The 56,103-nt window shown below is 64.6% G+C and carries 51 protein-coding genes and 1 pseudogene (2 of these 52 only partly in view); 39 read left to right on the forward strand and 13 right to left on the reverse strand.

Going from position 1 to position 56,103, the window contains the following annotated elements; all coding sequences use genetic code 11:
• Both AC3RCG_RS03805 and AC3RCG_RS03810 read left to right on the forward strand, forming a co-directional pair.
• Positions 1 to 495 carry the end of an iron-containing alcohol dehydrogenase gene (locus AC3RCG_RS03805; RefSeq protein ID WP_492404191.1) on the forward strand. Its footprint begins 669 nt before the window's first position, so only the last 495 of its 1,164 coding nucleotides appear in the window; its start codon lies beyond the left edge, outside the window; the stop codon is at positions 493 to 495.
• 22 nt (positions 496 to 517) lie between these two features.
• Positions 518 to 1,195 carry a type 1 glutamine amidotransferase domain-containing protein gene (locus tag AC3RCG_RS03810; protein WP_492404189.1) on the forward strand — a complete coding sequence of 226 codons (678 nt, stop codon included), beginning with the start codon at positions 518 to 520 and terminating at the stop codon, positions 1,193 to 1,195.
• A gap of 30 nt (positions 1,196 to 1,225) precedes the next feature.
• On the opposite strand, the gene AC3RCG_RS03815 is transcribed toward AC3RCG_RS03810, so the two are convergent.
• On the reverse strand, positions 1,226 to 1,822 hold the full coding sequence (locus AC3RCG_RS03815; RefSeq protein ID WP_492404187.1) for a TetR/AcrR family transcriptional regulator: 597 nt from the start codon (positions 1,820 to 1,822) through the stop codon (positions 1,226 to 1,228).
• Positions 1,823 to 1,863: 41 nt separating this feature from the next.
• On the opposite strand from AC3RCG_RS03815, the gene AC3RCG_RS03820 reads away from it, so the two are divergent.
• On the forward strand, positions 1,864 to 2,391 hold the full coding sequence (locus AC3RCG_RS03820; protein WP_070221621.1) for a dihydrofolate reductase family protein: 528 nt from the start codon (positions 1,864 to 1,866) through the stop codon (positions 2,389 to 2,391).
• Here the strand turns inward: AC3RCG_RS03820 and AC3RCG_RS03825 are convergent.
• Positions 2,388 to 3,191 (reverse strand): metallophosphoesterase family protein, encoded by an 804-nt coding sequence (locus tag AC3RCG_RS03825; protein ID WP_492404184.1) that lies wholly within the window; start codon positions 3,189 to 3,191, stop codon positions 2,388 to 2,390. The genes AC3RCG_RS03820 and AC3RCG_RS03825 overlap by 4 nt on opposite strands.
• Before the next feature lie 138 nt (positions 3,192 to 3,329).
• Between AC3RCG_RS03825 and bla the strand changes: the two genes are divergently transcribed.
• From bla to AC3RCG_RS03840, 3 genes are all read left to right on the forward strand, one after another.
• A complete protein-coding gene (bla, locus tag AC3RCG_RS03830) occupies positions 3,330 to 4,274 on the forward strand; it encodes a subclass B3 metallo-beta-lactamase (protein ID WP_492404182.1) in 945 nt (314 codons plus the stop codon).
• A 289-nt stretch (positions 4,275 to 4,563) separates the two neighbouring features.
• Positions 4,564 to 5,772, forward strand: a complete 1,209-nt coding sequence (locus AC3RCG_RS03835) for an RtcB family protein (RefSeq protein WP_492404180.1) — start codon at positions 4,564 to 4,566, stop codon at positions 5,770 to 5,772.
• 11 nt (positions 5,773 to 5,783) lie between these two features.
• On the forward strand, positions 5,784 to 5,957 hold the full coding sequence (locus tag AC3RCG_RS03840; protein WP_492404178.1) for a hypothetical protein: 174 nt from the start codon (positions 5,784 to 5,786) through the stop codon (positions 5,955 to 5,957).
• A 9-nt stretch (positions 5,958 to 5,966) separates the two neighbouring features.
• Here the strand turns inward: AC3RCG_RS03840 and AC3RCG_RS03845 are convergent, their stop codons facing one another.
• Both AC3RCG_RS03845 and AC3RCG_RS03850 read right to left on the reverse strand, forming a co-directional pair.
• Entirely contained in the window at positions 5,967 to 6,770 is an 804-nt protein-coding gene (locus AC3RCG_RS03845) for a metallophosphoesterase (RefSeq protein ID WP_492404176.1), read from the reverse strand.
• A 46-nt stretch (positions 6,771 to 6,816) separates the two neighbouring features.
• The gene (locus tag AC3RCG_RS03850; RefSeq protein ID WP_492404174.1) at positions 6,817 to 7,722 is read right to left on the reverse strand and encodes a LysR family transcriptional regulator; all 906 of its coding nucleotides are present in this window, start codon (positions 7,720 to 7,722) and stop codon (positions 6,817 to 6,819) included.
• Positions 7,723 to 7,839: 117 nt separating this feature from the next.
• Here AC3RCG_RS03850 and AC3RCG_RS03855 point away from each other — a divergent pair, with 117 nt between their 5' ends.
• On the forward strand, positions 7,840 to 8,706 hold the full coding sequence (locus AC3RCG_RS03855) for a pirin family protein (RefSeq protein WP_492404173.1): 867 nt from the start codon (positions 7,840 to 7,842) through the stop codon (positions 8,704 to 8,706).
• A 56-nt stretch (positions 8,707 to 8,762) separates the two neighbouring features.
• Positions 8,763 to 9,464, forward strand: coding sequence for an isochorismatase family protein (locus tag AC3RCG_RS03860; protein ID WP_492404171.1), 702 nt, complete (start codon positions 8,763 to 8,765; stop codon positions 9,462 to 9,464).
• A gap of 5 nt (positions 9,465 to 9,469) precedes the next feature.
• Here the strand turns inward: AC3RCG_RS03860 and AC3RCG_RS03865 are convergent, their stop codons facing one another.
• Positions 9,470 to 10,225, reverse strand: coding sequence for a substrate-binding periplasmic protein (locus tag AC3RCG_RS03865; RefSeq protein ID WP_492404169.1), 756 nt, complete (start codon positions 10,223 to 10,225; stop codon positions 9,470 to 9,472).
• A 919-nt stretch (positions 10,226 to 11,144) separates the two neighbouring features.
• On the opposite strand from AC3RCG_RS03865, the pseudogene AC3RCG_RS03870 reads away from it, so the two are divergent.
• The 3 genes and pseudogenes from AC3RCG_RS03870 to AC3RCG_RS03880 all read left to right on the forward strand — a co-directional run.
• Positions 11,145 to 11,234: pseudogene (locus tag AC3RCG_RS03870) on the forward strand (PEP-CTERM sorting domain-containing protein); the annotation flags it as partial.
• A gap of 77 nt (positions 11,235 to 11,311) precedes the next feature.
• Positions 11,312 to 11,902: a nicotinamide riboside transporter PnuC gene (pnuC, locus tag AC3RCG_RS03875; RefSeq protein WP_083287966.1), complete on the forward strand. Its 591-nt coding sequence runs from the start codon at positions 11,312 to 11,314 to the stop codon at positions 11,900 to 11,902.
• Positions 11,903 to 12,233: 331 nt separating this feature from the next.
• A complete protein-coding gene (locus AC3RCG_RS03880) occupies positions 12,234 to 14,801 on the forward strand; it encodes a TonB-dependent receptor (RefSeq protein ID WP_492404167.1) in 2,568 nt (855 codons plus the stop codon).
• 23 nt (positions 14,802 to 14,824) lie between these two features.
• Here AC3RCG_RS03880 and AC3RCG_RS03885 read toward each other — a convergent pair whose 3' ends face one another.
• Entirely contained in the window at positions 14,825 to 15,631 is an 807-nt protein-coding gene (locus AC3RCG_RS03885; RefSeq protein ID WP_492404165.1) for a response regulator transcription factor, read from the reverse strand.
• Positions 15,632 to 15,979: 348 nt separating this feature from the next.
• Here AC3RCG_RS03885 and AC3RCG_RS03890 point away from each other — a divergent pair, with 348 nt between their 5' ends.
• Genes AC3RCG_RS03890 through AC3RCG_RS03905 form a run of 4 tightly spaced genes read left to right on the forward strand, consistent with a single transcriptional unit; the run spans position 15,980 to position 20,643 of the window.
• Complete coding sequence (locus AC3RCG_RS03890) at positions 15,980 to 16,510, forward strand: Csu type fimbrial protein (RefSeq protein WP_121668371.1); 531 nt, start codon at positions 15,980 to 15,982, stop codon at positions 16,508 to 16,510.
• A 12-nt stretch (positions 16,511 to 16,522) separates the two neighbouring features.
• The gene (locus AC3RCG_RS03895) at positions 16,523 to 17,251 is read left to right on the forward strand and encodes a fimbrial biogenesis chaperone (protein ID WP_227742093.1); all 729 of its coding nucleotides are present in this window, start codon (positions 16,523 to 16,525) and stop codon (positions 17,249 to 17,251) included.
• 36 nt (positions 17,252 to 17,287) lie between these two features.
• Complete coding sequence (locus AC3RCG_RS03900; protein ID WP_492404162.1) at positions 17,288 to 19,636, forward strand: fimbria/pilus outer membrane usher protein; 2,349 nt, start codon at positions 17,288 to 17,290, stop codon at positions 19,634 to 19,636.
• Positions 19,636 to 20,643 (forward strand): Csu type fimbrial protein, encoded by a 1,008-nt coding sequence (locus AC3RCG_RS03905; protein WP_070292382.1) that lies wholly within the window; start codon positions 19,636 to 19,638, stop codon positions 20,641 to 20,643. The genes AC3RCG_RS03900 and AC3RCG_RS03905 overlap by 1 nt, the downstream gene beginning before the upstream one ends.
• Here the strand turns inward: AC3RCG_RS03905 and AC3RCG_RS03910 are convergent.
• Positions 20,640 to 20,876, reverse strand: a complete 237-nt coding sequence (locus AC3RCG_RS03910; RefSeq protein ID WP_139143745.1) for a hypothetical protein — start codon at positions 20,874 to 20,876, stop codon at positions 20,640 to 20,642. The genes AC3RCG_RS03905 and AC3RCG_RS03910 overlap by 4 nt on opposite strands.
• Positions 20,877 to 21,120: 244 nt before the next feature.
• On the opposite strand from AC3RCG_RS03910, the gene AC3RCG_RS03915 reads away from it, so the two are divergent.
• The 3 genes from AC3RCG_RS03915 (at position 21,121) to AC3RCG_RS03925 (ending at position 23,324) form a co-directional block, all read left to right on the forward strand.
• Entirely contained in the window at positions 21,121 to 21,678 is a 558-nt protein-coding gene (locus tag AC3RCG_RS03915; RefSeq protein WP_070221606.1) for a winged helix-turn-helix transcriptional regulator, read from the forward strand.
• A 155-nt stretch (positions 21,679 to 21,833) separates the two neighbouring features.
• A complete protein-coding gene (locus AC3RCG_RS03920) occupies positions 21,834 to 22,271 on the forward strand; it encodes a CHRD domain-containing protein (RefSeq protein ID WP_492404159.1) in 438 nt (145 codons plus the stop codon).
• A gap of 99 nt (positions 22,272 to 22,370) precedes the next feature.
• Positions 22,371 to 23,324 carry an AEC family transporter gene (locus tag AC3RCG_RS03925; RefSeq protein ID WP_492404157.1) on the forward strand — a complete coding sequence of 318 codons (954 nt, stop codon included), beginning with the start codon at positions 22,371 to 22,373 and terminating at the stop codon, positions 23,322 to 23,324.
• Between the two features lie 126 nt (positions 23,325 to 23,450).
• On the opposite strand, the gene AC3RCG_RS03930 is transcribed toward AC3RCG_RS03925, so the two are convergent.
• Entirely contained in the window at positions 23,451 to 24,104 is a 654-nt protein-coding gene (locus tag AC3RCG_RS03930) for an FMN-binding negative transcriptional regulator (protein WP_409027352.1), read from the reverse strand.
• Between the two features lie 3 nt (positions 24,105 to 24,107).
• A complete protein-coding gene (locus AC3RCG_RS03935; RefSeq protein WP_492404155.1) occupies positions 24,108 to 24,566 on the reverse strand; it encodes an OsmC family protein in 459 nt (152 codons plus the stop codon).
• 105 nt (positions 24,567 to 24,671) lie between these two features.
• On the opposite strand from AC3RCG_RS03935, the gene pdxR reads away from it, so the two are divergent.
• From pdxR to AC3RCG_RS03990, 11 genes are all read left to right on the forward strand, one after another.
• Positions 24,672 to 26,150, forward strand: coding sequence for a MocR-like pyridoxine biosynthesis transcription factor PdxR (pdxR, locus tag AC3RCG_RS03940; protein WP_492404153.1), 1,479 nt, complete (start codon positions 24,672 to 24,674; stop codon positions 26,148 to 26,150).
• Between the two features lie 38 nt (positions 26,151 to 26,188).
• Entirely contained in the window at positions 26,189 to 26,752 is a 564-nt protein-coding gene (locus tag AC3RCG_RS03945; protein WP_492404151.1) for a DNA-3-methyladenine glycosylase I, read from the forward strand.
• The gene (gene mnmC1, locus AC3RCG_RS03950) at positions 26,752 to 28,383 is read left to right on the forward strand and encodes an FAD-dependent 5-carboxymethylaminomethyl-2-thiouridine(34) oxidoreductase MnmC1 (protein WP_492404149.1); all 1,632 of its coding nucleotides are present in this window, start codon (positions 26,752 to 26,754) and stop codon (positions 28,381 to 28,383) included. The genes AC3RCG_RS03945 and mnmC1 overlap by 1 nt, the downstream gene beginning before the upstream one ends.
• A 228-nt stretch (positions 28,384 to 28,611) precedes the next feature.
• Positions 28,612 to 29,109, forward strand: a complete 498-nt coding sequence (locus AC3RCG_RS03955; RefSeq protein WP_083287303.1) for a rhodanese-like domain-containing protein — start codon at positions 28,612 to 28,614, stop codon at positions 29,107 to 29,109.
• 19 nt (positions 29,110 to 29,128) lie between these two features.
• Positions 29,129 to 30,115 carry a serine O-acetyltransferase EpsC gene (gene epsC, locus AC3RCG_RS03960; protein WP_121668377.1) on the forward strand — a complete coding sequence of 329 codons (987 nt, stop codon included), beginning with the start codon at positions 29,129 to 29,131 and terminating at the stop codon, positions 30,113 to 30,115.
• A 7-nt stretch (positions 30,116 to 30,122) separates the two neighbouring features.
• On the forward strand, positions 30,123 to 30,347 hold the full coding sequence (locus AC3RCG_RS03965; RefSeq protein WP_070312556.1) for a helix-turn-helix domain-containing protein: 225 nt from the start codon (positions 30,123 to 30,125) through the stop codon (positions 30,345 to 30,347).
• 116 nt (positions 30,348 to 30,463) lie between these two features.
• A complete protein-coding gene (locus AC3RCG_RS03970) occupies positions 30,464 to 31,393 on the forward strand; it encodes a family 2A encapsulin nanocompartment shell protein (RefSeq protein ID WP_070221598.1) in 930 nt (309 codons plus the stop codon).
• A complete protein-coding gene (locus AC3RCG_RS03975) occupies positions 31,368 to 33,158 on the forward strand; it encodes a family 2A encapsulin nanocompartment cargo protein cysteine desulfurase (RefSeq protein ID WP_492404145.1) in 1,791 nt (596 codons plus the stop codon). Before AC3RCG_RS03970 ends, AC3RCG_RS03975 begins: the two co-directional genes overlap by 26 nt.
• A gap of 155 nt (positions 33,159 to 33,313) precedes the next feature.
• The gene (locus AC3RCG_RS03980; RefSeq protein ID WP_070221596.1) at positions 33,314 to 34,033 is read left to right on the forward strand and encodes a sensor histidine kinase; all 720 of its coding nucleotides are present in this window, start codon (positions 33,314 to 33,316) and stop codon (positions 34,031 to 34,033) included.
• Positions 34,034 to 34,044: 11 nt separating this feature from the next.
• Positions 34,045 to 35,775: a tetratricopeptide repeat-containing response regulator gene (locus tag AC3RCG_RS03985; protein WP_121668379.1), complete on the forward strand. Its 1,731-nt coding sequence runs from the start codon at positions 34,045 to 34,047 to the stop codon at positions 35,773 to 35,775.
• A gap of 16 nt (positions 35,776 to 35,791) precedes the next feature.
• Positions 35,792 to 36,055 (forward strand): hypothetical protein, encoded by a 264-nt coding sequence (locus tag AC3RCG_RS03990; RefSeq protein WP_240453519.1) that lies wholly within the window; start codon positions 35,792 to 35,794, stop codon positions 36,053 to 36,055.
• 21 nt (positions 36,056 to 36,076) lie between these two features.
• Here the strand turns inward: AC3RCG_RS03990 and AC3RCG_RS03995 are convergent, their stop codons facing one another.
• Complete coding sequence (locus AC3RCG_RS03995) at positions 36,077 to 36,787, reverse strand: PhaM family polyhydroxyalkanoate granule multifunctional regulatory protein (protein WP_070221594.1); 711 nt, start codon at positions 36,785 to 36,787, stop codon at positions 36,077 to 36,079.
• Positions 36,788 to 36,936: 149 nt separating this feature from the next.
• On the opposite strand from AC3RCG_RS03995, the gene AC3RCG_RS04000 reads away from it, so the two are divergent.
• The 8 genes from AC3RCG_RS04000 (at position 36,937) to AC3RCG_RS04035 (ending at position 46,489) form a co-directional block, all read left to right on the forward strand.
• Positions 36,937 to 38,055 carry a DUF3108 domain-containing protein gene (locus AC3RCG_RS04000; protein WP_240453520.1) on the forward strand — a complete coding sequence of 373 codons (1,119 nt, stop codon included), beginning with the start codon at positions 36,937 to 36,939 and terminating at the stop codon, positions 38,053 to 38,055.
• Positions 38,056 to 38,823, forward strand: a complete 768-nt coding sequence (locus tag AC3RCG_RS04005) for a DUF3108 domain-containing protein (protein ID WP_099409229.1) — start codon at positions 38,056 to 38,058, stop codon at positions 38,821 to 38,823.
• A gap of 268 nt (positions 38,824 to 39,091) precedes the next feature.
• Entirely contained in the window at positions 39,092 to 40,462 is a 1,371-nt protein-coding gene (locus AC3RCG_RS04010) for a hypothetical protein (RefSeq protein WP_092608970.1), read from the forward strand.
• Positions 40,455 to 41,189, forward strand: a complete 735-nt coding sequence (locus AC3RCG_RS04015) for a hypothetical protein (protein ID WP_409027343.1) — start codon at positions 40,455 to 40,457, stop codon at positions 41,187 to 41,189. The genes AC3RCG_RS04010 and AC3RCG_RS04015 overlap by 8 nt, the downstream gene beginning before the upstream one ends.
• Positions 41,190 to 41,197: 8 nt before the next feature.
• Complete coding sequence (locus AC3RCG_RS04020) at positions 41,198 to 44,029, forward strand: ATP-binding protein (protein ID WP_070221591.1); 2,832 nt, start codon at positions 41,198 to 41,200, stop codon at positions 44,027 to 44,029.
• A 5-nt stretch (positions 44,030 to 44,034) separates the two neighbouring features.
• Positions 44,035 to 45,033, forward strand: a complete 999-nt coding sequence (locus tag AC3RCG_RS04025) for a DUF4424 family protein (protein WP_492404140.1) — start codon at positions 44,035 to 44,037, stop codon at positions 45,031 to 45,033.
• 2 nt (positions 45,034 to 45,035) lie between these two features.
• Positions 45,036 to 45,614 carry a nucleotidyltransferase family protein gene (locus AC3RCG_RS04030; RefSeq protein ID WP_139143203.1) on the forward strand — a complete coding sequence of 193 codons (579 nt, stop codon included), beginning with the start codon at positions 45,036 to 45,038 and terminating at the stop codon, positions 45,612 to 45,614.
• A gap of 65 nt (positions 45,615 to 45,679) precedes the next feature.
• Complete coding sequence (locus AC3RCG_RS04035; RefSeq protein WP_492404138.1) at positions 45,680 to 46,489, forward strand: hypothetical protein; 810 nt, start codon at positions 45,680 to 45,682, stop codon at positions 46,487 to 46,489.
• Position 46,490: 1 nt separating this feature from the next.
• Here AC3RCG_RS04035 and AC3RCG_RS04040 read toward each other — a convergent pair whose 3' ends face one another.
• Positions 46,491 to 47,009 (reverse strand): CcdC protein domain-containing protein, encoded by a 519-nt coding sequence (locus AC3RCG_RS04040; RefSeq protein WP_492404136.1) that lies wholly within the window; start codon positions 47,007 to 47,009, stop codon positions 46,491 to 46,493.
• Between the two features lie 189 nt (positions 47,010 to 47,198).
• On the opposite strand from AC3RCG_RS04040, the gene AC3RCG_RS04045 reads away from it, so the two are divergent.
• Positions 47,199 to 49,694, forward strand: a complete 2,496-nt coding sequence (locus tag AC3RCG_RS04045) for an alpha/beta hydrolase family protein (RefSeq protein ID WP_492404134.1) — start codon at positions 47,199 to 47,201, stop codon at positions 49,692 to 49,694.
• A 229-nt stretch (positions 49,695 to 49,923) separates the two neighbouring features.
• Complete coding sequence (locus AC3RCG_RS04050; RefSeq protein ID WP_034753464.1) at positions 49,924 to 50,163, forward strand: hypothetical protein; 240 nt, start codon at positions 49,924 to 49,926, stop codon at positions 50,161 to 50,163.
• Between the two features lie 215 nt (positions 50,164 to 50,378).
• Here the strand turns inward: AC3RCG_RS04050 and AC3RCG_RS04055 are convergent, their stop codons facing one another.
• Positions 50,379 to 54,803, reverse strand: a complete 4,425-nt coding sequence (locus AC3RCG_RS04055; protein ID WP_492404132.1) for a translocation/assembly module TamB domain-containing protein — start codon at positions 54,801 to 54,803, stop codon at positions 50,379 to 50,381.
• A protein-coding gene (locus AC3RCG_RS04060) for an autotransporter assembly complex protein TamA (RefSeq protein WP_492404130.1) crosses the window boundary here: on the reverse strand, positions 54,803 to 56,103 show its 3' portion. It continues 607 nt past the right edge of the window; only the last 1,301 of its 1,908 coding nucleotides appear in the window; its start codon lies beyond the right edge, outside the window; the stop codon is at positions 54,803 to 54,805. Before AC3RCG_RS04060 ends, AC3RCG_RS04055 begins: the two co-directional genes overlap by 1 nt.

Raw genomic sequence — 56,103 nt, forward strand, 5'->3', positions numbered from 1 at the left:
CTGGTTGAGATCGCGCCGCAGGCAGTCGCCTCGCCCGACGATTACGCCACGCGCGCCAACCTGATGTGGACGGCAACCCTGGCCCTGAATGGCCTGATCGGCGCCGGCGTGCCGCAGGACTGGGCCACCCACATGATCGGCCACGAATTGACGGCCCTGTACGACATCGACCATGCGCGCACCCTGGCCCTGGTGCTGCCCGCACTGCTGGACGTGCAGCGCGAGCAGAAACGCGGCAAATTGCTGCAATATGGCGAACGTGTCTGGAACATCACGGAGGGCAGCGACGACGAGCGCATCGCCGCCGCCATCGCCCGCACCCGCGCCTTCTTTGAAGGGCTGGGCATTCCGACCCGTTTGTCGGCCTATCAGCTGGGCCAGGAAGCGGTGGAAGCGGTTTTGACGCAACTGGAAGCACATGGCATGACCTCCCTCGGCGAACACCGCGATATCGACCTCGCGCGTAGCCGCCGTATCCTCGAAGCAGCATTGTAACCCTGACATAAAAGGAAACAACATGAACATCCTGATGGTACTGACCTCGCACGATCAACTGGGCGACACGGGCAAGAAAACCGGCTTCTGGCTGGAAGAATTCGCCGCGCCCTACTATGCCTTGCAGGAAGCGGGCGCGCAGCTGACGGTGGTTTCGCCCAACGGCGGCCAGCCGCCGCTGGACCCGAAAAGCGACGAGCCCGATTCGCAAACGGACGCCACGCGCCGCTTCAAGCAGGACGCCGCTGCGCAAGCCGTGCTGGCCAACACGGGCAAGCTGGCCGAGGTGAAGGCGGCCGACTTTGACGCCGTGTTCTACCCGGGCGGCCATGGCCCGCTGTGGGACCTGGCTGAAGACCCGCACTCGATCGCGCTGATCGAGCAGATGATCGCCGCCGGCAAGCCCGTCGCCGCCGTCTGCCACGCGCCTGGCGTGCTGCGCCACGTGAAGGCGGCCGACGGCTCGCCGCTGGTGCGCGGCAAGCAGGTGACGGGCTTTACGAATACCGAGGAAGACGCCGTCGGCTTGACGGCCATCGTGCCTTTCCTCGTCGAGGACATGCTCAAGCAAAACGGCGGCGTTTACTCGAAGCTGGGCGACTGGCAGCCGTACGCCGTCACCGATGGCTTGCTGGTCACGGGCCAGAACCCGGCCTCGTCGGAAGCGGCCGCCCAGGCGCTGCTCAAGCTGCTGGCTTGATGCCCCGCTAGTACGGCCGGCCGCCGGGCGTCATCCACCGCTGCGTCCGGCGGCCATGCCCGCCAGGATCAGGCCGACGGACGCATGCCAGGCCGTCTCGCTGGCGGGCCTGCCCGCCAGCGCATAGCCGTGCAGGAAATCGACGAGCGCATCGCGCCCGCGCAAGCGGGTTTTTTTATCCAGATCGAGGGCCTCCACGGCCAGCTCGAACAGCGTCGTAAAGCGCTCAGCCACATCGGTTTGCGTCACGAGTCCGCGTGCCATCAGGCGCACGAAATACGGTGTGGCGCTGACCAGTTCCAGGTACAGCGCGCACAGCGCGAGCAGGCGGCGCTGCGGCCCCTGGCGTTGCGTAAACGGCGGCTGGCGCGGATCGAGCGCGGCAAAACGCTGCGCCATCAGGGCCAGTAATAACTCCTCTTTTCCCGCATAGTAGTGATACAGGGCCATGGCATCGACGCCCAGCCGCTGCGCCAGCGCGCGCATGGAAAACGCTTCGCCTTGCTCTTCCAGCAGGGTCAAGGCCGCTTGCAGGATGGCGGTGCTGTCCAGCGCGGGCGCCACGCGGCGCGGACGTCCGGCACGGCGCACGGGAGATTCCAGGTCTTGAAGTTTTGGGGTTTTCATGGGCATAATTCTACACCGTAGAATTAATTGAAGGAACATCCATGAAAAAGCCTGTTGTCAGCGTATTTCTCGGCATCAGCATCGACGGCTGCATCGCCGGAGAAAACGGCGACCTGTCCTGGCTGGCCGAGCTGGCGCCCGACTCGCCCGACGCCACCGGCTACACTGCCTTGATGGAGCAGGTCGATACCTTGCTGATCGGCCGCACCACGTATGACGCCGTGCTGGGATTCGAGCCGTGGCCGTATGCGGGCAAGCGCGTGGTGGTATTGAGCCACCGCGACTTCGCGCCGCGCCATGGCGAGCAGCGCCGCGAGGGCAGCGTGCGTGAAGTACTGGAGGGGCTGGCCGAAGACGGCTGCCGCCACGTGTATCTCGATGGCGGCGCCGTCATCCGCGCCGGCTTGCGCGAGGGCGTCGTCGACAGCCTGACCTTGTCCGTGCTGCCCGTGGTGCTGGGCAAGGGCGTGCGCCTGTTCGAGGATTGCTTGCCGCGCAGCGACTGGCGCCTGGACCACACGCGCCAGCTGCCCAGCGGCGTGGTGCAGCTGCGCTATCTGAAAAATTAAACCGTGCCGGCGAGATCGACGATAAAGCCGGAATCGTAGCGATCGTTTTCCGGCGTGCCGTCGGGCCGCTTGTAGCCGCAGGGATTGCAGACGACGCGGCAGCCTTGCACGCGGTAGTCGAGCGAGGCGTGCATGTGGCCATGCACCCACAGGTCGGCCTGGGTTACCAGCTCGTCCAGTTGCGAGGCGAAAGCGGGCGAGCCCAGGTTTGTCGCGTATTGCTCTTCCACCGACAGCATCGACGGTGCCATGTGCGTGATGACGACCGTCTTGCCCTCGAACGGTTGCGCCAGCTGCTGCTCGAGCCACGAGCGGTGCTGCGCGTGCAGCTGCGCCGTGTCGCTGGCGCACAGCAGGCGCGGCGTGTCGCCGCCCGTGCTGATGCGCTTGTAGTCGGGCATGTAGCTTTGCGCCGCGCTCAAGGCTTCATCCCGGCGCTCGGCGCCGAACAGCAGAAAATCCGTCCACAGCGTGACGCCGAGGAAGCGCACGCCATCGAGCGTCACGGCGTCGCCGTCGAGCAGGCGGATGTTGGCGCCCTGCGCATTGGCGCTGGCGCAGGCGTCGCGCACGGCGTCCTGCATGCGTTCGAGCTGGTGGCCATACCCCTCGTGATTGCCATGCACGTACAGCACGGGCAGGGCGCCGAAGGTGCGCGCGGCCCAGGCGATGGCGTTGCTGCCCGTGTCGATGTCGCCGGCCAGGATCACCACGTCGGGGCGGCTGGCGGCAAGGTCGATGGCGGGCGTGTCTTCACCCCAGACTTCCAGGTGCAGGTCGGACAGAATCAGCAAACGCATGGCAATAGGGCGGCAGGGCGCACGAAAGTGTATGGACCTCTATCGTAGCGCAAGTCCGGATGATGGCTTGCTTGACCGCGCGAGGGTAGCGACGTTACTCTTTGGCATCGATTACCGCACACTCATTACTGGAGCCGCATGCCGCCTTTCTTCCTTCCCAAGTCCCTGCTCAGCATCGCGCTGGCCGCCCTGGCGCTGCCCTTGACGGCGCATGCCGCCACGCCCGCCGTCGATCCCTTGACGCAGCCGATCGCCTCGCCGTATGCGGCGCAGTGGAACCGCCCGCAGCAGCCGGCACGCATCCACGGCGACACGTATTACGTGGGCGTGGGCGGCTTGAGCGTGGTGCTGATCGATACGCGCGACGGCTTGATCCTGATCGATGGCGCGTTGCCGCAGTCGGTGGCCGCCATCAAGGAACATATCCTCGAGCTGGGCTTTCGCCTGGAAGACATCAAGTTCATCCTGAATACGGAAGCGCATTTCGACCATTCGGGCGGCATCGCCGCCCTGGCCCGCGACAGCGGCGCGCAGGTGGTCGCCAGCCCGCTCGGTGCACAGGCGCTGCGCGCGGGCTCGGTGCTCGCCATGGATCCGCAGGCGGGCGAAATCGACCCCATGCCGGCCGTGGAAAACGTGCGCGAGATCGCCGATGGCGAAACCCTGCAACTGGGCGAGGTGACCGTCACGGCGCGCTACACGCCTGGCCATACGCCGGGCAGCACCAGCTGGACCTGGGTCTCGTGCGAGGATGCCGAGCGTCAGGAATGCCTGAACGTGGTGTTCGGCGCCAGCCTCACGCCGGTGGCGGCCGACGATTTTCACTACCTGGGCGATGACCGCCATGGGGACCTGACGCCGGCCTTCCGCCGCGTCATGCAGGACTTTGCCAAACTGCCGTGCGACATTTTGATCTCGGCCCACCCGGACCACTCGGGCGGCGACCTGAAACTGACGCAATTGCTCGAAGGCGTCACGCCGAATCCCTTCATCGATGCGCAGGCGTGCCGCAATTACGCGGCCAAAAATGAAGTCAAGCTCGATGCCCGCATCGCGAAGGAAAAAGCGGCTGCGACAAAATAACAACGTTGGCGTCTTCGCCATGAAAAGCGGTTGACGCACTGCAGCATAAGGTGCAGAATCATCGTCCGCAGTTCAGCGCAGTTCAGATTAACCAGACAAAAGAAAGGAAACCCATGTTCGAGCAGGCTGGCAGCAAGTTGTACTACCACTAGCCCCGTGCATGACGCTCGGGGCCATCGGCACATTGCCGATCCCGAGCCGGTGTCCTGCAAAACCCCGGTGAGGAAACTCGCCGGGGTTTTTTTCTTTTAGACGACCCCGGCATAACGACAATACCAAGGAAGACGTTATGCCCATTCATCAGACTCTGCGCGGCGCCCATGTGCCCGTGCATATCTTTACCGACGATATCGACGCGCAGGCGCTGCGCCAGCTGCACAATATCGCCAGCCTGCCCATCGTCCATCCGCATGTGGCTGCCATGCCAGATGTGCATGCCGGCATCGGCGCCACCGTCGGCAGCGTGATTCCCACGCGCGGTGCCATCATCCCGGCCGCCGTTGGCGTCGACATCGGCTGCGGCATGAACGCCGTGCGCACGACCCTGACGGCCAGCGACCTGCCCGATAACCTGGCGCGCCTGCGCAGCGCCATCGAAGCGGAAGTGCCCGTCGGCTTCGAACAACATGCATGGAGCCGCGTGCAAGGCTCGCGCCAGGCGCGCGCCGTGCGGCCGCTCGGCGACCGCCTGGCGCACATCGTCGAGCGCCACCGGGGCATCGCCAAGATGCTGCGCCAGTTCGAGCGCACGTGGATTTGCCAGGCCGGCACCCTGGGGGGCGGCAATCACTTCATTGAAATCTGCCTCGACGAGGAGCAGCGGGTGTGGATCATGCTGCATTCGGGTTCGCGCGGCATCGGCAACGTGATCGGCCGTTACTTTATCTCCGCCGCGCAGAAGGACATGCGGCGCCACCAGCTGCAGCTGCCGGACGCGGACCTGGCGTACCTGAGCGAGGGCTCCACGGTATTTGACGACTATGTGGAAGCGGTGGATTGGGCGCAGGATTACGCGCTGCTCAACCGCAGCGAAATGATGCGCCGCGTGCTCGACGTGCTGGCGAAGTTTGCTCCGCCGTTCCGGCTCGACGGGGAAGCCATCAACTGCCACCACAACTACATCGCGCGCGAAACGCATGGCAATGAGGATTTATATGTGACGCGCAAGGGCGCCATTTCGGCGCGGCAGGGCGAGCTGGGCATCATCCCCGGCAGCATGGGCGCGCGCAGCTTCATTGTGCGCGGCAAGGGCAAGCCGGAATCGTTCTGTTCCTGCTCGCACGGGGCGGGGTGCAGCATGAGCCGCAGCGAGGCGAAGCGCCGCTTCAACCGCTTCGACCTCGCCGAGCAGACGGCCGGCATCGAGTGCCGCAAGGATGGCGGCGTGATCGACGAGATCCCCGCCGCCTATAAAAATATCGACGCCGTCATGGCGCATCAGAGCGACCTGGTGGAAGTGGTGCATACCTTGCGCCAGGTCGTCTGCATCAAGGGTTGAAAGGAGTGGCCATGAAGATCAAAGTGAAAATCCCGCCCAAGCCGCGCAACCCGCTGGTGGCGGCCGCCAGGCTGCGCGGCGGCGCCGGTGTGCATCAGTCGGAAGCGTCGCCGCGCGCGGCGCGCCGGGCCGGCAAGCACCGGCTGCAGCAACTGCTGGCGGGACGCCTGAAGCCCGAGGAGTAGCGCGCTGGATTAACGCAACGGCAGTTCGACGATGAAGTTCGGGTTGAACTGGGGATTTTGCGGCGTGCCGCTGCGCGTCTTGTAGCCGCAGGGGTTGGCTACGACGCGGCACGGGCCGATGCGGTAGTCGCGCGAGACGTGAATATGGCCATGCACCCACAGGTCCGCCTGCGCGGCCAGATCGTCCAGGCGCGAGGCATAGGCAGGCGAGCAGCCCTCGCTGCCGTAGGCGTCGTCGACCGAGCGCAGCGACGGCGCCATGTGGCTGATGACCACCGTGCGGCCGTCGAAGGGCTGCGCCAGTTCGCGCGCCAGCCAGGCTTTTTGCTGCGCGTGGAACATCGCCGTGTCGGCCGCGCGCAGCTTGCGAAAGCCCATGCTGGCCAGGCGGATGCGCTTGTAGTCGTTCATGACGGCTTCCGCGTCGCGCATGGCCGCTTGCCGCGTGTCGTCGCCCAGCAGGCGGAAATCCGTCCACAGGGTGGCGCCCAGGAAGCGCACCTTGCTGCCTGCCGGGTCGGTGAAGACGTGGGTATCGGCGTCGAGAAAATGCACGTTCGGCGTGGCGGCGCAGGCCGCGCGCAGCTCCTGGCGCACCTTGTCGAGGTGGTGGCCATAGCCTTCGTGGTTGCCATGCACGTACAGCACGGGCAGGCCCGCAAACGCGGTGGTGGCCCAGGCGACGGCGCGCGCGCCCGTGTCGATGTCGCCGGCCAGGATCACGGCGTCGGGACGGCTGAGCGCGAGGTTGCCCTGCGGCGCTTCGTCGCGCCATAGCTCATGGTGCAGGTCCGACAGAATCAATAAACGCATGCGGTATCCAGGCGATTCGGGAGTACGCCATCGTACCTGAAAACCGTCACTCCTCCTCCAGCGCGGCGAAGCTGTGCGCCAGGTAGTCGATCAGCGCGCGCACGGCCGGCAGCAGGCCGCGCCGCGACGGGAAGACGGCGTGGATGATTTCGCGCTGCGGCCGCCATTGTCCCATCAGCGGCAGCAGGCTGCCGTTGGCCACCTGTTCGGTGATCATCATGGTCGGCAGCTGCACCACGCCCACGCCGGCCACGGCCGCGTCGCGCAGGGTCAGCATGTCGCCCGTGACGAAGCGCGGCACGTGGCGCAGCTGGGCGCGCGCGCCATCGGGGCCATATAAATCCCACTGGTAGTGCTGCTGCGGCATGCCCAGGGCCAGGCTGGGCCAGTCCGCCAGGTCGGCCGGGGCTGTCGGCAGCGGCGCGTCGCCGAACAGCAGCGGGCTGCCCACCATGCACTGGCTGCGTTCGGCCAGCACGCGCAGCACCAGGTCGCTGTCGGGCAGCGGCGGCGGGCGCACGCGGATGGCCACGTCGATGCCCTCGGCCACCAGGTCGACGCGGCGGTTGCTCGCTTCGAGCAGCAGGGTCACCTGCGGATGGTCGCGCATGAAACCGGCCAGCATGGGAGCGACCAGGGAATGCAGCAGGGCGATGGGGCAGGACAGGCGCACCGTGCCGCGCGGCGCGGCCCGCGTCAGTTCGATCGCTTCCTGCGCCGCCTCCGCTTCCACCAGCATCGCCTTGCAATGCTCGTAAAACGTCTGCCCCACATCGGTGACGGAAAAATGCCGCGTCGTGCGCTGCAGCAGGCGCGCGCCCAGGCGCTCTTCGAGCAGTGCGATGCGCCGGCTCAATTTGGACTTCGGTATGCCCAGCGCGCGCCCGGCCGGGGCGAAGCCGCCATGGTCGACCACCTGCACAAAGTAATACAAATCGTTCAAATCCTGCATGCCGCCTCCTTGATCGTTCTATTTTTGGAACGCTGATGGCGAATTTTACCGTCTACCGGCTTCATCGTTGCAAGCGTATTCTGTTTCCATCGTAATGCAAACCAACAGGAGATCGAGATGAACACAGTCACAGGTATCTACAGCGCACCGCGCCAGCACTGGGTCGGCGACGGTTTTCCCGTGCGCTCGATGTTTTCGTATAACGGCCATGGCAAGCAGCTGAGCCCCTTCCTGCTGCTCGACTATGCCGGCCCCGCCGAATTTGCGCCCGGCACGCGTCCGCCCGGCGTCGGCTCGCACCCGCACCGCGGTTTCGAGACGGTGACCATCGTCTACAAGGGCGAAGTGGCGCACCGCGATTCGACGGGCCAGGGCGGCGTGATCGGCCCCGGCGACGTGCAGTGGATGACGGCCGGCGCCGGCATCCTGCATGAAGAGTTTCACTCGCCTGCCTTCACGCGGTCGGGCGGCACGCTGGAAATGGTGCAGCTGTGGGTGAACCTGCCGGCGAAAAACAAGATGACGGCGCCCGGCTACCAGGCCATCACCAGCGACACGATTCCCGCGGTAGCGCTGCCCGACGGCGCCGGTGCCGTGCGCGTGATCGCCGGCGACTTCGACGGCCGGCATGGCCCTGCCCGCACGTTCTCGCCGATGCAGGTGTGGGATGTGCGCCTGGCCCAGGGCAAGCTGACGGCGCTGCCGGTGCACGCCGGCTGGAGCACGGCGCTGATCGTTTTGCATGGCACGGTGCTGGTCAATGGCGAGAGCGTGGTGCGCGAAGCGCAGATGGCGCTGTTCGGGCGCGACGGCGACAGCATCACCGTCGAGGCGAACAGCGACGCCGTGGTGCTGCTGCTGAGCGGCGAGCCGATCGACGAGCCCATCGTCGGCCATGGCCCCTTCGTCATGAACACCGAGGCGGAAATCGCGCAGGCGTTCGAGGATTTCAACAGCGGCCGCTTTGCCCGCATCGCGCCGTAGTCATTTTATGCAGTACCCATGCCGCATTCCGCGGCATGGTTTTTCAGGAGACCACGATGAGTACCCCCGCCAACTTCCAAGGTTTGCCACCGATGATCGATCCCGACGACGCCGTCATGCTGCTGATCGACCACCAGAGCGGCTTGTTCCAGCTGGTGCGCGACATCGAGCAGCACGTGCTGCGCGGCCACGTCACGGCGCTGGCCAAGCTGTCGCGCCTGGCCAATATGCCGACTTTTACCACCGCTTCCGTGCCCGACGGCCCGAACGGCCCCTTGATCCCGGAAATCCACCATTTCAACCCGGAAGCCGTCTACATCCCGCGCACGGGCCAGATCAATGCCTGGGACAACCCGGCCTGGGTCGAGGCCATCGAAAAGACGGGCCGCAAGACCCTGCTGATCGCCGGCACGCTCACCAGCGTATGCATGGCCTTCCCCACCATCAGCGCGCTGGCGGCCGGCTACAAGGTGTTTGCCATCATCGATGCCTCGGGCAACTGGTCGAAGATGGCCACCGACATCACCATGGCGCGCGTCACGCAGGCGGGCGCCGTGCCGATCGACACGTATGCCGTGCTGGCTGAAGTGATGAGTACCTGGAACCGCGCCGATGCGATGGATTTCGCCGCCATCATGACGGACCACATCGTGCCGCCGTACCGCGCGCTGATCGAGAGCTACGACAAGGCGCAGGGCGTGCAAAAGAATGGCCGCGAGACCAAGCTGGAAATCCTCGAGGCGGCCAGCAAGGGCTGATCGCCTTACGGCGCGTCGTAGCGGGCGCGTATCGCCGCCAGCACGCCGCGCTGCTCCAGGCGCGTGATGGCGGCGTTCAGGCGCGCCAGATCGGCCGTGCTGGTGCTGCGCGCATTGAGCATCAGGTGCACGGGCGCGCGCAGGGCGAGGAAGGGCGGGGCGGTCAAGGCGACGCCCTGCAGGCGCGCTTCGTGGCGCACGGCCAGCACGTCGCCCAGCAACAGGTCGGCGCGGCCCGCGTCGAGCATGAGGATGCCTTGCCGGAAGCTGCCGAAGGTATTCAGGCGGCCGTCTTTTTCCAGCGCCGGACGGGCCGCGGCGTACTGCGCGCCATACCAGCCCACCTTGGGCGCGAGCAGGGTGGCCTTGCCGCGCGCCAGCTGGCCGAAGCTGCCGACATGGCGCTGCGCGGCGGGCGTGCCGGCCTTGCCGAAGACGCCGACGGCTTCATCGCGGTACGAGATGGAGAAGCGGGCGTAGGACTGGCGTTCCGGCGTTTCGGACGCGGCCAGCATCAGGTCCAGTCCGCCTGTCTGGAACAGCAGCTGGCGCCGCGCCGTGGGCAGTTCCGGCAAGGTGACCAAGGTGCAGTGCGCTTCCTTGAAGATGGCCTGCAGCAATTCCAGGTCCAGACCCGTATAGCTGCCTTGGGCGTCGCGATACAGGTACGGCGGCCATTGCTCGAGCGCCATTGTCATGCGGCAGGCCTGGGCGGGCAGGGCCGATACGCCGAGCACTGCCGCAAACAGGAGATGGCGCATGCGCATACGGGTGCTTCCATAGAGTTTCAACTTGATATTCAATTTGCCAGAATGGCCAGGGAAGTCAAGCATGGCATCCACTTTTCCCTATACGGAGGACTTAAAGGGACCCGACACAAGGGCTCTGCGCAAGATGCATCGGCCGGTGACAGCATTTTCTCTTTTAAAATATCTATTTGATAATATTAAAAAACAGTGGTTTAATTGTTTAGTTGCTAATTTTGGCAACTGCCACTTTGAGGAATCTATGGCACATCAATTGTCCGCTCTGGCTGCCGTTCTGGCTTTTTCCCTCTCATCCAGTGCATTTGCTGGTACCACGATAGGAACGCAAGGTTTTACGATTAAGGATACTTGGGGCGAGGGCCTCAGGTTGATCTCCGATAGCAACAATGTCGCCAAGTTCGACCTGACAAATATCGCCGGACTCAACTATTCGTTAACGGATACGAATCCTTGGTCGGCTGGCAATGGGACACTCGATTTTTTCGATGTCAGCGCGCGCGATGGCTATCGCGTGATCAGCGTTGAGTATAGCGGCGTGATCAGCGGCGAATTGATACCGGCACCTGATTACCCCGACAGTTGGCCTTATTCGTATTGGGGGGGCACCGCGACAAACAATTCGCAGGCATATTTTGGTACCTACGCCGAAGACACCGACCTGGCCAATAATTCGCAAAAAGTATTAACTTTCACAGATCTTAATGGCACTGTGCCGTTTTCCCTGAAAAATAGTACGCAGCAGCTGCCGCAAACGTTTAAGATTTGGCTTGAGGTCTATGCTTGGGTTTCGGGGACGCCAGGTGGCGGACAATGGTTTCCGGGAGAGGGAGATGACGGCTACTATTCCTGGATGACACCATCGACTGCCAAGCTGGGCATTCTCAATCCCGTTCTGACGCTCACCTATGCCCCGCTCTCGGCCGTACCGGAACCGTCCACGTACGCGATGTTGCTGGCCGGCCTGGCTTTATGTGGCATCGTGCGTCGTCGTCGGGCAGGCTGATACTGCATCGCGTGATGCGGGGGAGCAAATCGGCTATAGTGGCGCGGTGCCACCACTGCCCCGCAAAGGAAATCCGCTTGACTCCCCCGCTCGAGATCGCCGCCAATGTTTTGATGACTGCCTCCATCATCCTGGCTGGACGCAATAATATCCATTCCTGGTGGATCGGCATGGTCGGCTGCGTGCTGTTCGCCGTACTGTTTTTCCAGGTCAACCTGTACGCCGACGTGATGCTGCAGCTCTTTTTCATCGTCACCTGCGTCATCGGCTGGCTGCAATGGCGGCGCGGCGCCGGCGGCAAGCCCTTGCCGATCACGCGCACGGGCCGGCGCATTCTGGCCTGGGTGGTGCCGGCCGGTATCGCCTCCGTGGCGATCTACGGCATGCTGCTGCACCGCTTCACGAATGCCTACGCGCCCTTCATCGATTCGGCCGTGCTGGTGTTCAGCATCATCGCGCAATTTTTGCTGATGAGCCGGCGCATCGAAACGTGGGCCTTCTGGCTGCTGGTCAACACTGTGGCCGTGCCGCTCTACTACAGCCGCGGTTTGCACCTGACGGCCGTGCTGTATGCGGCCTACTGGGTCAATGCCGTCATTTCCTGGTACTGGTGGAGCGTGCAGGCGCGCCGCGCGGCGGCCGCGCCGCAGGCGATGGCCGACGCCTGATATTGCCAAAGACCAAGTCCTTAGATTCAAATCGTATATACAATCAATTTTTAATTCGTTCACGCCATAAAGACGCCGGGATATAGTGGCCTTTCCACGCTCACCGGTGTCTTTTATGTTGCGCATTAGTCCTTCTCCCTGTTTTTATGCCGTCCGGCACCAGCTGACCATGCAATGCATGGCGCAGTGGATGCCGGTGCGTGCCCGGCCACGCATCCCCTAAGTCATTCCCATCCGTTTCGTTGTCGTTTGCCCGCTGGCCTACCCGGTCCGCGTGCCCCTGCTCGGCCTTTTTATCGGAAAAAGGCTGCAATCCCAATAAGAGGAAACCATGTTCAAACCACTCGCCATCAGTCTTGCCATCGCCGCCGCCTTTCCCGCCGTCTCCACCATCGCCCATGCCGAGGACGACATGTTGCGCGTCAACGTGACCGGATCGAATATCCGCGTCAGCGAAAAAGAGGGTGCCAGCGCCGTGCAGGTCATCACGGCCAAGGAATTGAAAGCCAGCGGCAAGACCAGCGTGTCGGATGTGCTGCGGGCCATCTCCGCCAACAGCGGCAACAGCTACAACGAACAATATACGGGCAGTTTCTCGGCCGGCACCTCGGGCCTGTCGCTGCGCGGCATCGGCCAGAAAAATACCTTGATCCTGGTCAATGGCAAGCGCGTGGCCAGTTATGCGACGGCGCAAAACCTGCAGGAAACCTTTGTCGACCTGAACAGCCTGCCGATGGCGGCCGTGCAGCGCATCGAGGTGCTCAAGGATGGCGCCTCGTCCGTCTATGGTTCCGATGCCGTGGCCGGCGTGGTCAATATTATCCTGTACAAGGAGTTCACGGGCACGGACATCACGGCGCAGTGGGGCGGCTCGACCGAAGGCACGGGCCAGCATGAAAAGAGCGCGGCGCTGCAGACGGGTTTCGGCAAGCTCGAGGAAGATGGCTACAGCCTGGTCTTCTCGGTCGATGCGCAGCAGCGCGACAAGCTGCAGCAAAGCGATGTGGCGTGGATGCGTGATGCGGACTTCCGCAACCAGCAGCGGGGCAGCCTGGGCTGGGCCATCACCAACTATGCGGGCACGGACCCGACGAAGACCCTGGGCGGCGTGCGCGGACCATTGCAGCTGGTTAATTATGGCGACATCACGCCCGGCAAGACGGGACAAGTGCTGGCGTATAACCCGTCGCCATATAAAACCCTGATTCCCGGCATCCAGCGCGTGCACACGGCCGCGCGTGCCACTTTCAAACTGAATGCGGATACGGAAGCGTATGTCGACCTGCTGCACAGCTATTCGCGCGCCGACCAGACCTTCAGCGCGCCATTGACGGTGAACAACGCCACGCGCGTGTGGAACAACGCTACCCAGGCGCTCGACACGATTCCCGTCGTGCTGCCCGTGGGCCATCCGAACAATCCGGGTACGACGCCCCTGCCGTTCACGGCCACCCTGTTCGACCTGGGGCCGCGCCTGAAACAGGACAAGGTCACGTTCTACCGCGCACTGGCGGGCGTCAAGGGCACTTTGGCGGGCTGGGACTGGGATGCGGCCGTAGGCCACTCGAGCAGCAAGCTGGAGGAAACCGTGCAGAACTTCGTCAACCGCTACGCATTCCAGCAGGTGCTGGCCGACAGCAGCTATAACTTCTTTGATCAGGCACAAAACAGCGAAGCGGTGCGCAACCGCCTGCGTCTGTCGACCCTGCGTCCGGCCGAATCGACCCTCGACACCGTCGATTTCTCGGCCGCGAAAGACCTGTGGCAGTTGCCGGCCGGCCCGCTGGGCTTTGCCGCCGGCGCGCAGTGGCGCCGCGAAAAGATGGATTCGCAAACCTCGACGGCCGTCTTGTCCGGCACCGAGCTGCGCCCGGCGATCAACATCATCAACGGTTCGCGCAGTGTGTCGGCCCTGTTTGCCGAATTGAACGTCCCGGTGGTGAAAGACCTGTCCGTCAACCTGGCGGGCCGCGCCGACCATTACAGCGATTTCGGCAATGCGTTTTCGCCGAAGGCCAGCGCGCGCTACCAGGCGGCGCCGTGGCTGCTGGTGCGCGGCACCGTGTCGCGCGGCTTCCGCGCGCCGTCGCTGCCGGAAATTACGCAAAGCACGGCCGTCAGCTATGTCAGCGTGCTCGATCCGAAGGACCCCGTCACGCCCACGCAGACGCGCGGCGTGACGGCCATCACCATCGCCAATACGGCGCTGCGTCCGGAGCGCTCGAATAACCTGAACCTGGGCGTGGTGGTCTCGCCCACCAGCAGTTCGAGCATCGGCCTCGATTACTACCGCATCAGGCAGGATGGCGTGATCGGCACGGAAAGCGCCACCACCACGCTCGCCAACGAAGCATCGGCGCCGCAAAAGATCACGCGCGACGCCGATGGCCGCATCACGACCCTGTACCGCCAGTACCGCAACCAGGGCCAGCGCGAAGTGTCGGGCATCGACCTGGACCTGCGCCAGCGCTTCGTCGACAAGGACTGGGGCAAGCTGACCCTGGCCGGCCAGCTGAGCCGCGTGCTGCGCTTTGCCGAACCGCTGTCGGACGGCGCGCCGCTCACCGATGGCGCCGGCACCAATTATTTCGGCTCCATCCCGAAATGGCGCGGCGTCACCTCGGCCACCTGGGAACAGGGCAAATGGTCGTCCACGCTGACCTGGAATTACGTGGGCAGCTATGCGCAAAATACGCATCTCGATGAATCGGTGGCCGCCTTCAGCACGTTCGACGTGACCACCAGCTGGCAAGTCACGCCGGCGGCGAACGTCACCTTCATCGTGCAAAACCTGGCCAACAAGCGCGCGCCGTGGGATTACTCGGCCTCGGGCTTCGACTATACGCAAGCCGATCCGCGCGGGCGTTTCGCGTCGCTCAAGCTGAACTATAAGTTCTAGGGTGCGGGGGGCATGCGTGCCCCTCAGTGCCCGTTCGACACCTGCCGCTGCCCCGCCTGTTCATGCAGGCGCTGGCGGTAGGCGCTGGGCGTGACGCCCATGCGTTCGCGGAAGGCCGTGGCGAAGTTGCCCGCGTTGTGAAAGCCGATCAGGAGGGCGACATCCTGCACGTCGATTTCCGTCTGCTGCAGCAGTTCCACGCCGCGCGCGATGCGCGCTTCGCGGATGAAGGCGAAGACCGTCATGCCCGTCTGCTCGCGGAACATCAGGGTCAGCTTTTCCCGGTAGGTGCCCACGCTGCGGGCGATTTCGGACAGGTTGGGCAGGCTGCCCAGGTTGTCGAGGATCAACTGTTTGACGGCATTGACGAACACGAGGTCCGGATGTTGCTGCCGGTCGCCGACCGGGGGCGCCGCGGGTAATGTGCTGTTGCTTTTACGCATCAATCCCAGGTGGATATGGATGCGCGCGGCCAGTTCTTCCGGCAGGAACGGCTTTGCAATGTAATCGACGCCGCCCACCTGCAAGCCCATGACGCGCTCCTTGGCGGCGTCGGCGCCGCTGAGAAAGATCACGGGAATCTGTTCCGTGTCGGGATTGGCCTTGAGCAAACGGCACGCCGTGTAGCCATCCATCTCGGGCATGCGCACGTCGAGCAGGATCAGGTCGGGATGCGTGGCCAATGCCAGCTGATAGCCCTGGTAGCCATTGAAGGCAATGCTGAAGCGGTAGGGCTGCTCGCTGAGCAGCTCCATCAGCATGCGCTGCTCGAACGCGGAATCGTCCACGATCAAGATGTTTTTTCTGATGGTTTCGCTGGTCAATGGCATGGCATGGATGACTTAACCAAATAGCAAGTTGTGGCTTATTATGCCTCGCTTTTTCTTTTTTTTCTGCTTTTCTCGTATTTCAAAAGATGTTTCTCCGCGAGAAGAAGCGCGGATTTCCTATATCGCCAATAATTCACTCATGCATTGATTTTAAGCAATGTCGATTGCCAAAAAATCTGTTTTGCCAATGCTGCAAACAATGCCGGAGTCCCTCGCTTTCTGACTCTCGGCGCAAGTATGTTGTCGTCCTGGTTTGCGTGCCCCAGAAAACGCCGGCAATACCGTGACTATCCTCGAGCCCTTCATGCCGATGGGCGCATTAATGATGTTCCGTCATCAGGAGGTATCATGTTGCGAGTTATTTCACCCCGCTTCACCGCTGCCGCCAGTGTCGTCCTTGCCGCGACGGCCCTCCTGCCTGGCTACGCCGATGCCGCCGTGTATCTGAACGGCAGCAATACCACGACCTTTGACGTGACCCTGAAAATCATCGCCAACTGCACCATTGCGGCTGCCAATCTCGACTTTGGCCAAAGTCAGGGCGTACTGGCTACTGCCGTGAACGTCAATACGACCGTGAATGTCACCTGCACCAATACCACGCCGTACAACGTGGGCTTGACGGCGGGTACGGGCACGGGCTCAAGCGGCACCACGCGCTATCTGAGCGGCACGGGCGGCAACCTGGGGACGGTGCAATTCAACCTGTTCCAGACGGCCGGCAGCACCTTGTGGGGCGATACGCAGGGCACGAATACCGTCGGCGGCACCGGCAACGGCGCGTCGCAGCCGCTCACGGTGTACGGCAACATTCCGCCGCAGGCGACGCCGGCGCCTGATACCTACAAGTCGACCATCACGGCCACCGTGTACTTTTAAGCCAGGCGCTGCGTGAACGCCGGTTCGATGTCGCTGCTGAAAAGCGTACTGGCGCTGCTGGCCTGCTGCGCCGCCGGCGCGAACGGCGCCAATTTGCAGATTTCGCCGGTGACGCTCAATTTGCGCGCCGCTCAGAATGCCGCGGGTATCAACTTGCAAAATCTCGGCGACCAAGCCATCTACGGGCAGGTGCGGGTGTTCGCCTGGGACCAGCGCGATGGCGAAGAAGTGCTGGCGCCGACGCAGGAGCTGGTGGCCAGTCCGCCGATCGTCGAAATCGCCGCCAACAGCCGGCAGACCATCCGCCTCGTGCGTGCCCAGGCTGGCCCTGTCGCGCAGGAAAAGACGTATCGCGTGCTCATCGATGAAATCAGCCGCGAGGATGATGCGGGTCGCAGCGGCGTCGATATCCGCCTGCGCTATTCTGTGCCCGTTTTCGTGCTGCCGGCCGCTGCGCCGGGCAAGGAAGTGCTCGACTGGCAAGTCTTCCGCGAGCGGGGCGAGTGGATGTTGCGTATCAAGAACAGCGGCAATGTCCATGCGCAGATCGGGGCGATGACGTTGACGAACCAGGCGGGCAAGGAGTTTGCCGTCAGCAAGGGGCTGTTTGGTTATGTCCTGGCCGAACGCATGCGCGTATGGCGCCTGCCCGTCGCCAGGGAGGCCGAACTGGATGGGCCGTTGAGTATTGCGGTCAATGTGAATGCGAAGGCGCTCATTGCCAAGAATTCGACACCTTGAACATGGCCGCCATGGCGGGCGCGACCGGCGTGAACCATGAAACGCGCGCTGGCAGCGTTGCTGTTGCTGGTCATGGCGCCGCTGGCCAGGGCCGATGGCGCGGCAGCCGTGACGGGCGCCGATCCGGGGCCGGCCAGCTTGCCCACCGATCCGGCGGCGCCGAATGAACTGTATCTGGAGGTAAGTGTGAATGCTGTTTCAACCGGGCTGATCTTGCGTTTTACCCAGGTGGGCAAAACCTTGCGCAGCAGTGTGGCGAACTTGCAGCAGCTGGGGCTGGACCCGGCGCGCCTGGTCGCGCCCGGTCAGACCGAGGTGGCGCTCGATGCGGTTCCGGGACTCAGCTATGAATATGATGCGGCGCGCCAGAGCGTGTCGCTGCAGGTGACGGACGACTTGCGCGCGCCGTACCGCATCGATGCGCGCCTGGCGGCGCAGACGCCGCCGTCGCGCGTCACGCCCGGCGCCGTGCTCGATTACGAAGCCTATGCGGAACTGGGCCGGACACGGCGCGCGGCCATCTTCAACGACTTGCGCTATTTCAATGACAGCGGCGTGTTCAGCCATACCGGTACCGTGAACCTGGGGGGAGACCAGCGCAAGTACATGCGCTTTGACACCTTCTGGAGCCATGCCGACCCCGAGACCCTGCAAACGTGGCAAGTGGGCGACCTGATCTCCTCATCGCTCAGCTGGAGCCGCGCCGTGCGCGTGGGCGGCGTGCAGTGGCGCAAGAACTTCCAGCTGCGCCCGGACCTGCTGACCTTTCCCGTCGCCTCCGTCGATGGCACGGCGCTCGTGCCTTCGTCGCTGAGCCTGTATGTGAATGGCGTGCAGCAATATGCTGCCAGCGTGCCCAGCGGTCCGTTTGTGCTGAACCAGGTGGCCGGCATCAATGGCGCGGGACAAGCCACCCTCATCACGCGCGATGCACTGGGGCGCAGCGTGACGACCGTACTGCCCCTGTATGTCGATACGCGCATGCTGGCCAGCGGCTTGAGCGATTATTCGGTCGAGGCGGGCGCCGTGCGGCGCGACTATGGCCGCCGCCTGTTCGGCTACGAGCGGCAACTGCTTGCCAGCGCTTCCGGCCGCCATGGCGTCAGCGACAGCTTCACCATCGAAGGCCATGCGGAACTGGCTGCCGGCCTGTACCAGGCGGGGGCGGGCGCGCTGGTGCGGCTGGGCCAGGCGGGCGTGCTCAGCGGCTCGCTGTCGGCCAGCGCCGGCCGCAGCCGTGGTGCGCAGCTGGGCGCCGGGTACCAATATGTGGGGCCAAGCTTCAGCGTCGATGCGTACAGCGTGCGCGCCAGCGCCGGGTTTGGCGACCTCGCTTCGCGTGATGGCAGCCCCGTGGTGCGCGCGGCGGACCGCGTCACCGTGAGCCTGCCTTTGCCGGCGGGAAGCAGTATCAGCAGCAGTTATATCGGCTACCGCACGCCTGGCGCACCGCCATCGAAGCTGGCCACCTTGGGCTATTCGGCGACCCTGTTTCACGGCCTGTTCCTGAATGCCAGCCTGTTCCAGGATTTGCGGCAACGCGAGAAGCGGGGCTTTTATGTCGGCTTGAGCATGGCCTTCGACAACAATCTGGCCATCAGCACGAGCGGCAGCCGGCAAAACGGCGAGAGCGGCCGCAGCGTCAGCGCGCAGCGCGCGGCGGACTTTGGCGGCGGTGTCGGCTGGAACTTGCAGGCTGGCACGGTGGGCCGCAATGCCTATCGGCAAGCGCAAGTGGAATACCTGGGCAATAACGGCCGCGTGGATGCGCGCACGCAAAGCGGCGGCATGGGCAATGCCTCCTCGCTGGGCGCGGCCGGCGCGCTGGTGCTGATGGATGGGCATGTCGAGGCGGCGCGCCAGGTGGGCAGCGGTTTTGCGCTGGTGTCCACTGGCGGTGTGGGCAATATTCCCGTGCTGCATGAAAACCGCCAGATCGGCGTGACGGACAGGGGCGGCTATCTGCTGGTACCGAATTTGAATCCTTATGGCAATAACCAGATCAGCATCGCCACGGATGAGCTCGACGTTGACGCGCGCGTGCCCGTGACCAATATGAATGTCGTGCCGCAACAGCTGGCGGGCGTGCTGGCCGCCTTTCCCGTCGAACGCTACAGCGCCGCCACCGTCATCATGCAAGGCGCCGACGGCAAGCCGCTGGCCACGGGCTTGCCCGTGCTGCATGTGCAAAGCGGCAAGCAGACGGTCATGGGATTTGACGGCATGGTGTTCGTTGACGATCTGCTCGAGCAGAATCAGCTGCAAGTCGGCGAGGGCGACAGCGCGTGCACGGTAGGTTTTGCCTATGTGCGTCCTGCCGCGGGCGGCTTGCCCGTGATCGGGCCGCTGCGCTGCGCTGCCGCCGGCGCCGGGGGAGGCCGCTGATGCGCCGCCTGCTGCCATGTCTGACCCTGCTGCTGGGATGCGCCTGGGGCGGCGCGGCGCAGGCGGCCGATACCTGCACGGTGAGCATGACGAATATCGATTTCGGCGCCGTCAGCCCGATTTCCGGCAGCGATTACGTGGCGCAGGCAACGGGCACCTTCAGCTGCCTGTTTTCGTCGCTGAACCTGGGGCAGTTGCTCACGCCCAACGCACAAGTGTGCATCTCGCTGGGGCTGGGCACGAATTCCACCTCGGCCCTGCCGCGCAAGCTGGGCAATGGCAGCAACCGCATGGAGTACAACGTGTACGTGGACAATTCGTATGCCACGGCGAAGATCTGGGGCGGCGCCGGCGTGGCGGGCGCGCCGTCGACCTTCGGCATCATTTTGTCGGCCGGCTTGCTGGCCCCGCCCGGCACGTATTCCACCACCTTTACCGTGTATGCCAGGATACCCGCTGGCACGGCCCTGGCCGCCGTGCCCACGGCCGCCAACGCCAATACGGTGTACACGTCGAGCTTTGCCGGCCAGGGCACCTACACCTACACCACGTATGGCCTCGTCAACCTGTTTGGCTGCACGGCCAGCAGCGGCAGCTTCGGTTTCGCGGTCAATGCCACGGCCGTCAACGACTGCACCATCGCGGCCAGTCCGATGGCGTTCGCGAACGCTTCCATCCTGACGGGCAACTTGCGCAGCACCAGTACCTTGTCCGTGCGCTGCGTGAACAACAATGCCTACCAGATTGCCCTGAACGGCGGCAGCGTGGCGGCCAACGTGGCGAACCGGCAAATGAAAAACATTGTAACGACGGACAAGGTCAGCTACCTGCTGTCGTCGACGCTCGATGGCCCGCTCTGGGGCGATGGCACGTCAGGCACCAGCATGGTGACAGGCACGGGCACGGGCGCCAGCGTGCCGCTGACGATTTACGGCCGCGTGCCGGCGCAGGTGTCGCCGCGCCCCGGCGACTACAAGGACACGGTGACGGCAACGATCTATTTTTAGAACGTGACGGTGATGAGGCCGGTGTCCGATGGCGTCGCCTGCTGTTGCAGCAGATAGGGCGTGTTGTACTGGCAGCGCACCTGGGTGCTACCGCGCTGCGAGACGACGGTGCACGCTTCGTGGACGACGAAGGTGGCCTGGAACGATGCGGAGGAAACGGTGGCGGCGGCGGTGGTCTGGCAGAGGGAGAGGGCGAGCAACATTGGCAGGGAGGCAAATTTCAAAGAAGTCATCGTAAGCGTATCAGGTGAAAAACGGACGGGAAACAACATTCTCTGACGCCGTTTCGCACACCGGGACGGGAGAAGCTGGACTAAGCATGATTGTACTGGAGCAAGAAAAGTGTGATTTTTCGCGTATTTTCAAGCCCTCCACGGGGCGGGAGACGGCTTGCAAAGCGATAGTAAGTAAGTTTCCGTGTGGCAACCGTAGGATTTTTTTTTAATTGTTGTGTTGGATCAACGTGAGGAGACGGTCATGAAACATACCAACTTTAATAATTTGCCTTGCCCCATTGCGCGCAGCCTGGGCAAGGTCGGCGAATGGTGGAGCATCCTCATCCTGCGTGAAGCGTTTTATGGCAAGACGCGCTTTGACGAATTTGAAAAAAGCCTCAAGATCGCGCCCACCATCCTGACGCGCCGCCTGGCCGACCTGGTGGAAGGGGGCTTGATGACGCGCCGCCTGTATTGCGCCAAGCCGCCCCGCTACGACTATGTGCTGACCAAGTCCGGGCGCGCCTTCAAGCCCGTCTTGCTGGCGTTTATCGCCTGGGGCAATGAAAACTTCGCGCCCGAAGGCGCCAGTCTCGTCATCGCCAGCCGCGACACGGGCCTGGCCGCCGATCCGGTGCTGGTCGACGCCACGACGGGCTTGCCCATCAATGATGAGTATTACGCGTTCGCGCCAGGGCCTGCCGCCAGCGACAGCATGCGCAACATCATCCTCGATGCGGAAAAAAGCAGCGGCATCGCGCCCAAGCCGAAGGCGCCAGCAGCCAATCGCGGCTGGGTGGCGGAAGGGCATCTGGTCTGAGGCCGGGTGGCGGGCGCGCGCCAAGTTTGTCGCAAAGCAAGACGGACTGCACGGCATGGCGTTACTGTCGCACCATGCAACTCAAGTGCGGCGCAGACCCGGCTGTGCGGGCATGGCGCCATCCGTGATCCGATGTCCGTTGAAGGAGTACTGCGATGACCACATTGCCGCAACACCTACGCCGCGCCGCCAGCGTGCTGGCGCTGGCCGCCCTGCTGGGCGCCTGTTCCCATGGCCCGCATCACCCGGGCGGCCATGACGTCACCCTGACGGGCGCGCAGGAAGTGCCGGCCAATACCAGCACGGCCACCGGCAGCAGCAATATCCGCGTCGCGCACGACCGCAGCGTCAGCGGGGGCGTGCGCTACACGGGCATGGTGGCCACCGTCGCGCATATCCATGAAGCGCCCGCTGGCGCTAACGGCCCCGTCATCGTGCCGCTGGTGAAAACCGCCGAAGGCATGTTTGCCGTGCCGCCGAACACCATGCTGACGCCGCCCCAGTATGCGAGCTACCAGGCCGGCAACCTGTATGTGAACGTGCACAGCGCGGCCTACCCGGCCGGCGAGATCCGCGCCCAGCTCAAGCCATAGCCTGCCACCGGCGTTTTCTCCGAAACCTCCTTGGGCCGCGCGAGCGGCCTTTTTTTGCGCCAGCCGGCCGGCCAGTGCGGCGCGCTACAATGGCGTTTCATGCTGACCATCCTTGCCATCACCTTTCCCTTCTTCGCCCTGGTGCTGTGCGGCTATCTGGCCGTGCGGCGCACGCTGCTGCCGCTGGCCGCCATCGGCGGCTTGAACAGTTTTGTCCTGTACTTCGCGCTGCCGTGCATGCTGTACCGCTTCGGCGCCGCCACGCCCGTCGCGCAACTGCTCGACGCCAGCGTGTTCGGCGTCTATCTGCTGTGCGCCCTGATCATGGTGGGCGTCACCACGGCCATGACCCTGAGCCACCGCATCGACTGGAACAATGCCGCCTTCGGCGCGCTGGTGGCGGCATTCCCGAACACGGGCTTCATGGGCGTGCCCCTGCTATTGACCTTGCTCGGACCCCGTTCCTCGGGCCCCGTCATCGTCACCATCGTCGTCGACATGCTCATTACCAGCTCGCTGTGCATCGCCCTGTCGCGCATCGGCAGCGGCGGCGCGCACGGCAGCCGCGCCGCCGTCGTCAACGCCATGAAGGGCATGGCGGGCAACCCGATGCCGTGGGCGATCGTGCTCGGTGCCCTGTCGTCGTGGCTGGAACTGGCCTTGCCCGAGCCTTTGACTCAGACGGTGGGCCTGCTGGCCGATGCCGCCTCTCCCGTTGCCCTGTTTACCATCGGCGCCGTGCTGGCCCGTTCGCAGATGAGCACGAGCGACCCGGCGCCGCTGGGAGAATATGTGCCCGTGGCGCTGAAAAAACTGCTGCTGCATCCGCTGCTGGTGTGGGGCATCGGCCACGTGGCCATCGCGCTCGGTGCGCCGCTCGATCCGTTCGCGCTGACCTGCATGGTGCTGGTGGCCTGCCTGCCCAGCGCCAGCAACGTCGCGCTGCTGTCGGAACGCTTCGGCGCGAACACGGCGCGCATCGCCCGCATCATTTTAGTGTCGACGGCGCTGTCGTTTTTGACGTTTTCGGCGGCCGTCAGCTGGCTGGCGTGAGGGGACAGTCAACGTCACGGGGCGCGCCCCGCGCCTTGCGCATCATCGGGAGCACAGCGACGACGCGCATCGCCCGCATCATTTTAGTGTCGACGACGCTGTCGTTCCTGACGTTTTCGGCGGCCGTCAGCTGGCTGGCGTGACGTTGGCGGCGATCAGCGCGCCCAGCGCCTGCGCCGGGCCGGGGTGATGATCGAGCGCCAGGCCATGCGCCATGCTGGCCTGGTCCTGCATGCTGCGGTTCTGGCCCAGCTTCCATTTTCCTTCCAGGCGCGTGAGGGGAATCTCGATGCCGACGATGGCTTTCAATAGCTTGTCGATATAGCCGGCCGGCGCGTCGCCCACCTTCCACGGCGCGGCTTGATCCGCCTCGTGGCGCGCCGTCAGCCGCTCCACCAGTCCCAGCAGCCACGCCGCGTCGTCGATGGCGCGCAGGGGGCCATGCGCGTGCACCACCGCATAGTTAAAGGTGGGCACCTCCTTGCCGCTGCGCTGCTTTTCCGCATACCAGGCGGGCGTGATGTAGGCGTGCGGCCCCTGGAAGATCACCAGTGCGTCGTCGCTCCCGCCGGCGGCGCGCCAGAGCGGGTTGGCGCGCGCCACGTGGGCGCGCAGGATGCCGAATGGCGCATCAAGCGTGGGCGCGGCGATCTCGAACGGCAGATGGTCGGCGCACAAGCCATCGGCACCGTGGCGCACGAGCGCGCCCAGCGGGTGACTGTCGATCAGACCATGCAGCACGTCGAGGCGCTCTTCGCGGAAGGTGGCGGGCGTGTACATTTACTAGGCTCCTTGCACGACGACGTCGGCCGTCAGCGAATTGGCGATGTAGCAGCGCTCGTGCGCATCGTGGTGCAGGGCGGCCAAGGCCTCGGGCGAGGGCGGCGTTCCCGCGAAGGCGATGCGCGGACGCAGCACGATGCGCGTCATGGCCAGGCGGCCTTGTGCATTCTTGCCCAGTTCGCCGACGGCATCGTCGCGGTAATCGTCGATGACGTAGCCGCGCTGGGCCGCCAGCGACAGGAAGAACAGCATGTGGCAGCTCGACGTGGCGGCCACCAGCGCCTCTTCCGGGTCGATGTTTTCCACCACCGACATGGGCAGCGGCACGGACAGGGGCGACGACGAGGCGGGTACCGTCAGGCCGCCGTCGAACTGCCATTCATGGCCGCGGCTGTAGCGCTGGCCGGCGAAATCCTGGCCGTCGCGCTGCCAGGCCACGGTGGCGAAAAACTGATGCATGGGTACTCCGCAAAAGTAGAGGGATGCGCCATCTTAGCGTCAGTCTTGGCTATTTAAAACAGCCAATAAGTGCTATCTTGAAGATACCAATTCGAGAGCCACACTATGCCAGCTTCCCACCTGAACCAGCTTATCGCCGCCTTGCCGCTGCAGCGCGGCGCCAGCGAACCGCTGTTCCGCCAGCTGTATGCGGCCATCAAGGCGGCCGTCCTCGACGGGCGCATGAGCCCCGGCATGCAGCTGCCGCCCACGCGCGATTTTTGCCGCCTGCTGGCCGTGTCGCGCCAGACGGTGCTCAATGCGTATGCGCTGCTGACGGCCGAAGGCTACCTCGATGGTGCCGTCGGGCGAGGCACCTTTGTCAGCCGCGAGGTGCCCCTGCCTGTGCCGCCGGCAGCTGTGCCCGGCCTGCTGCGGCCCCTGTCGGCGCGCGGGCAGGGCGTGGTGACGGCCATGCGCCAGGTGGCCTTCCACCGGGGGCCGCTGCGCGCCTTCCGCGTCGGCATGCCGCGCATCGACCATTTTCCATTTGACGTGTGGAACCGCCTGGAAGCGCGGCGCTGGCGCCGTCCCGACCACCAGTTCGGCTACGGCGACCCGGCCGGCTACCTGCCGCTGCGCGAACTGCTGTGCGTGTACCTGAAGGCGTCGCGCGGCGTCCAGTGCACGCCGCAGCAAATCGTCATCACGTCCGGCTCGCAGCAGGCGCTGTTCATGCTGTCGACCATCCTGCTGGCGCCCGGCGACGCCGCCTGGATGGAGTCGCCCGGCTACCGGGGCGCCAGCGGCCCGCTGCGCGCGGCCGGCGCGCGCGTCTTCCCTGTTCCCGTCGACGCGCAGGGGCTGGACGTGGCCTACGGCGTGGCGCACTGCCCGCAGGCGAAGCTGGCCTACGTGACGCCGTCGCATCAGATGCCGCTGGGCGTGAGCATGAGTTTGCCCCGCCGCCTGGCCCTGCTGGCCTGGGCCGCGCACAATAAAGCCTGGCTGGTGGAAGACGATTACGACAGCGAATACCGCTACTCGGGCGCGCCGCTGGCGTCGCTGCAAAGCCTGGACCGGACCGGCTGCGTGGTCTACGTGGGGACCCTGTCGAAAGTGCTGTTCCCCGGCCTGCGCCTCGGTTACATGGTGGCGCCGCCCGCGCTGGCCGAAGCGCTGGTGCAGGCCAAGGCCGTGATGGACCGGCACACGGCCATCGTGCCGCAGATGGCGCTGGCGGACTTCATCGCCGAGGGCCACTTTGGCCGGCATATCCGCCGCACGCGCGACAGCAATGCCGAACGGCGCGATCTGCTGGTGCGCGGTCTGGCGCACGAACTGGGCGACCAGCTCGCGTGCGGCCCGGCCGACAGCGGCCTGGAACTGTGCGCGTATTTTCGCGGCGATCACGATGAGGAAGCGGTGTCGCGCGCGGGCCTGGCGCGGGGCATCGAACTGCGCCCGCTGGGACACTATGCCGACCCGGCGGCGGGGCCCGAATGCGCCACGCCGCCCGGGCTGCTGCTGGGCTTTGCGGCGATTCCCCCGGCCGAGATGGCGCACGGCTTGCAGGAGCTGGGGCGCATCCTGCGCGGCCGATAAACTATACTGGCGGTTGCCCGCACATGAAGAACCCGACCATGACCACCATCCGCTGCTCCTGGGCCAATCCGGCCAATCCCCGCTACCTTGCGTATCACGACACGGAATGGGGCGTGCCTTGCCACGACGAGCGCCGGCTGTTCGAGATGCTGAACCTGGAAGGCGCGCAGGCTGGCCTGAGCTGGGAAACCATCCTCAACAAGCGCGACACCTACCGCGCGGCTTTTGATAACTGGGATGCGGAAAAGATCGCCGCGTATGGCCCGGACAAGGTGGCGCAGCTGCTGGCGGACCCTGGCATCGTGCGCAACCGCCTGAAGGTGGCGGCCGCCATCACGAATGCCCAAGCCTATTTGAGCCTGCGCGCGGAAGGGCAGACCCTGGACAGCTTTTTGTGGGCGTATGTCGACGGCCAGCCCATCGTCAACAGCTGGCAGCCGGGCGAGTTTCCCGCCAAGACGGCCCTGTCCGACAAACTGTCGAAAGACTTGCTCAAGCGTGGCTTCAAGTTCGTCGGCTCGACCATCATCTACGCCTACATGCAGGGCATCGGCATGGTCAACGACCACGCGCCCGCCTGCTTTTGCCGCGCGGGGCGCTGATGCGCCGCGCCCTGGTCCTGCTCGACACGGATTTTGACGGTGCCCGCCTGCGCGCCGCCTGCGCCGCGCATGGCGGTCGCCGCCTGCATTACATCGCGCTGGCGCCGCGTCCCGTCGATGCGCATCACTTGCCCGACGAGTGGCGCGCACAGTGGCCGCCCTGCGTGCCGGGCCTGCACCGCATGGTGTCGCACGATGGTCTCGTCACACTCGATGTGCTGATCGGCGAGCCCGATGCCTGTCTGGCGCAATTGTCGGCGCGTGTCGATGAAGTGCACCTGGCCTGGGTGCCGGCGGCCACGCCGGTGCTGGCGCGCCTGATGGCCGATGGCGCGCACTTGCAAGCCGTGCACCTGGACGAGGCGCAGCGCACGGCGCTGCAAAAGCATGGCTTTGTTTTTGACGAGAGCCGTTTGCGCGCCGTGTTTTATGCGCGGCGCGACGAGTACGCGGCCGTTGCCGCGCCCGAGCGGTGCGCCGTCGTCATCGGCGCGGGCGTGGCCGGCGCGGCCGCCTGCGAACGGCTGGCCGCGCGCGGCTGGAAGGTGACCTTGATCGAACGCCACGCGCAGCCTGCGAGCGAAGCGTCGGGCAACCTGGCCGGCATCTTCATGCCGCTGATGTCAAAGGACGACAATATCGCCACGCGCCTGGTGCGCGCCGCCTTTCTGTACTCGCTGAAGCGCTGGAAAGACCTGGGTGGTATCGGCGCCGCCATCGAGGGTGCGCAAAGCGGCGTGCTGCACCTGGCGCGCGACGGGGCGCATGCGCAGGTGCAGCGGCAGATCGCCGCCAGCGGCCTGTATCCGCGTGAATTCGCCCGCTGGCTGGAAGCGCCTGAGGCAACCGCCATGCTGGGCGCGCCGGCGCCCGATGGCGCCTGGTGGTTCGAGCAGGGCGGCTGGGCGCGCCCGTCTTCCGTCTGCACGGCCATGCTGGACGCCTGCGGCGCCTTGCTCACGCGGCGCTTTTCCAGCAGCGCCCTGCGCCTGGAACGTGGCGACGGCGAATGGCTGGTGCGCGATGCGGACGGTGCCCTGATCGCGGCGGCACCCACCGTCATCCTGGCGGCGGGCACGGGGGCCGTGGATTTCGAACAGGCGGCCGGCTTGCCGCTGGACGCCGTGCGCGGCCAGGTCACGCACCTGGCCGAAGGCAGCTTGCCGTCGCTGCCGTTCGTCGTCTGCCGCGAAGCCTACGTGACGCCGGCGTACCAGGGCGTCGTGTGCGTGGGCGCCAGCTACGATGCGGACGCGGACCCCGGCTTGCGCCCATCGAACCAGGAAGACAATATCGCGAAGATCGCCGACATCCTGGACGTGGCCCCGTTCGAGGCGCCGCTGGCCGGGCGCACGGGCTTTCGCTGCATGGCAGCGGACCGCCTGCCGCTGGCGGGCGCCTTGCCCGACCCCGGCATACCGGGCCGCTGCGAGCGCCTGCGCGACGTGCCGCGCTGGCCCGGCCTGTTCGGCTTGCTCGGTTATGCCTCGCGCGGCCTGATCTGGGCACCGCTGGCGGCCGAGCTGCTGGCTTGCCAGCTGGAGGGGGAGCCGTTGCCGCTGGAGAGTCAATTGGCCGCCGCCCTGGATCCTGCCCGTTTCTTGCTGCGCGAGCGCCGCCGCGCTGGTTGAGCGTTGGCGCAGAGCAGGCAAGGGCTGGGGTCAGACCCCCAACACAGCTGACGCAAAGCCTGGCGCCAACGCGCGTGAGGGTCTGACCCCATATGCGGACGCTCCGCGCGTAGTCCCCATATCTGTTTTTCAGCTTTCCAAACTCTTTTTAATTTGTTTTCCGAACAACATAAGTTCGCTACAGTGGACTCGTGCTGGTTTTTGACGACGGAATAAAGAGGTGGACAGATGGCTGCTGCAGAACTGATTTTCGATCCCCGCGCCGCGCACGGCGAGGCGGCGTTTGATGAAGTACTCCATCTCGCGCGCAGCCAGGCGCAGGCGCAGGGTTTGCCGTATGCGGGCATCGTCAGCGCGCAGGATGCGTGGCAACTGGTGCAGGCCGGCAAAGCCGTGCTGGTCGACGTGCGCACCAACGAAGAACGCACTTTTGTCGGCTACGTGCCCGCCTCGCTGCACGTGGCGTGGGCCACCGGCACGGCCATGAACCGCAATCCCCGTTTTACCCGCGAGCTCGAAGCGAAGGTGGGCGGCAAGGATGCCGTCGTAGTGCTGCTGTGCCGCAGCGGCAAGCGCTCGGCCGCGGCTGCCGAAGCGGCCGCCAAGGCGGGTTTTACGCACGTCTTCAATATCGCGCAAGGCTTCGAGGGCGACCTCGACGCACAGCAGCAGCGTGGCCACAGCGGCGGCTGGCGCTGGCATGCGCTGCCCTGGCTGCAAGATTAACCCGCTTCCCGGGACCACCATGAACCAGCGAGCCCTTCCCCCCGTCTCCCTTGCCGCGCAGCCGCAATGGGAGCTGCACCAGATCGTCGACGAGTTGCGCGCCGTGCGCGCGCAGTGGCGCGAAGGATTGGCCGGCAGCCAGGAATGCGGTGCGCGCGAATTCCCGTCGCGCCAGCATTTGCACGACATCATCAAAGCCCTGTGCGCGGCCCTGTTCCCCATGCGTCTGGGGCCCCTCGACCTGCAGCAGGAGAGCGAGGATTTCTTTGTCGGCCACACGCTCGACACGACGCTCACGGGCTTGCACGAACAGGTGCGGCGCGAACTCAGTTACCACGCGCGCCAGCACGGCTTGCAGCAGACGGTGTCCATCGAACAGCAGGCGCTGGCCATCGTGCAGCGCTTCGCCCGCGCGCTGCCGCGCATCCGCGCCCGGCTCGACACGGACGTGGCGGCCGCCTTCCATGGCGACCCGGCCGCGCACAGCGTCGACGAAGTGCTGCTGTGCTATCCGGGCATCCTGGCCATCATCCACTACCGCCTGGCGCACACCTTGTATGCGCTCGGCGCGCCGCTGGTGGCGCGCATCATCGCCGAAGTGGCCCATTCGCAGACGGGCATCGACATCCACCCGGGCGCCATCATCGGCAGCAGCTTTTTCATCGACCATGGCACGGGCGTGGTGATCGGCGAGACGGCCATCATCGGCGAACGGGTACGCATTTATCAAGCCGTCACCCTGGGCGCCAAGCGCTTTCCAGCCGGCTTTGATGGCGTGTTGAAAAAGGGACTGGCGCGCCATCCCATCGTGCAGGACGACGTGGTCATTTATGCGGGCGCGACGATCCTGGGACGGGTGACCATCGGCCAGGGCTCCGTCATCGGCGGCAATGTCTGGCTGACCCGCAGCGTGGCGCCCGGCAGCCATGTCACGCAAGCGCACAACCAGCAGGAGGCGCCGGAATCGCCGGCGCCATCCCACCCCGCCTTTGCCCACCACCCATGAGGACAGCATGTTGATCAAACAGTTTGGACTGGCCGTGCGCCAGTTGCGCGAAGGGCATGGCTGGTCGCAGGAGCGCCTGGCCGAAGCGGCCGACTTGAACCGCTCGTTCATCGGCGAAATCGAACGGGGCGCCGCCACGCCATCGCTGCTGACGGTGGAAAAACTGGCCATCGCGCTGGGCATCGGCCTGGCGGGATTGATGGCGCGCTGCGAACCGGAACTGGTGGATTAATCGGGTGGATCAAGCGTCACGATGATGGCGATAGCATGTTGAGAGAAGAGGGGAGACGTCCGATACTTTATTTGTTTTTCAGATAAGCATATTCACTTTTCTCATCAGGAGTAGTCATGACAGTAGCAACAGAGAGCCAGTTTGCGCTGGGCGACAACGCCGCGCGCCAGCTGGCCAATGCAAGCAAGAGCGTCCCCCAGCTGTCCACGATCACGCCGCGCTGGCTCGTGCACCTGCTGCAATGGCTGCCCGTGGAAGCGGGTATCTACCGCCTCAACCGCGTGAAAAATCCGAAGGACGTGCGCGTGGCCTGCTCGCAGCGCGACGAGTCGGAACTGCCGCAAACCTTCGTCGACTACGACGACCAGCCGCGCGAGTATTTTCTCAATGCCGTCAGCACGGTGCTCGACGTGCACACACGCGTGTCGGACCTGTACAGCAGCCCGCACGATCAGATCAAGGAGCAGCTGCGCCTGACCATCGAGACGATCAAGGAGCGCCAGGAAAGCGAATTGATCAACAATCCCGACTACGGCCTGCTGGCCAGCGTGCATGACGACCAGCGCATCTTTACGCTGACGGGCGCGCCCACGCCGGACGACCTCGACGAACTGCTGACGAAAGTGTGGAAGGAGCCGGGCTTTTTCCTGGCGCACCCGCTGGCCATTGCCGCCTTTGGCCGCGAATGTACGCGCCGTGGCGTGCCGCCGCCCACCGTCAGCCTGTTCGGCTCCCAGTTTTTGACGTGGCGCGGCGTGCCGCTGGTGCCGTCCGATAAGCTGCCCATCGAAGACGGCAAGACGAAGATCATTTTGCTGCGCGCGGGCGAGCAGCGGCAAGGCGTGATCGGCCTGTTCCAGCCTGGCCTGGCGGGCGAGCAAAGCCCGGGCCTGTCCGTGCGCTTCATGGGCATCAACCGCCACGCGATTTCGTCCTATTTGATTTCGCTGTATTGCTCGCTGGCTGTGCTGACCGACGATGCGCTGGCCGTACTGGAAGACGTGGAGATCGGTAAATACCATGACTACCCAGACACCTACAAGTGATGGCGCGGCAGGCTTGCCTGCCGTCCCGTTTTTGCCTGACGAAGCGACCCTGAACCGCCTGGCCGGCGAGTTTTTCGCGCGCTTGCCTGGCCTCGCGCCTGCGCTTGACAAGTCGCCCAGCCTTGGCGGCTCGGGCAGCGTGCTCGATGCGGCACCCCGTTATGCGAACCGTCCGCCGCCCCAGCCCGGCCCGTCGTTCGCCGCCATCGCGCCTGGCGTGGCGACGGCGCAGGTGCCGCCCGTGACGGCGCCGCTGGAAGCACCGATCGCGCCGGCGCCGGCATCGGTACCCACGCCGCGCGCGTCCAGCCTCGGTGCGCCGTCGCCCTACTATTTTGTCGGCGGCGCGCATGGCTATCCGGCGTCGAACGGCAAGCTCGATGGTCTGGCGCAGCAGGGACTGGGACAGGCCGCGCCCGACGCGTTTGCCACGCCGCAGCGGACGCCCGCGCGCCAGCTGCCCGTATCGCCATCTGACAGCCAGCCCGCGTTCTATTTCCAGACCGAGCTGCCTGCGCGGCCGCAAGGGCATGGCCAAACCCCCGCGCCATTCGACGTGCACGCCGTGCGGCGCGATTTTCCCGTGCTGGCCGAACGGGTCAACGGCAAGCCGCTGGCCTGGTTCGACAATGCGGCCACCACGCACAAGCCGCAGTCGGTGATCGACCGGGTGTCGTACTTCTATGCGCACGAGAATTCGAACATCCACCGCGCGGCCCACGCGCTGGCGGCGCGCGCCAGCGATGCCTATGAAGCGGCGCGCGCCAAGGTGGCGAGTTTTCTGGGCGCCGCCTCGGCCAATGAAATCATTTTCGTGCGCGGCGCCACCGAGGGCATCAATCTGATCGCCAACACGTTCGGGCGCAAGTACATCGGCAGCGGCGACGAGATCATCGTCTCGCAGCTCGAGCACCACGCCAACATCGTGCCGTGGCAGCAGCTGGCGGCGGAAAAGGGCGCGATTCTGCGCGTGATTCCCGTCGACGACAGCGGCCAGATCCTCCTCGATGAATTCCGCAAGCTGCTCAACGGGCGCACCAAGCTGGTGTCTGTGACGCAGGTGTCGAATGCGCTGGGGACGGTGACGCCCGTGGCGCAGATCATCGCGCTCGCGCATGCGGCCGGCGTGCGCGTGCTGGTCGACGGGGCGCAAGCCGTGTCGCATTTGCGCGTGGACGTGCAGGCGCTGGGCGCCGATTTCTATGTGTTTTCGGGGCATAAAGTGTTCGGCCCGACGGGCATCGGCGCCGTGTATGGCAAGGCGGACTTGCTCGAGCAACTGCCACCATGGCAGGGCGGCGGCAACATGATCGCCGACGTCACGTTCGAGCGCACCGTCTACCAGGGCGTGCCGAACCGTTTCGAGGCGGGCACGGGCAATATCGCCGATGCCGTCGGTCTGGGCGCGGCGATCGATTACGTGCAGCGCATCGGCCTGGAAAACATCGCCGCCTACGAGCACGCGCTGCTGGAATACGCGACGCACCAGCTGCAAGCGATTCCCGGCGTGCGCCTGATCGGCACGGCGCTGGACAAGGCCAGCGTGGCGTCGTTCGTGCTGGCCGGCTACGAGCCGGCGGAAGTGGGGCGCGCCCTGAACGACGAGGGCATCGCCGTGCGCTCGGGCCACCACTGCGCCCAGCCGATTTTGCGCCGCTTCGGCGTGGAAGCGACCGTGCGGCCCTCGTTCGCCTTCTACAACACGTATGAGGAAATCGACCGCATGATCGTCGTGGTCAAACGCCTGGCGGGCGCGCGCCGCTGATCTTGCCCGCTTGTCAAGCTGATGCCGCCCCTGCGCAAGCGGGGCGGCATTGTTGCGTCAAATCACGGACTTTGCGCGCGGCTGGCTGGCGCCCGCAGGCTGGCGGTATAATTTATCCTTGGCAATATTCAAGCTGCGGCCCAAGGAGATATCCGGTGGAAGATCAACACAGCTCGCCCGAGCTATTCCTGTTCCTGGCGTCGACCGTGCACGACATGAAAAATTCGATCAGCGTCGTCAGCGGCACTTTGGAGTCGCTGCTGGCGGCCGAGCAGGCCAAGCCGACGCCCCAGGCCGACCCCGCCTATCTGCAGATGGCGCAGATGCTGTACCAGACCAAGCGCCTCAACGATAACCTGATCCAGCTGCTGGCCCTGTACAAGGAAGTGGGCAAGCCCGGCTACCCCTTCGACGTGCAGCCGCAACTGGTGAGCCAGGTCATCGACCAGGTGGTGGACCAGGAAAAGATCCTGCTGGCCTCGAAAGGCATCCATCTGCAGACGGCCTGCCCGCCGGAGCTGATCTGGACCCTCGATGAAGACCTGGTCATCGGCGTGCTCGCGCATGCCATCAACAACGCCATCCGCTACACGAAGGATACGATACGCCTGTCGGTGCGGGAGCACGACGATATGCTCGAGCTGCGCGTGGAAGACAATGGCGACGGCTATACCCAGGCGCTGCTCGACGCGGGCAGCGCGGCCATGGATGGCATGACCGCCGGCGTGAATTTTTCCACCAACAGCACGGGCCTGGGCCTGTATTTTTCCAGCGAAGTGGCAAAGATGCACAAGCACCGGGGCAGCAGCGGCAGCATCGCCCTGGAAAATGGCGGCGCCCTGGGCGGCGGCTGTTTCATCCTGCGCCTGCCCTGAACGAGGATGCCATGACGACAGACAGCCACGCCACCGCCGCCGAAGCGGGCAGCACCGACTGGGCCGACAAACATTATCTGCTGGTCGACGACTTCATCGGCATCCGCATCCTGCTGCGCGAATCGCTGCGCAACCTGGGCGCGCGCCATATCGACCAGGCGGCCAGCGGCGGCGAAGCCATGAAGCTGCTGGCCAAGACGCGCTACGACGTGGTGCTGTGCGATTACAACCTGGGCGAAGGCAAGAATGGCCAGCAAGTGCTGGAAGAGACGCGCGTGCGCAACCTGACGGCGCCGTCGAGCGTCTGGCTGATGGTGTCGGCCGAGAAAAGCGTGGAATCGGTGATGGGCGCGGCCGAGCACCAGCCCGACGCCTATTTGATCAAGCCGATCACGGAAGGCGTGCTGCTGACGCGCTTGAACCGCGTGTGGCACAAGAAGCAGGTGTTCCGTGAAATCGACCAGGCTTGCATGGAAAAGGATTATCTGCGCGCGGCCAAGTTGTGCGATGCGCAGATCGAAGTCAACAAGCTGCACGAGCTGGAATTGCTGCGCATGAAGGCGTCGTTGCTGCTGAAAAGCGGCGAGCCGGAAAAGGCCCGCGCCGTGTACGAAAAAGTGCTGGCCGAGCGCGATTACAGCTGGGCCAAGGCAGGCCTGGGCAAGATCCGCATGAATAACGGCGAGCACGAGGCGGCGCGCCAGATCTTCCAGGGCGTGATCGTCGAGAACAAGTACTACATCGACGCCTACGACCAGATGGCCGTCGCCTACCAGCTGATGGGCCAGCACGAGGAAGCGTGCGGCGTGCTGGAAAAGGCGGCGCGCCTGTCGCCCAATTCCGTGCCGCGCCAGCGCAACCTGGGCCTCGCCGCGCTAAAGATCGGCAATGTCAGCATGGCGGAAAAGGCTTTTCGCAAGTGTATTTCCATCGGCGAGTTTTCCGTCATGAAGACGCCGGACGCCTATCTGGGACTGGCGCGCGTGTGCGGCCTGAAGAAGGATGCCAAGGAGGCGCTGCAGTGGCTGCTGCTGGCGCAGCGCGAATTCTCGCCCGAGCAGATCGGCTTGCGCGCGAAGATCACGGAAGGCATGGTGCACCACGAAACGGGCGATTACCGGCGCGCGCGCAAGTGCGGCGACGAACTCGAAGCCATGCTGCTGGAAGACCCGGCGCGGCCCGAGAAAAGCATCTGCATGGAACTGGCGACCCTGCTGTTCGCCGTCGGCGTCAAGGATGCGCCGGCCGGCCTGCTGTGCTACGTGGTGAAGAACAACCACGACAACCAGGTGGTGCAGGACGAGGTGCAAAAGATCTTCGACAAGGCGAAGATGGGCGACGAAGGCACGAGCCTGATCATCGCCTCGCGCAAGGAAGCGTCGGACTTGATGAACAAGGGCGTGCTGCTGTGGAAGACGGACAAGCTCAACGAAGCGGTGGCCTGGATGCGCGCGGCGCGCGAAAAACTGCCGAACAACCTGCGCATCCTGTTCAATTCCGCGCAAATCATCGTATCGTTCCTGGAGCAGCGCGGCTACCAGGCGGACTTGGCGGCCGAGGCGATGGAAGTGTTGTTGTATGTAGACAAAATTGCACCGGGCCAGCAGCGCTTTGCGCAATTGATGGAGCAACTGGTGCAGCTGACGCCCCCGCCCGGGCCGGAAGAGGCTGTCGAGGTGGCGGAAAAAGCGCCGCCGGCGCCGGAAAAAGGGGGAAAAGCCGTGCGGGAGCGTGCCGGATGATAAACTAGGGGCCAGCGTGGGTTCGCCCGTGCTTGAGTTGCTCTACAACAATAAGGAAGAAACTATGCGTGATGTGGTCAATGAAGTATACAAAAAAATGAAAGTCGGCGCCGTTGCCTGGGTACGCCCGGTGGCCGCCAAGGGAGACACGCTGGAAACATTCCAGTCTTCGTACGAGCACGCCAAGGCGCTGGCCGACGAAGGCCTGATCACGATCGGTGACGTAAAACGCCAGGCCGACAATCAGATCGAGGCGATCCGCATTCATCGTATCGCCTGATCACATCGCCTCTCCGCGACGTCAGGATTTGCCTGGCGCCTTGGACTTGGGTGCCGCGCGTTTTGCCGGCGCCTTGCGCAGCGGGGCTTTGGCCTTGGCTGCCATGCCTGCTTCTGCCGGCTTGGCGGACTTGCCGGCCGTGGCTCCACCGCCAAAACTGGCCGCTGCCGCGCTGGCTGCATCGGGCGACATCGCTGTCGACACGGCCTGCTTGAACTGATCTTGTAACAAATTCCACCAGGCACTTGGATTGGCCAGCTGGGCTGCCGCCTGGCTGCCGGCATCGTTGGGCGCCGCCGCAGCCGGTTCGGGCGCGGGCGCGGGTGCAGGCGCCGGTTTCGGTTCAGGCGCTGGCGCTGCGGGTGCCGCTTGCTGGAAAAACGCGGAAGCGTAGGGCACCGATTCAAACACGGTTTTCTCGCTGGCACCGGGCTGGGTGATGGCCGCGGCCAGGGACGCGCCCATCGATTTCAGGGTGGCGATGGTGCCGCGCTGTACTTCCAATGCCTGGATACTGCCGCGCAGCATGCTGGTATTGAGGTTCAACCAGGCTTCGACGGCTTTCAAGTCATTGATTTTCTTGTCCAGCTCTTCCACCGACATGGTGGGCGCAGTGATGCCGGGCACGCCCATGCCGGGCACGCTCATGCTGCCCCACAGGTTTTTGACGAAGTCGAGGGTGTCGGTCACAACTGCTGCGCCCGGCATTTGGGGCATTTGCGGGTTTGCCATGCGAAATCTCCTGGTAGGTGGATGTGCCTAGCGTAGCAGATATCAGCTTGCAACTGACGCAAAGCCGCCAACATTTTCTTACATAAAACAGCAGGAGTTGAGCACAGGCAAGAAGCAGGAAGTGGGGGGAAGGCGTTACACTACGGCCTATGATGCCTGACTCCTTCTTTTCGCCACCACGCCGCCGCACCGTCATTTTTGTCGCGGTCATCGGCGCACTGCATTACGTGGCGCTGGAATGGCTCACCTCGCATGCCAGCATGGTGCCGCTGGGGCAGGATCATGCGCAGGTGGTGAGCATGGCATTGATCGCCGAGGCGCCCAAACCCGTGCCGGTGGCGCCGCCGCCGCCGCCCAAGCTGCGGCCCTTGCCCGAGCCCCGCTTGCCGCCGCCACCGCCGCCGACGGAGCTGCCGTCGAGCGAGTCGGCCCAGTTGACGGCGCCTGCCAGCGACGCGCCGGAAGGGCCGGTGACGCCCGCGGCACCGGCGGCCAGCGCGCCAGCCATCACGGCGCCCGCGCCCGCCGTGGCGGAAGCTGCCGCGCCGGCTCCCGCGCCGCCGCCACCGCCCGTCGAGCAGGCGCGGCGCTACAAGACGAATGCGCCCGCTTCGGCCCAGTTCGACCTGCACGTGGACCGGCGCGATGCGGACGGCACCAAGTGGCAAGGCGTGGCCGGCATGGCGTGGGAAAACCGGGGCGACACGTACCAGCTGAAACTGGAAGTGGGCCTGAGCATGCTGATCACACGCATCAACCTGCTGGTGCTGACCAGCGAGGGCCTGATCGACGGCAGCGGCATCGTGCCTGTCACGGCCACGGAAAAACGCAAGGGCCGCGCGCAAACGGCCACGCATTTCAACCGCGACGCCAAGACCATCACGTTTTCAGCCACGACGGCGACGGTGCCATGGCAGGAGGGGGCGCAGGACAAGGCGACCGTGCCGTTCCAGCTGGCCGCCATCGGCCGTGCCGACGTCAACCAGCTGGCGGGCAATATCGACATCCTTGTCGGCGAGGAAAAGGAAGCGACCGTGTTCCGCTTCCAGCTGGTGGGCGAGGAAGAGCTGGACACCAAGATGGGCCGCCTGGTGACCTGGCATTTGCGCCGGCCGCCGAAGCCGGGCACGTATTCGTCGCAGCTTGATATCTGGCTGGCGCCGTCCATGCAATGGTATCCGGTACAAATACGCAATACCGAAGCGAACGGGGCGCTGACCACGCAAACCGTGACCCAAATTCGCGTCAATGACGCTACAGGAAAATAAATGACTACTTTAATAACTTTGAAACGCGTTCTGATCGCCAGCCTGCTGGCCGCCACCCTGAGTCCCGCCATGGCGGCGAACGAGCCCGTGGACCATCCTGTCGTCAAGCGCCCGTACAAGCTGGCGCCGTCGGCTGACCTCGTCTATTCGATCAAGGCCAGGCAGCGCGGCATTGCGCTGTCCGGCGAATCGCTCAGCAACTGGCGCGTGGGCGATGGCAAGTACTCGCTGCTGGCCGAAACCAAGGCGGCCCTGTTCGGCAAGATCCTCGAACAGCGCAGCGAAGGCGCGGTCGACGATTACGGCCTGGCGCCCGTTCAATTCGTGGAAAAGCGCTTCCGCAAGGATGCCGTCACGACCACCTTCAAGCGCGACAGCAAGACCATCGTCTTTGGCGAAGGCGATGAAACCTATCCGCTGAAAGGCGGCGAACAGGACCGCAATAGCGCCGTCTGGCAACTGGCCAGCGTGGCGCGCGCCGCGCCCGAGAAATTCGTCCCCGGCTCGGAATGGGCCTTCTTCGTCGCCGGCGCGCACGATGCCGAGCCGTGGACCTTCAAGGTGGTCAAGGAGGAGACGGTCGCCACGGGCATGGGGGAGGTCGCCGCCATCCACCTGGTCAAGGCGCCGCCGCCGGACAAGAAGGGCCAGCAAGTGGACCTGTGGCTGGCGCCGTCGCTGGAATGGTATCCCGTGAAGGTGACATTCGCCGACGCGGACGGTGGCGATTATGTCGAGCAAACCTTGCAGAAGATCGTCAAGAAGTAAGTGCTTGCTATCATAGCAAATATTGATTTTCTCTATTTTTCACCCCTAACGGCAAATGCTGGGGTCAGACCCGCCGGGTCTGACCCCGGATTTTCGCTGTTGGTTTTTTTGCTGATGCAACACTCGGCTTGTCGACAGCGCCATCGCCCCTCTTCCACAAGTCGAATTGCATGTCAGAACTGATATACTGACGCCCCCGCCCCGCAGCGCTGCGTTAGCCCGCCGCGCCGCCCGCTGAACACTCATCCGGAAAAGAATGATTGATATAATGGCAAGTGCAGCCGTGGCTACGGATGCAAATCAGACAGAGCAAGAGCATCACGATTCCTTGCAGGCGCATTTCCAGCCCAATATTTCGGCCGATGAAATCGAGCAAGTATTTCACTTGAAGCGGGCGCAGCCCTTGCTGCAAGTGTTTACGGCCCTGTTTCACGGCGGTTTCGATGGCGTGCTGGTGCGTCTGCTGGTGTTGCGCGAGCTGGCGTCCGATGCCGCCACGTCCGCCTACACGCGCGCCGATATCAACACCAAGCTCGCGTATCTGTTGCCGGAAAGTCTGGAAACGGTCTTGCTGCGCCTGCGTTCGAACCAGCTGCTGGCCTGGGATGCGCAGCAGGGCGTGTACCGCGTCACACCCATGGCGCGCAATGTGCTGTCGGCCATCGACAGCTTGCTGGGCCTGGGCCAGACGGAAGACGAAGCGGAAATGGGTTTTCTGCTGTCGCAGGTGGCGGGCGCGCAAGCCGTGGGCGGCGTATCGGTCGAACAACTCCAGCATTTGCTGGGCCGCCTGGTGGACTTGACGGAAGAGTTTTCCGACGCCATCGCTTCCGGCTCCGAATTCCGGCTGCGCACGGCGCAGGCGAAGTGGAACATGGCTTGCGACTGGGTGGAAAAGGGTTCCGAGATTCTCGTGGCCATCACCTCCGATGAAAACGCGGACAGCGCCACGCACAAGGCGGCGCAGGCGATCGGCCGGGCGCAAAGTAAATTGCTCAACATGCAAGGCATGTTTTCGCGCGCCCTGAACCAGATCGAGCGCCAGCGCGTGCACCTGGGCCAGTCCGGCCTGTCGACCACCGACATCAAGCGCTGGCTCTTGCTGCACGACGACCTGGCCAGCCTGGCCGAAGGCGCCATCGACCAGCCCGTCGTCCCCCTGTTCTCCACGCCGGCCGAAATGATCGACGTGGCCGAAACGGAACTGCTGTCCGAACGGGCGGCAGGCGTCATCAACACGGGCCTGCCCAGCGGAGAGGACGCGCCCACCACCATCAGCGACGGTCCCGCCATGCAGCTTGAACTCGATGATTTGCTCGAACGCCTGTCGAACTTTGCCAGCCTGGGCAATTTCCCCAGCATCGGCGAAGAAGGACCGAAATCGGTGCCCGTGCAGGATTCGCTGCTGCCGGCCAGCTTTGCCGTGGCGTCCTACCGCGCCTCGATGCTGCCGCTGCTGGGCGACGTGTCCGAAGCGAGCTTGCAAGGCTCGACGGCCGAACTGGCCCGTCTGCCGATCACCTTTACACCGACCGACGAGATGGTCCAACTGACCGACCCCCACGTGGCGGCCATGTCGATCGCCTCGCTTTCACTGAATGTTTCACTTGATTTAGATAGCGGCACCGCCGATGAATGACGATTCCCAAATCCTGATTGCGCGCCTGCTCACGCATCAAACCCTGCGCCGCGACGACAAGCTCGTCAAGCGCGTGCTGTCCGACGAGCTGTTCCGCGCCGAAATCGATGCGCGCCTGCTGGCCTGCGGCTTGAAGCTGCTCGACAACGTGTATGCCGACCATGTGACCCTGGCCCTGACGCGCACCATCGAGCCGAAGATCTTCGGCGCGCGCGACGTGTGGCAAAACAACAACTTCGGCCTGGCCCGCGATGGCGTGGCCCTGCTGGTGGTGCTGTGGGCGCAGATCATCCTGCCCAAGCGCGAACGCCAGGAAACGCACCAGCACGCCGATGATGATCAAAATGACATGTTCGGCACGGAAAAACCGCTGCCGCGCGCGGAAGACGCGTCGATCGGCATTTCCTACAAGGCGCTGCTGTCCGACTTCGGTGACAAGCTGGGCAAGAAGACGCGCATGGACATGAACCTGGGCACCCTGGCCAAGCTGGGCTTCATCGAGCGGCGCGGCGATGTCATCCTGGAAGGCCCGCTGCTGGACCTGATGATGGATACGGACGTCTTGAAAGAACGCATCATCAACGGCGCCCTGGCCGACGTGTTCAAGCGGGCGCCGGCGCGCCTGGTGGCCGTCGACCTGGACGCTGACTTGTCCGCCGACCTGTCCGGCGACATCGGCGACCTGCCTGACGCAGGCGACGAGCCCGTGTCCGATCTCCCTCACTGAAAGCGCCCATGTTTCATATCAAATCACTTGAACTGGTGCACTGGGATTACTGGCAGCGCATCAAGAATATTCCGCTCGACGCGAAGATCATCACCATCGCGGGGCAGAACGGCTCGGGCAAGACCACCTTGCTCGATGCCTTGCGCACCCTGTTCGGCCTCGACTGCTCGATGGGGCGCACGTATAAACACTATGCGCGCCATTCGGGCCAGCAGACGGCCTGGCTGCGCGCCGTGGTCGACAACAAGAACGTGGGCAAGCAGCTGTCGAACCGCCCGTTCCGCAGTTCCGGCTTCTTCAGCGATGATGAAGTAACGCTGTTTTGCCAGATCCAGAAGAATGGCGGCGACTGGAAGCGCCAGTATCTGATGCGTCCGGGCAATGTGCAGATCGAGGACATCACGGACGCCAACGACTGGCTCGGCGTGGAAAACTACCGCAAGCGCCTGGCCAATGCGGGCCTGTCGCCGGCCATGTCGAAAGTGCTGGCGCTGGAGCAGGGCGAGACGGACAAACTGTGCGAATACGCGCCGCGCCAGCTGCTCGACCTGGTGTTCCAGGTGTTTGGCGACAAGGAAGTGCTGGACGCCTACGACGAAGCCAAGCGCCACCAGCGCGATACGGAAGTGGAGCTGAAACGCTTCGAAACGGAACTCGAAGCGTCGAAGACCAACCTGGAAGGCTTGCGCCTGCGCGTGGCCAATTACCACCAGTGGGAAGGTTTACATAAGGAACGCCGCAACCTGCTGGAAGAAGTGCTGCCCAGCCTGCAATATCACGAGGCGCGCGAAAAGGCGGCCATCGCCAGCCGGCAATTGCGCGATGCGCGCAAACCGATGGCGCAGGCGGACCAGCAACTGACGGATAAACGCAATGCCCTGGCGGCGCAGGCGAAAGCCCTGTCCGACGCGCAGATGAACGAAACCCTGCTGGAGCAGGAATCGATCGGCTTGCAGAGCCGTTTGTCCTTGATCAATGCCAAGCTGAAACCGCTGGACAGCCTGCTGGAACAGAAGGACCGCCTGCACAAGCTGGCGGCCGACTCGGGCAGCGACATCGCCGAAGTGGCGGCCCAGCTTGAACAGAAGGAAGCGCAATTGCTGCAGCAGCGCCAGCAGCGCGACGCCTTGTCGGCCCGCATCGCGGGCGAGCAGGCGACGATTGCCGCGCTGCAAGGCAAGACGGCCATGCCGGAGCCGGACAATGTACGCGGCATGCGCCGCGCGCTGCGCGACGCGGGGATCTCCCACGCCATGCTGTCGGACATCGTCGAAGTGACGGACAGCCGCTGGCAGGGCGCCGTCGAAGGCGTGCTGGGCGGTTACGCCTCGGTGGTGCTGCTCGACAAGGCCAAGGATGCGGCCGCTGCCTACCGCCTGGCCGAGAAGGAGCGCTACCGCCACTTCATCGTGCCGGACCTGGTCACGGCGCCCGTCGCCAAAGACGAGAGCTTGCTGGCGGTGGTGAAATTTTCCGCACCTGTGCCCAGCTGGCTGATCGAGCAGCTGTCGCGCATTGCACGCGTCGACTCCGTCGAAGCCGGCTTCAAGCTGGGCAACCACGAGGAGTGGATCACGCCCGAGGCGTATCACCGTGAACGCCGCGGCGGACGCTCGCTGTTCGTCGAAGCGTCGCGCTACCGCTTCGGCCAGGCTGGCCGCAGCGGCCGCCTGGAAGCGCTGCTGCGCTCCTTGCCGGGCCTGGAAGGGCAGGAAGACACGCTCACCCTGGCGATCTCGAAACTGGCGGCGGAAGTGGGCGCCTTGAAAGCGCGCATCGCCGGCGTCGACGCGGCCAAGGAACTCAGTGCGCGCCAGGAAGAATTTGCCGAAGCGCTGCGCAATTCGAAGCCGCTCAAGGAAGAGCGCCTGGAAGTGGGCGGCCGCCTGGGCGAGTTGCAAAATCTCACCAAGAACGCTACCGTGGCGCGCACGCGTGCCGATACCGTGTGGCAAAACGCACGCCTGGCCCTGTCCGAAGCGGAAGCGGGTTCGCGCCTTGGCTACAAGAAACAAATTGAACAGCGCGCCGAGCATGCGCGCGCCTTGCTGGCGCTGCGCCATGCGTGGCGCCATTTGCCGAAAAGCTGGCGCCGTCCCGCGCGCCGCGCGGCCCTCGTGGCCGAGCACCAGAATGCGCACCAGGTCGACTTGCGCGTTGCCAGCCTGCAAAACAGCCTCGCGCGCGACGACTGGGAACTGGACGCCACCGTCATCGACCAGCACCACCGCCTGTCGGAGCAGCTGCATGGCCGCCAGTCGGAAACGGACGAGCGCCGCTACCAGAACAACCGCGCCATCGAAGCGACGGGCAATGCCCGCGGCGCCTACATGGAACGCTTGCGCTACACTATCAAGACCTACAGCAAGAACATCAAGGAGCTGGGTGAACTGGCCGGCATCGAAGTGCATGCCGACCCCGTGCGCCTGGAAAACGACGATGTGCAGCTGTCGCAGGCGGGCTTGCACGTGCGCTTCAAATTCGACGGCAAGGGCGTCATCGGCATGAACGATGGCGAGGCGTCGGGCGGCCAGCAGGTCATGAAGTCGCTGGTGCTGCTGATCGGCTTGCTGAAATCGGAAGACGGTTCCGGCGGCTTCGTCTTCATCGACGAACCGTTTGCCCACCTCGATATCCGCAACATTCAATTGGTCGGCGAATTCCTGAAAAATACGGAAGCGCAATACCTGATGACGACGCCGTTGACGCACAACACGGATGTCTACGATCCCTCGGAGCTGACCTTGATCACCAGTAAGAAAAAGAAGGATACCCAATGGGCGCAACCGATTTTCGTGCTGCAGCGCCGGATCGAACCCGCACCGGGCAAGGCCGCATGATGGCCGTGCGCAAGCTTGTTCTGGCCGCGGCCCTGGCGCTGGCGTGTTCGGCGCCAGCCATGGCCAACGACGGCATCGGCTCCGTCAGCGCGGGCGGCATCCTGTTCGGCAAGACGGATGCCGTGGCCATGAAAAAGGAAGTGCTCAGCGTGAGCACGGACTTGATCAAGGTCGAGTATGAATTCCTCAATGAATCGGCCAAGGATGTGGAAGAAACGATCTTCTTCCCCTTGCCCGAATACTCTTCCGGCTACCATGGCTCGCCCACGTATTACGGTCAGCCGCAGCAGTTTACCGTCGACGTGGACGGCAAGCGCAAGGAGTATAAAACCACGTTTGTCGCCAAGCTCGGCAGCGCCGACGTGACGGCCCGCCTGCGCCAGCTGGGCTTGTCCGACGCGCAGATCGCGTATTTCCCTTCGCACACGCCGTTCGACAAGAAAGTGGTGCCGCTGACGGCCGCGCAGAGCAAGATCATGATCAAGGAGGGTCTGCTGGCCCAGCTGTACGACGAGGAGTGGGTGCCGGCCTGGACCGTGAAAGTCATCTACTTGTGGCAGCAGAAATTCCCCGCCGGTAAAGTCGTGCGCGTGCGTCATCAATATGCGCCGTTCGTCGCAGCCGGCCCCGGCGCTTCCTACCTGGGCGATGGCAATACCTTTGAAAAGAAATACTGCGGCGACAAAGCCTTCTACAAGACGTGGAACCGGCTGGCGGCCCAGCAGGGCGAAGGCGGCTTCGTCAATGCCGTCTGGGTGTCGTACATTTTGACGACGGGTAACACCTGGAAGAATGGCATCGAAGACTTCACCTTGAACCTGGTCAAGGGCAAGCCGGACGAGCTGGTCAGCCTGTGCTTCCCCGGCACATTCACCAAGATCAATCCCACCACTTTGCAAGTCAAGTTGCGCAACTTCCGTCCGAAGCAGGATCTGGACGTGTACTTCGGCAATGTCGAAGGCACGGTGAGCAACGACGGCGTGGCGCCGCAGATCCGGCCATAGGAATGAGCACGCAGGAAGCGCTGGCCGCGCGCCTGCGCGCCATCGTCCGTGCCACGCCATGGTGCATGCAGATGCTGCAGGCCGTGGCGCAGCTGGGCTTGCCCCACTGCTGCATCGGCGCCGGCGCCGTGCGCAAGCTCGTGTGGGACGCCTTGCACGGTTTCACCCAACCGTCGGCATTGAACGACGTCGACGTGGCGTATTTCGACGCGCACGATGTGCTTGCGGAAAGCGAGGTGCGGCTGCGCCAGCGCCTGGAAACGGCGCTGCCCGGCGTGCCGTGGGAAGTGTGCAACCAGGCCCGGGTGCACCTGTGGTTTGAAGACGAGTTCGGCTACGCCGTGCCGCCCTTGCTGTCGCTCGATGACGCCATCGCTTCCTGGCCCGAGTTCGCCACGGCTGTCGGCATCTATCTGCAGCCTGACGGCGAGATCGGCATCGTCGCGCCGCATGGCCTCGATGACTTGTTCAATATGGTGATCCGGCGCAACCCGGCGCGCATCAGCGAAGACGGCTATGCGCAGCGCCTGGCCAGCAAGGACTATGCGGCGCGCTGGCCGCGCGTCACCATCATCGCCTGATTGGATGCAGTATGGATATAGATTGCCTATAATTGCCAGTTATCCAATAGTGTTCTTCTGATCCCATGTCCCTGTCGATTTCCCCGCCGCTGTGCCGCATCGGCCGCCTGTTCTGCCTTTCCTCCGCCCTCGTGGCGCCCGCCGCCTGGGCCGACAGCTATACCGATTTCCAGCAAGCCAGCGGCCAGCTGGAAGCGCTGATGGCCAAGGCGACGCCGCAGGCCGGTCTGCCGCGCCTGGGCGACCCTGGCGTGGCGCAGCTGTTTGCGCAGATCGCCGACGGTCCGCGCCTGTTCCAGGCGCCCGTCGCCGCGCTGCAGGACGTGAACGAGAGCGTGGCCGTGTGCGAAAAGGCCATGCGTCTGGGAAAAACATACTATGCGTTTGGCCTGGAACGGCCGTTGCCGCTGTCAGGCGCCGAGCTGCAGCAGGCGCGCAAGGAACAAGTGACGCGGAACCTGGCCAATTATGGCGATGAAATGAGCACCTTGTTTGCTTTCAGCATGCATTGCCATGGCCATTTGATCGGACTGATGGAGCAGGAATTCAGCGCCCAGCCGGCCGATGCGGTGAGCGGGCCCGAGCGTCTGCGCGCGCGGGCGTTCAGCAAGAACACGGCCGTTGTTTTCACGAGCGTGGTGCAGTTCGTGCAAGTGCCGTTCTGGAACGTGGCGCAAAAGCAGCGGATGCTGGAAGCGGCGGCGCAGCACGCCACGGCGAATGCCAATCTGATGGCGCCGCCCTTGCGCGAGCGTTTGCTGGCCAGCCTGGCTGATGCGGACAAGGATCTCGATCCGGTCCTGGCGCCGGCGCTGGCGACGATACGCCAGGCGCTGTCGGTGACGACGTGTACTGGCCTGTGCCAGTACTACTGAGTTATTCGGCGGCTTGCAGCGGTTTGTTGTGCTGGCGCCAGCGCACGAGGCCCCACGCATACACGGCGTAGTAGCCGATGACGAGGCCGTAGGCGGCCATGGTCAGCGGGCTCTGGCCGAACGGCGGCGGCGGCACGGGCACGTCCAGGCGCGTGTTCAGGTAGATTTCCATGCCGCGGTACAGCAAGCGGGCGATGAACAGCATCGTGATGGCCAGGCCCAGATAGCGGTGCTGGGTAAAAAAGAAATCCTTGCCGACTTGCTCGAAACGCGTCAGCTTCAGGCCCAGCACACCGAGCCAGCCGCCGGCCAGCGCGCCTGCGCCCAGGCTCGACAGGGGCAGCAGCTCGAATTTCGTCGTCGTCGCCAGGAACAGCAGCAGCGCGGGAAACGCGACCGCCACGCTCCAGTGCCGCCATAGCTGCGACTTCTGGCGCGCCACCAGTTTCTTCAGGCGCGAATAAATGCGCCAGACCAGCAGCGGGACCAGGAACAGCAGGGCGAGGGTAGTGGTTTCCATGTAGGCAATCGGGTGCGGGTAAAACAGCGATTGTAAGCCAGATGGGGATGGGCGGCGATGCTTGTCAAACGGTAAAAGTTGCTGGTTGACATTTACTTGGCCTGAACGCACTATGCCCTGTCACAAAGCGCCGCCATGAGCGGTGCGGTGCGCTCGCTTGTTGTCACCACCTTCATACACTGGAGTTCCATGTCTACACGTTTGCCTTTGCTGCCCATCACTGTTGGCTTGATGGCCTCGTCTTCCCTGGCCATGGCGCAAGATGGCGCTTATCAAGCCCCGCCCGCGCCCCTGCAAGCCATCGTCGATGCGCCGCGCGCGCCGACCCTGAGCCTGAGCCCGAAACGCAACCTGGCCGCCGTGCTGCCCACGCCATCCCTGCCCGGCATCGGCGAAGTGGCGCAGCCGGAACTGAAGCTGGCGGGCTTGCGCATCAATCCGCGCGCGTATTCGGCCAGCCGCTTCAGTTTCCACACGGGACTGGGCTTGCTCGACATCGATACGCAGAAGGAAATCAAGGTCAGCGGCCTGCCGGCGGCACCCCGCATCGCCGACCTGGCCTGGTCGCCAGACCAGCGCTACCTGGCCTTTACGCACATCGCCTTTGCCGATCCCGCCAGGGGCGTGAAGGAGTCGGGCGTGGAGCTGTGGCTGCTCGACGTGCAGACGAAGGCGGCGCGCAAGCTGTCCAGCACCCCCCTGTCGGCCGTGTATGGCCGCGGCTTTTCCTGGATGCCAGACTGCAAGACCTTGCTGGTGCAGCTGAAGCCGGCCAAGCTCGGCGCGGCGCCCGTGGCCAGCGGCATCCCGACGGGCCCGTCCATCCAGGACAGCGTGCCGGGCGGCGGCGTCAAGCAATTGCGCACCTATCCGGACTTGCTGAAAAACGAACAGGATGCGCAACTGTTCGAACACTACATCACGGTGCAGCTGGCCTTGCTGGACGTGGCGGGCAAGCAGCGCCTGGTCGGCCAGCCGGGCCAGTTCTCGCGCGTCTCGGCCTCGCCCGATGGCAAGCACCTGCTGACGACCAGCATCGTGCGTCCGTATTCGTATATCGTGCCGGCGCATGATTTCGGCCACAAGATCGACGTGCGCGACCTGAATGGCAAGGTGGAGCACGCAGTGGCGGCCCTGCCGCTGGAGGAAGGGCTGCCGCCAGGCAATGATGCCGTGTCCGCCGGCGTGCGTTCCGTCAGCTGGCGCGTCGATGCGCCCGCTACTTTGGTATGGGCCGAAGCGCAGGATGGCGGCGACCCGGCCAGGGCGGCCGAAATCCGCGACATCGTCTACACGCAGGCGGCGCCGTTCACCGCCAAGCCGGCCGTGCTGGCCAGGCTCGGTTCGCGCTACGCGGGCGTGGCCTGGGGCCGCGGCGACCTGGCCCTGCTCGGCGAAGCGTGGTACAAGACGCGCGCCGTCAAGCAGTGGCGCATTGCGCCAGATCAACCGTCCACGCCGGCCGACCTCGTGTACGCGGGATCGTTCGAAGACCGCTACAACGATCCGGGCCAGCCCGTCATGCGCGCGGACGCGGCCGGCTTGCCGCGTTTGCTCATCGCCGCTGACGGTTCCATCCTGCTCGACGGCCAGGGCGCATCGAAGGAGGGCGACCGGCCGTTCATCGACCGCCTGAACCTGGCGACGAAGCAGAAGGAGCGCCTGTTCCAGAGCGCCGCCCCCTACTATGAAAACGTGGTGGCCGTGCTGGACGAGGAGGGCAGCCGTTTGCTGTCCACGCGCGAATCGCCGACCGAGCAGCCGAATTACTATGTGCGCAACTTGAAGCAGCAGGGCGCGGCGCAATTGACGGCGCTCACGCATTTCCCCCATCCGCTGCCGCAACTGAAGGACGTGCAGAAAGAGCTGATCCGCTACAAGCGCGCCGACGGCGTGGACTTGACGGCGACATTGATGCTGCCGCCGAACTACGACGTCAAGCGCGACGGCCCGCTGCCGACCCTGATGTGGGCGTATCCGCAGGAATTTAAGACGGCCAGCGCCGCCAGCCAGACCAAGGGCTCGCCCTACAAATTCAATGCCGTCAGCTACTGGGGCCCGGCCGCCTTCCTGTCCATGGGCTACGCCGTGCTCGACAATCCATCGTTCCCCATCGTCGGCAATGGCGAGCAGGAGCCGAACGACACGTATCTGCCGCAGCTGGTGGCCGATGCCGAGGCGGCCGTCGACGAGGTGGTGCGCCGTGGCGTGTCCGACCGCAACCGCATCGCCATCGGCGGCCACTCGTATGGCGCCTTTATGACGGGCAACCTGCTGGCGCACACGCGGCTGTTCCGCGCCGGCATCGCCCGCAGCGGCGCCTACAACCGGACCTTGACGCCATTCGGCTTCCAGGCCGAAGAGCGCCCGTTCTGGCAGGCGCCGGCCGTCTACCAGACCATGTCGCCGTTTAATTACGCGGACAAGATCAAGGATGCGCTGTTGATGATCCATGGCGAGCAGGACAACAATTCGGGGACCTTCCCCATCCAGAGCGAGCGCATGTTCCAGGCCGTCAAGGGACTGGGCGGCACGGCGCGCCTGGTGATGCTGCCGAACGAGAGCCACGGCTACCGCGCGCGCGAATCGATCATGCAGATGCTGTATGAAAGCAACAACTGGCTGGAGAAATATGTGAAGAACGCGGCGCCGCCGGCCGCCGACGTCAAGCCTGCCGGCAAATAAGGGCGGCGGTGCGCAACTCGTGGTATGGTCTTCTTTTGTCTGCAGGGAGGCCAGCCATGACCGTCATCCATGCCCACCGCGCGCCCGACCCGGCGCCCGTCGATGAACCCATGCCGGCGCCGGAGCCGCAAGAAGCGCCCGGGCACCATCCGGGGCCCGTGCACCCGGTGCCGCAGGACGATCCCGTGCCGCACCCGCATCCTAATCTCGTCAAGAAAGGCTGTTTTAGATGGCAATTGTCAAGGAAGTCTACACACGCAAAGTCAGCGGAGAATCGTTCGACTATGAACTTGATTACACCCAGGGCGCGGACGTGGCCTGGATTGCGCGCGTGTACCACGACGGCGTGCTGAAAGGCTCGCCGCACGGCGCGCTGACGGCCAACGTGCTGTCCGGCCCCGCGCTGGAGCAGTATCTGCGCGCGTATGTCGAAGGCATGATCGAGCGGGGGCTCGACGTGGCCGAGTAAGTGAGTGCCGGGGTCAGACCCGCCGGGTCTGACCCCAGTATTTTCTTGGGTTGGCAGTAGAAACAGCAAAGGGCGCCGAGGCGCCCTTTGTTGTTTCGGTGGTGTCGGATTACGCGGCTGCGCCGCTAATCCGACCTACGTGGATGCACATGGGCCGTAGGTCGGATTAGCGGGGCCACGCCCCGCGTAATCCGACAACGTTGTTGGCCGCCACTCTAATCAAACGCCCACGTATACAACACGTCGAGCGCATTGTTCGTGCCCGTCTGGAACTGCAGGGTGATGCGGCGGTTCAGCTTATAGCGCAGCTTGACCAGGCTCGTCGCCGTGCTCGTGCCTTGCTCGAACGTCAGGTAGGCGCGCGACGACAGCCGCTTGCCGACGGTGACGACCGTGCTTTCCAGTCCTTGCGCCTGCGACAGGCCCACTTCGTCGAGGCCCAGCGAATTGGCCAGCTTGCCCTGCAAGCCGCCGCCGGAGCCGCCGAAGAGGGCGCCTGCGGCCGTCGTCAAGAGCGCCATTTCATCGCCGGCCGCCGTTTCCGCGCCGTGACCGAGGATCAGCCAGGCCAGCTTGTCGCTGTCTGACACGCTCGGCGTGGACACCAGCTTGGCCGTCGGCGCCTGTGCCGTGCCGCGCACTTCCACGCCCGCTTCCACGTTTGTTTCCGACAGCGCTTCGCCTTCGGGACGCTTGCGCACGGCCAGGATATTCAGTGACGGGTTGTCGTAGGCGCCCGTGAAGGCGATCAGGCCACGCTCGATCGACAGTTTCTGCCCGTAGGCCGCGTATTGACCTGTGACAACCTTGATGCTGCCCGTCACGCGCGGCGCGGCGCGGTTGATGACTCTGGCGCGCACATTGCCGGCCAGATCCGCGTCGAGCCCCATGCCGCGCAGGTGGAAAGCGTTGCCCAGGTCAAACTCGAGGTCGATATTCAGGGGCAGCGAAGGCGCTTCCTTGCTGCCCTTGATTTCCTTGCCCAACACCACCACGTCGCTGCTTTGTGTGGGGGTATCCTGCGGCGCCAGTTCGATCAGCGCGCGGTTGGCCTTGAACTTGCCCTCGAAGCTGAAGCGCTTGTCGTTGCGCACCAGGGTGCTGTTGCCCGACAGGACCAAAGTGCGGTCCGGACGCGACAGCGCCTGCAGGCGGTCGGCCATCAGTTTCAGTTCCAGGCTCGCTTCGCCATTGGCAAAGCGTACCCAGCCATCGGCCTGCACCTTGCCGTCGCCGCCGTCAAAGCTCAAACGCTGCAATTGCAATTGATCGCCGGCCAGCTTGGCTTGCAGCACGCCATTGCGCAATTTCAAGCCCTGGTCGGCCCAGTTCACCAGCAGCTTGCTGCCGTTGATGTCGCCATTCAATTGCGGCGCGCCGATGGTGCCGCTGCCGGACAGGGCCACCTTCAAGGCGCCGCCCAGTTCCAGGCCAGGCTGGCCCGTCAGCGGCGCCAGCCACGCCAGCGAATCGATATTCGTGGTGCCCGTCAGGGAGAGGGCGCTGTCGTTGCTGATGCGCCCGCCCAGCATTTGCACGGTGGCATTGATATCGCTCTGGCCCGCGCGTGCGCCATCGAGTTTCACGGCCAGGCGCAGCTGCTGGTTGGCCACATCGATGCGGGCATCGAAGGTGCGCAAGCCCAGCGCCAGCGGCTGTTCCACGCCCACCGTCACGTCGCCTTTTTCGCGGTAGATGTGCAGCATGCCGGCCAGCGAGGGATCTTTCTGTTTCGCCGTTGGCACCTGCATGTCGAGCGACCATTGCGCGCCGAGGGTCAGGTCGCTGCGCGCGTTGGACTGCAGCGATGGAATGACCTGCGCCAGATAGGTCAGGGCCACGCCGGCCGCCTGGCCGGAACTGGTCCAGCGGGGGCCGTTCTTGACCAGGTTTTGCATGGTGATGCTGCCTGCCGGCAATTTGATGACGGTGTTGCCCACGCTGATCTGCTCGGGCTGGCCCAGGCCCGCCACGCCGCTGCCGGCCGGTCCCGCTACTTTCACGGGCACGGGCGCTTGCAGCACGAGCGCATAGCGGCCCTTGTTTTGCAGGCTGTCGATGCTGCCCGTCCAGGCGGCGCCGCTCTGGCTGCCGCGGATTTGCACGGTGGCATCGAAATCGTCATTGCGTGCCGTCAAACTGACCGTATGGCTGCCGCGCGTGCCCGTCGTGCCCAGGCGGGCGCTGGTCAGCTTGAAGGTGGGCGTGCTGTAGCCCGTGATCTCCAGGCTGCTGACCATGGGGTCGAGCGCGCCCTGGCCGGCACCCACGCTGGCGCTGCCTTTCACGGCTTTCAATTGCTGGTCGCCAAAGAAGGTCAGATCCTTGCCATCGAGCGTCAGCTGCGCGGCGGGCGCGTCCATCTTGCCCGAGACGGAACCGGCCGCATGCAGCACGCCGGCAAACTTGGGGCCCAGGGTCGACAGTTGCGGCGCATCGAGTTTCCACGTCAGATGGTCGGAGGCGCCGCCCAGCGCGCCCTTGGCCAGCAGGCTGTTCGGCCCCAGGCGCAGTTCCGTATCCACGCTGTCGATGCGTTTCGCGTTGGCCGACAGCTTGGCGTAGCCGGCCAGCGGGGCGTTTTGCAGGGTCGATTCGTGCAGGGCCAAGTTGAGGGCCACTTGCCAGTCGCTGGTGAGGCGGCCGCTGCCGTTGAAATCCGCATTCACGTTGCCGTTGGGCAGCGATGCGCCAAACGCGGCCGGGTTGATCTTTTGCAAGGAACCCGTCATTTTCAGTTCCGCCTGCTGCTTCGGACCCGTCAAGCCCACTTCGCCGCTGGCGTGGATGGCGCTGTCGGGCGCGGGGCGCTTGCCGCTGGTGAGGCCCAGTCCTTTCGCGTCGGCCACAAAGCTCGTGCGCGGCTGCTGCATCGTGCCCTGCACCACGCCGCTGGCCAGCACCGTGCCCAGCAAGTCGCCCTGCAGGGCAGAAAGCTGCCGTGCATCGACATTCCAGTTGAGCTTTTCGCCGGCGCCGCCAAAGTTGCCCTTGGCAGTCACGTTGTTTTTGCCCAGTGCCAATTGCACGTCGATGCCGCTGAAGTGGGCCGCATCGGCCGTCAGCTTGCCCTTGCCGGACAGGGGCTGGTCGAGCAGCTTGCTGGGGCGCACGGTGAAGTCCGCGTTCGCCAGCCACTTGGGGGCCACGTGGCCATGGGCACGCACGTCGAGGTTCAGGTCGGCCACGGGGAAGGCGCCGAAGTCGGCGGGATTGAGGCGGCTGGTGCTGGCCACGGCCTTGAACGGTTGCTCATCCTTCAGGCTGATCTGGCCCGTCGCGTTGACGCTGCTTTTGCCTGCCTGCAAGGTGGCCTTGCGCAGTTGCACGAGCGAATCGGCCAGGGTGGCTTCCACGTCCAGGCGCAGCTTGGCTTCGCCGAGCTTGGCGCGCAGGGTTTGCGTCTTGCCGTCGCTGTCGAGCACGATGTCGCCGACGATCTTCGTGCTGTTGATGCTGCTGTAGATGTGCTGCAAGTCGATCTTGTCCGTGTGCAAGGTCAGTTGCGCATTGCCGATGGGGCCATCGACGGCGTCGCGGTTGAGTTTGCCGCCGCCCGTGAACTTGCCCGCGTTGCCGAAATCGATGATGGCCGATTCCAAGGTCGTGGCCGTCAGGGTGCCGCCCAGGCGCGCCTCGAACTGGCGCAGCGGCAGCTTTTGCTGGTCGATGGGGCCCGGCGTGGCGTGGTTGAGGATGGCCAGCTTGCCTGATACGGTTTGCTTCGTCGGCCGGGTGTCGATGGCGGCGTCGAGTTCCAGGCTCAGGTCCGCCTGCGGCAAGGTGGCGTCGAACTTGCCCGGATTGATGTTGCGGCCTTTGATGCTGGCCGAGCGCAGGATGATGACGGGGTCGAACGGCGCCAGCGCCAGCTGGGCGTCGGCCGTGGCCGCGCCCGCATTGCCCTTGGCCGTGACGTTCAGCACGTTCAGGTCGCCGCCCAGTTGCAGCGCCAGGGCGGCCGGTTTTTCGCCGGCGGCAGGGTTGATCTGCGTCAAGCCCGCCTTGCCGCTGAGCTTGAACGGCTGCGTGGCGGCAATCGTCGCGCTGGCCGTAGCCTGACCGAACGGCGTGACGGCCGAGGCGTCTTCCAGCTGCCATTGCGACTTGTCGCCCGACAAGCTGAAATGGATTTTTTCAAATACCGTGTTGCCGCCCGCGCTGACGAGGGTCACCTTGTCCAGGCGCGCGTCGGCAATGCCGATTTTAAAAGGCGCGGCCAGGCTGGCGGGCATGGTCGACGGTTCCTCGGACGGCGCCGTGCTTTCCACGGACAGGCTGGCCACGTGCAGTTCGCTGATGGCGATGCCTTCCGAGAAGAACTGGAACGGCGACCAGTTGATGTCGATGTTGTCGGCCGTGATGTGCTGCGTCTTGCTGCGGTAGCTGACGTGGCCCAGGTGCATGCGGTTGTACAGCGAGCCGGACACGCCCGACACTGCGATGTCGCCGCCGCTGGCGCTGGCCACTTTTTGCACCAGCATCTGCAAGGTCGATTCGCGGCCCAGGAACCAGAAGGCGCCGCCCAGCAGCACGGCCAGGCTGGCGACGGCGATCAGCACATAGCGCACCCAGCGGCGCGGTTTTTTCGCCGGCGGTGGCGGCGCGGCGTCGTGGGACTCGGTAGAAATATCGGACATCAGAAAGTGAATCCCAGAGAAAAGTGCAAACGGTAGGCGTGGACGGCGTGGCCATACGCCACATCGACATTGATGGGGCCGACGGGGCTCTTGTAGCGCCCGCCCAAGCCATAGCCCGATTTCGGCGTCATGGCCGCTTTGACCGTGTCGGCCGCGTTGCCGGCGTCATAGAAGGCGGCAATGGCCCATTTCGGCTTGAACCAGTACTGGTATTCGGCGCTGCCGGTGAGCATGTAGCGCCCGCCGATGGTGGCGTCGCCTTCCTTCACGCCCAGTTCCTGGTAGCCATAGCCGCGCACCGACTGGTCGCCGCCCGCGCGGAACAGGTAAACGGCCGGCACGCCGCGTTTTTCCTTCGAGCCCAGCGCGCCCATTTCGCCGCGCACGATCAGCTCGCCCTTTTCGCCGAGCGGACGGTAATACACGGCCTTGCCGGCCACGCGCACGAAGCGCTCGTCCGTCAGCAGGGGCAGCAGGGCGCCGCCCACCTGGGCATTGATGACGTAGCCCTTGGTGGGGAACAGCAGGCTGTCGAGGCTGCGCTTGGTGATGGCATAGGTCAGCGGCAAGCTCTTGCTGCGCGTCTGTTCCAGGCCCACCACGGTCTTGTCTTCGCTGAGGAACTCGAACGTCAGGCTGCGCTCGAGGTTGGTACCGCCCCAGTTGCGCTTGGCCGAGATGGTGGTGACGGCCGTGATTTCGTTGGAAATGTCGCTGCGCTCGAACGAGGCGCCCGCGCTGTCGTTGTAGCCGCGCTCGGTGGTCGGAAAGTAAAAATTGGCGTGCGCTGCCTGTTTCTTCGTTTCCATGGTGATCGCGCTCTTGAAGCGCGTGCCCCATACGTTGAGGTTGTCATAGTTGAGCTGGGCGCGATTCCCCGTATTCGTACTGAAACCGAGACCGGCGCTGACGTTCTGCTGCTTGTTTTCCGTCACGCGCACGACCAGCGGCAACAGCGGCGCGGGGCCGCGGTTGGCGGGCCTGGCTTCTGGCGCGGCGCCGGCGGCCTCGGCTTGCTGGCTTTCCTGGCCTGCCTCGATCTGCTCGCCCAGGATGCTGCTCATGTCGGCACTGACTTCCACGCTGGCAAAGTAGCCCGTGTCCTGCAGGCGCGCCTGGAACGATTGCAGCGCCGATTCGCTGTAATAGTCGCCTGGGCGTATCTTGTCGAGGTTGCGGATGATGCTGGCATCGTAACGCTTCAAGCCTTCGATGCGCAGCTCGCCGAAGCGCAGCTCGGGGCCGCTGTCGAGCACCACCAGCAAGGAGACCTTGTGTGTTTCCGGGTCGACCACGGCTT

Source organism: Janthinobacterium sp. GW823-FHT01H08 (assembly GCF_058797855.1).

Bases quoted from the DNA above. Each gene is read 5' to 3' on its own strand.
- AC3RCG_RS03810 (WP_492404189.1), top strand. From the start codon at position 518: ATGAACATCCTGATGGTACTGACCTCGCACGATCAACTGGGCGACACG.
- AC3RCG_RS03815 (WP_492404187.1), bottom strand. From the start codon at position 1,822: ATGAAAACCCCAAAACTTCAAGACCTGGAATCTCCCGTGCGCCGTGCC.
- AC3RCG_RS03820 (WP_070221621.1), top strand. From the start codon at position 1,864: ATGAAAAAGCCTGTTGTCAGCGTATTTCTCGGCATCAGCATCGACGGC.
- AC3RCG_RS03825 (WP_492404184.1), bottom strand. From the start codon at position 3,191: ATGCGTTTGCTGATTCTGTCCGACCTGCACCTGGAAGTCTGGGGTGAA.
- bla (WP_492404182.1), top strand. From the start codon at position 3,330: ATGCCGCCTTTCTTCCTTCCCAAGTCCCTGCTCAGCATCGCGCTGGCC.
- AC3RCG_RS03835 (WP_492404180.1), top strand. From the start codon at position 4,564: ATGCCCATTCATCAGACTCTGCGCGGCGCCCATGTGCCCGTGCATATC.
- AC3RCG_RS03840 (WP_492404178.1), top strand. From the start codon at position 5,784: ATGAAGATCAAAGTGAAAATCCCGCCCAAGCCGCGCAACCCGCTGGTG.
- AC3RCG_RS03845 (WP_492404176.1), bottom strand. From the start codon at position 6,770: ATGCGTTTATTGATTCTGTCGGACCTGCACCATGAGCTATGGCGCGAC.
- AC3RCG_RS03850 (WP_492404174.1), bottom strand. From the start codon at position 7,722: ATGCAGGATTTGAACGATTTGTATTACTTTGTGCAGGTGGTCGACCAT.
- AC3RCG_RS03855 (WP_492404173.1), top strand. From the start codon at position 7,840: ATGAACACAGTCACAGGTATCTACAGCGCACCGCGCCAGCACTGGGTC.
- AC3RCG_RS03860 (WP_492404171.1), top strand. From the start codon at position 8,763: ATGAGTACCCCCGCCAACTTCCAAGGTTTGCCACCGATGATCGATCCC.
- AC3RCG_RS03865 (WP_492404169.1), bottom strand. From the start codon at position 10,225: ATGCGCCATCTCCTGTTTGCGGCAGTGCTCGGCGTATCGGCCCTGCCC.
- AC3RCG_RS03880 (WP_492404167.1), top strand. From the start codon at position 12,234: ATGTTCAAACCACTCGCCATCAGTCTTGCCATCGCCGCCGCCTTTCCC.
- AC3RCG_RS03885 (WP_492404165.1), bottom strand. From the start codon at position 15,631: ATGCCATTGACCAGCGAAACCATCAGAAAAAACATCTTGATCGTGGAC.
- AC3RCG_RS03890 (WP_121668371.1), top strand. From the start codon at position 15,980: ATGTTGCGAGTTATTTCACCCCGCTTCACCGCTGCCGCCAGTGTCGTC.
- AC3RCG_RS03900 (WP_492404162.1), top strand. From the start codon at position 17,288: ATGAAACGCGCGCTGGCAGCGTTGCTGTTGCTGGTCATGGCGCCGCTG.
- AC3RCG_RS03905 (WP_070292382.1), top strand. From the start codon at position 19,636: ATGCGCCGCCTGCTGCCATGTCTGACCCTGCTGCTGGGATGCGCCTGG.
- AC3RCG_RS03910 (WP_139143745.1), bottom strand. From the start codon at position 20,876: ATGACTTCTTTGAAATTTGCCTCCCTGCCAATGTTGCTCGCCCTCTCC.
- AC3RCG_RS03915 (WP_070221606.1), top strand. From the start codon at position 21,121: ATGAAACATACCAACTTTAATAATTTGCCTTGCCCCATTGCGCGCAGC.
- AC3RCG_RS03920 (WP_492404159.1), top strand. From the start codon at position 21,834: ATGACCACATTGCCGCAACACCTACGCCGCGCCGCCAGCGTGCTGGCG.
- AC3RCG_RS03925 (WP_492404157.1), top strand. From the start codon at position 22,371: ATGCTGACCATCCTTGCCATCACCTTTCCCTTCTTCGCCCTGGTGCTG.
- AC3RCG_RS03930 (WP_409027352.1), bottom strand. From the start codon at position 24,104: ATGTACACGCCCGCCACCTTCCGCGAAGAGCGCCTCGACGTGCTGCAT.
- AC3RCG_RS03935 (WP_492404155.1), bottom strand. From the start codon at position 24,566: ATGCATCAGTTTTTCGCCACCGTGGCCTGGCAGCGCGACGGCCAGGAT.
- pdxR (WP_492404153.1), top strand. From the start codon at position 24,672: ATGCCAGCTTCCCACCTGAACCAGCTTATCGCCGCCTTGCCGCTGCAG.
- AC3RCG_RS03945 (WP_492404151.1), top strand. From the start codon at position 26,189: ATGACCACCATCCGCTGCTCCTGGGCCAATCCGGCCAATCCCCGCTAC.
- mnmC1 (WP_492404149.1), top strand. From the start codon at position 26,752: ATGCGCCGCGCCCTGGTCCTGCTCGACACGGATTTTGACGGTGCCCGC.
- AC3RCG_RS03955 (WP_083287303.1), top strand. From the start codon at position 28,612: ATGGCTGCTGCAGAACTGATTTTCGATCCCCGCGCCGCGCACGGCGAG.
- epsC (WP_121668377.1), top strand. From the start codon at position 29,129: ATGAACCAGCGAGCCCTTCCCCCCGTCTCCCTTGCCGCGCAGCCGCAA.
- AC3RCG_RS03965 (WP_070312556.1), top strand. From the start codon at position 30,123: ATGTTGATCAAACAGTTTGGACTGGCCGTGCGCCAGTTGCGCGAAGGG.
- AC3RCG_RS03970 (WP_070221598.1), top strand. From the start codon at position 30,464: ATGACAGTAGCAACAGAGAGCCAGTTTGCGCTGGGCGACAACGCCGCG.
- AC3RCG_RS03975 (WP_492404145.1), top strand. From the start codon at position 31,368: ATGACTACCCAGACACCTACAAGTGATGGCGCGGCAGGCTTGCCTGCC.
- AC3RCG_RS03985 (WP_121668379.1), top strand. From the start codon at position 34,045: ATGACGACAGACAGCCACGCCACCGCCGCCGAAGCGGGCAGCACCGAC.
- AC3RCG_RS03995 (WP_070221594.1), bottom strand. From the start codon at position 36,787: ATGGCAAACCCGCAAATGCCCCAAATGCCGGGCGCAGCAGTTGTGACC.
- AC3RCG_RS04000 (WP_240453520.1), top strand. From the start codon at position 36,937: ATGATGCCTGACTCCTTCTTTTCGCCACCACGCCGCCGCACCGTCATT.
- AC3RCG_RS04005 (WP_099409229.1), top strand. From the start codon at position 38,056: ATGACTACTTTAATAACTTTGAAACGCGTTCTGATCGCCAGCCTGCTG.
- AC3RCG_RS04010 (WP_092608970.1), top strand. From the start codon at position 39,092: ATGGCAAGTGCAGCCGTGGCTACGGATGCAAATCAGACAGAGCAAGAG.
- AC3RCG_RS04015 (WP_409027343.1), top strand. From the start codon at position 40,455: ATGAATGACGATTCCCAAATCCTGATTGCGCGCCTGCTCACGCATCAA.
- AC3RCG_RS04020 (WP_070221591.1), top strand. From the start codon at position 41,198: ATGTTTCATATCAAATCACTTGAACTGGTGCACTGGGATTACTGGCAG.
- AC3RCG_RS04030 (WP_139143203.1), top strand. From the start codon at position 45,036: ATGAGCACGCAGGAAGCGCTGGCCGCGCGCCTGCGCGCCATCGTCCGT.
- AC3RCG_RS04035 (WP_492404138.1), top strand. From the start codon at position 45,680: ATGTCCCTGTCGATTTCCCCGCCGCTGTGCCGCATCGGCCGCCTGTTC.
- AC3RCG_RS04040 (WP_492404136.1), bottom strand. From the start codon at position 47,009: ATGGAAACCACTACCCTCGCCCTGCTGTTCCTGGTCCCGCTGCTGGTC.
- AC3RCG_RS04045 (WP_492404134.1), top strand. From the start codon at position 47,199: ATGTCTACACGTTTGCCTTTGCTGCCCATCACTGTTGGCTTGATGGCC.
- AC3RCG_RS04050 (WP_034753464.1), top strand. From the start codon at position 49,924: ATGGCAATTGTCAAGGAAGTCTACACACGCAAAGTCAGCGGAGAATCG.
- AC3RCG_RS04055 (WP_492404132.1), bottom strand. From the start codon at position 54,803: ATGTCCGATATTTCTACCGAGTCCCACGACGCCGCGCCGCCACCGCCG.